The sequence below is a fragment of the Nonomuraea sp. NPDC004186 genome (assembly GCF_053603495.1).
Genome location: NZ_JBSGFQ010000083.1, coordinates 1 through 57,671 on the forward strand (window position 1 = coordinate 1; position 57,671 = coordinate 57,671).

Below are 57,671 nucleotides of genomic sequence, written 5' to 3' on the forward strand. Positions count from 1 at the left end.
CGCTGGAAGACGTCGGCGAAGTCGACCTGGTTTTCGATGTCATCGGCGGCACCATCGGCAGGCGATCCGCAGGCCTGATCCGAGCCGGAGGAACATTGGTGTCCGTTGTCGGGGCGGCCGAGGCGCGGCCTGCCGACGGTCTGGCGATCGACTTTGTTGTCGAGTCCGATCGCGCCCAACTGAGTGAGATCGTCCAGCGGGTGCGGGACGGACGACTGCAGACGAACATCGGCAACGTCGCGACCCTCGACGAGGCCGTCGCCGCCCTCAACCCGACCGAGCGACGCACGGGGAAGACGGTCATCCGCGTTCGACCGTGAGGACGCGAAGACGCGAAGACGCGAAGACGCGAGGACTCCAGGACGCGATCATCGGGCGGCAGGTCGGCACAACCAGGACGGCATTCCCCGGGCAGCTCGGTGCTGATCCGCTCTGACCTGTCGAAGGATGCCGACCTGCTGGTGCTCCGTCACGAGAACCAGATGCTCCGCCGTCAACTCGGTGGCCGGCCGCGGTGGGAACCCGCCGACCGGCTCTGGCTGGCGGCGTGGTCTTGGCTGGTTCGCCGTCGCCAGTGGGCGGAGCTGTTCCCGGTCACCCCGGCGACGATCCTGCGTTGGCATCGCAGCCTCGTGGCCCGTAAATGGACCTTCACCGACAGGCGGCGCCCGGGACGGCCCTGCACCCGCCAGTCGGTCAAAGCACTGATCGTTCGGATGGCGCGGGAGAACCCGACCTGGAGCACCGGAGAATCCAAGCCCACGCGATCAACGCGTGCGACTTCCTGGTGGTCGAGACCATACTGCTCAAACGGCTGTATGTGCTGGTCTTCATCGAGCACGGCACCCGACTGGAGCATGGACGGTGCAGCAGGCCCGCAACCTCGCCATGGACCCGGGTGACCGCATCGCCGAGCCGCGGTTCTTGATCCACAACCGGGATCCGCTCTTCACCTCCGCCTTCAGGGAGGTCTTCGAAACCGGAGAGCCGCGGATCATCGGACGCCGAGGACGAACGCCATCTGCGAGCGCGTCACCGGCACCCTGCGCCGCGCGAGCCCCTGGACCACATCCTGATCCTCAACGAACACCACCTGGCCCGCGTGCTCCACGAATACCTGATCCACTACAACGGCCACCGGCCGCACCAGTCCAGGCAACAACGATCTCCGGACACCGCGACGCGGCCCGCCCGCGACGTGACCGACCTCAACGACCTGCGATCCACCCGCCGAAAACCCGTCGCTGCAGGCACGGTCAACGAATACCACCACGCCGCTCAGACCACGTAACTCACCGATGTGCGTACTTCCCACTTACGCGGCTGCTTCTGGTCACACATGATGGACTTGGATTCATCGATGGCTAGATCTCCTGTCACGATAAGGAAGGCATCATGCCCCCTTCCATCGTCGGGCACGACGGCCCCCTCACCGACCGCCACTTCCCGCTCGGTGACACGCCGACCACCTTCGGCCGCAGGCAAGACTGCAGCGTGGTGCTCTCCAGCGAACGAGCTTCGCGCCGCCACGCCGAGATACGCCACGAGGCAGGGCGTTACATCCTGCACGACCTGGGAAGCCGAAACGGAACGCTGGTCAACGGCAGGCGCGTCACCTCACAGGTGCTCCAACCGGGCGACCTGATCACGATCGGCGACGAGCAGTTCCGCTTCCTGCCCTCCGACGACGTCGCCACGGTCTACGGCGCATCCCCGCTGCCGCAGGCGAGGAGACCCACCCCATCGGTCAATCCGGGGCCGGTACTCCGGGTGACCGTCTCCGGCGGGGGGCCCGTCGGGCTGAGCTTCGCGCTCCTCCTGGAGCACCTCATGGGACCACGGGTCGCCGTCACTGTTTACGACGGCCGCTGGACCCAGGACGGCGCTCAGGTCGCGTGGAAGGGGCAAGATCAGGGAAATGTACGGCGCCAGCAGGTCGTCACGGTTCAGAGCCGCCAGTACCTGAACCTCCCCGACCCGGTGCAGGCTCGGCTGTTCAAGCCCGGGGCGTACTCCGAGATGTGGCCGCCCGGCCCCGACTCCATCCGAGGACAAGCCCCGCGCAACCTCCGCATCGCCTACATCGAGGACACGCTCCTGGAGATGGCCGGCGAGAAGTCCGACCGCATCCGGCTCGTCCCCACCCGCTTCGATCCCGACGAGCATGGCGACAGCGCGAAGCAGGATCATGTGCTCGCCATCTGCGAGGGTGGCCGTTCGCGCACGCGGGAGCATTTCACCGGCAAGTTCGGCACCGCCGACAGCTCGATCTACTCCTTGAACGGCAAGCACCTGCAGGATGTCGTGCTGGGCTTACGCGTCAAGTCCGACCTGCCTGACGCCATGTCGGTCCTGCTGACCGTGGCCCAGAACCGCTACCTGCTCAACGCCCTGGGCGGCGAGGGTTTCCTCAACATGCGACTCACCGACGAGGAGGCCGAGGAGGTCATCGGCATCGATCCCGTCCGTCGCGTGTTCGAGGAGTGTGTCGCCGCCAACCCGTGCATGATGGGCCGCACCGACGACGGCGACTTCCACTGCTCCACTCACGGCACCTTGTTCCTGCCCGCCCTGATCAAAGGGTCCGCCCTGTGGCGGCGGGTGCAGGAAGGGCTGGCGATGTTCGGCGTGGCCGAGTACAACCTCAGCGCCGTCACCGCCTTCCGGCTCGACATGGTGCAGCGGCCGCGCTTCACCGCGCGCCTGCACGCCCCTACGTCCGCCACTCCGGGCACCTACGGCTTCCTGCTCGGCGACGCCGCCAACGCCATCCACTTCTGGCCGGGTCGCGGGCTCAACAGCGGGCTGGCCTCGGCCATCTCTCTGGCCCGGTCGCTCAACCAGGCCTGGCGCGGGCGGGCCTTCCGCGACGCGGACTTCATCCGCCACGAGGCAGCCATGGCGATGCTCCAGTACCGGCACAAGAGCCGCGCCTGGCAGGCGATGGTCACTACCGACGAGGATGGCGTCACCCGTGCCATCAAGGACAACATCGCCAAGGGCAGCGCCGACGCGCAGGCCGCTCCGAGTTCCGACGCGCAGGTCGCGGCGGACATCGACACACTGATGAACCGGCTCGGGATCGTCCGGGGCCGTCTGTCACAGCGCGTCTCCGGCCTGCCCGACGACGCCGCCCTGCGTGCCCACCTCGGCCGGCTGTCGGCTGAGACTCTGCGCATCCTGGTCATCAGCGACGCGTGGGACACAGTGGTCATGGGCGGTGAAGAGGTCGACATCGACATCTTCTACCGCGAGGAGCCCGCGTCCGCTTCGGGTGGAGAACCTGTGTGGGCTCCACGACTCGCCAGCGAGCGCGAACAGCACACCAGGCTGATCTCAAGGTCGGCAAGCCGATCGCCACGGCCAACGGCACAGGCCCCCCGGTAGACATCGCCGCAGGTCAGCTCACTGCTTCTCTCTAGGGCTCCGCCTCCGTCCGGAGCTGGATAGGCTCCAAGCCATGGCCTCGATTGACGTGACCCGGTGAGCGCCGCCCGTCTGCTGGTCATCGGAGCCGATGCAGCAGGGATGAGCGCGGCGCACCAGGCGATCCGGGCGGCCGGGACCAAGCTGGCTGTGACCGCGCTGGAGGCGACCGGCGATACGTCGTACTCCGCCTGTGGCATCCCCTACTGGGTCGCCGGAGACGTGTCCAGTGGCAACGCCCTGGTGGCCCGCACCGCTGAGGAGCACCGGGCAGCCGGGATCGACCTGCGGCTCGGCGCCACCGCGACCGGGATCGACCGACAGGCCCGCACGGTCACCTACCAGGATGCCGACGGTGAGCAGGTGTTGGGCTACGACGAGCTGGTGATCGCGACCGGCGCGTCGGCCGTGGTGCCGGACTGGGCCGTCCACCCCGGCACAGGGCAACGGTATGCCGGCGTCGCGCCGGTCAAAACGCTCACCGACGGCGCCGTCTGGTTGGACCTGCTCGGGAGACTGCCCAAGGGCAGCGGCCGGGTGGTTGTCGCCGGCGGCGGCTACATCGGCGTCGAGATGACCGAGGCCGCCAGGAGACGTGGCTACGAGGTCACCGTGATCACCCGGACTCGGGTGATGAGTTCCTTGGACCCGGACCTGTCCGCTCGCATCGAGAAGGGGATGCACGAGGCGGGAGTCCGGGTCGTGGTCGGCTCACCGGTCGTGCGGCTGGACGTGGCGGACGGACGAGTGCGTGGCGTGTACACCGCAGAAGGCGAGCGCTATCCGGCCGACCTGGTCGTGCTGGCGCTGGGGATCACGCCGAACACCGGTTACCTTGACCTCGACAAGTTGCCGAGCGGCCCGAATGGCGGTTTGCGACCCGAGCCGGACGGGAGCCTGGCCGACGGGATCTGGGCCGCCGGTGATTGCTGCGAGACCCGGCATCGGCTCACCGGCACGTGGACCTACATGCCGCTCGGCACCCATGCCAACAAACAGGGCCGGATCGTCGGCACCAACCTCGTCACACCAGGCGCGCTGCGGTTCGGCGGCGTGCTGGGCACTGCGATCACCCGATTCGCCGAGGGCACGACCTACTTGGAGATCGCCCGCACCGGTCTGAATGAGCGTGAGGCAGCCGCCGCCGGCATCGAGGTGACGTCCCTGGTCACCGAAGGCGGCACGGCCAGCGGCTACATGAGCGAGGCCGACCCGGTCGCGGTGAAGTTGCTGGCAGCGCCGTCGGATCATCGGCTGTTGGGCGCGCAGATCGTTGGCGGGCGTGGGGCGGGCAAACGTATCGACACCGTTGCCACCGCGTTGTGGCACGGCGCGACCGTTGATGACTTGGCCTGGTCGGACTTGTCCTACGCGCCGCCGTTCGCCACCGCGTGGGACATCGTACAGGTCGCGGCCCGGCGGCTGGCCGACCAACTGTAGCTGCAGCTCTGGCTCGACGAGCGCCCCGACTGGCCTCGCGCCGACCACAACCGAGCCCTGTTCCTCAAGATGGCTGACCGCACGCGCCGCCGGCCAGGTCGGGAGTGTTCGCGAGCAGGAACCCTCACCAGTTGGTGAAGGCGCCGTCACGGGTGCGCAGGTGGGGGCGTTCGGCGGCGATGGCCTGATATTTCCGGGCCTCGGCCCGGTCGATGTCGACGCCGAGGCCGGGCAGGTCGGGGATCTCGAAGCGACCTCCTCGGACCACCGGCCGGTCGGTGAACACGTCCGGCAGCTCGGGCAGGGCTTGGTGCTCCTGCACTCCGATGTACGGTGAAGCCAGGTTCAGGTGCAACGACGAGGCCGCCGTCACCGGGCCGAGCGGGTTGTGGGTGGCCAGCTTGACGTAGTGCGCCTCGCACATGGCGGCGATCTTCCTGGCCTCGGTGAGCCCGGCCGCCACGGCGATGTCCACCCTGGCGTAGTCGATGAGGTCCTGCTCGATGAGCCGCTGGAACTCCCATTTCGACCCGAACTGCTCGCCCGCCGCCAGCGGCACCGCCGTGCGGGATCTCAACGACCGGTACACCTCCAGGCTCTCGCACCGCAGCGGGTCCTCCACGAAGTACGGCTTGGCCGCCTCGATCTCGCGGCACAACGTCACGGCCTCGGGCAGGTCGAGCCGCGTGTGCACGTCGAGGATCAGCTCCACGTCGTCGCCCACGGCCTGCCGTACGGCATGGAACAGGTCGATGCCCCACCGCATCGAGGCCCGCTGGTCCAGGGTGCCGTCCTCGTCATGGGGCACGGCGAAGCGAAGGTGCCGCCAGCCTTCCGCGACGAGCGCCCGCGCCCGGTCCAGGAACGCCTCGAGGTCGTAGTACTCGTCGCCCAGGTGGGCGTAGGCGGGGACGTGGTCACGCGTCCGCCCCCCGAACAGGTCGTAGACCGGCACTCCAAGCGTCTTGCCCCGGATGTCCCACAGCGCCACGTCGATGGCGGCTATGGCGGACGACAGGATGCGATCGGCCGGGAAGAAGCCCCGGCGGAACATCACCTGCCACAGGTGTTCGATCCTGGTGGGATCCTCACCCAGCAGCAGCTCCCCCAGGTGCTCGATCGCCCCCGAGACCGCCTTCTGCCGCGAGCGGATGCCCACCTCGCCGATGCCGTGCACGCCCTCGTCGGTGTCGACGACGACCAGCATCATGCTGTCGCCGTGCTCGGGCAGCGTGAGCACTTCCCAACCAGTGATCTTCACAGATGAACTCCTATGAGAACGTTACCGGGATTCTCAGAAACCCAATCATGCATCCTTCTTGCGGCGATGGCCAGAGCGGATTTAACAGGTTGGTGACCGCGAAGAAACGCTCTTGACGCTTCCGGGAACGTTTGCAACCATCCTCCGTACCGGTACGAGGAGGACAGCGTGGCAGTGACGATCAGGCAGGTGGCGCAGGCGGCCGGGGTGTCGGTCTCGACGGTCTCTCGCGCGTTCACCGCCCCCGATCAGGTGCAGCCCCAGACCTTGCAGCGCATCCGGGACGCGGCCGCGAAACTGGGGTACGCGCCCAACCCGGCGGCCCGCTCACTGCGTGGCGGGAAGACCGAGTCTCTCGGGCTGATCATCCCCGACATCGCCAACCCGTTCTTCCCGTCGATCTTCAAGGCGATGCAGGCCCGGGCCCGCAGGCTCGGCTACACCGTGCTGGCCGCCGACACCGACGAGCGGGAGTCCGACGAACTGGAGACCATTGCCGCGGTCTCCAAGCGGGTCGACGGCATGATCCTGTGGGCCTCCACCCTCTCGGAGGACAGGCTGGGCGAGCTGGCGGAGACCATGCCGGTGGTCCTGGTCAACCGGCACGTGCCCGGCATCCCGGAGATCCGGATCTCCCTGACCGCCGGCATCTCCCAGGCGGCCGAGCACCTGAAGGCCTACGGCCACACCAGGTGCGTCTTCATCAACGGCTCGCGGCCCGAGCACAGCCGCGGCAAGTCGATAAGGGAGGCGTTCGAGGCGCACGACCTGTCCCTCGTCGAGCTCGGCCCCTACGAGCCGCGCTTCGAGACCGGCCTGCACGCCGCCACCTTGGTCACCTCCGCCGACGCCACCGCGGTGCTCGCCCACAACGACCTGGTCGCGCTCGGAGTGCTGCACCAGCTCGCCAAGCTGGGCGTCGACGTGCCGCGCGACGTCAGCGTGATCGGCATAGACGACACGCTGCTCGCCGAGACCGCCACCCCGTCGCTGACCACCATCCGCATCTCGGCCGAGGAGCTCGCCACCCGGGCCACCGACCTCCTGCTCGACACCATCGGCGGGCGGGGCGGCGGGCGCGTCGTGGAGATCGGCTCCCGGCTCATCCCCAGATCCTCGACCGGTCCCGTCCACAGCTGACCGAAGACCTCGCGGTACCGTCCGCCCCTCACCGAAACCGACAACCCCGTGGTACGGCATGCCCTACCACCGCCCCGCCCTGCCGTCTTTAACACCCTTTTTAATGCTATGACCTGAACGCGGGAGTTCAGATGAAGAAGATCACCGCCTCCCTCGGCGTGGCCGTCCTGGCCACGGCCGTCGCCGCATGCGGATCGTCCTCCGGTGCCGGGCACGAGTCCGGCACCATCACCCTCAGGGTCCAGGGCATGCCGCCGGCGACCGACAAGCCGAGCCTGGCCGCGTTCGAGAAGATGGTCGCCGACTTCGAGAAGCAGAATCCCGGCATCGCCGTTGAAGGCTCCTCGGCCGCTTACGACCCGCTGACGTTCTCCGCCAAACTGGCCGGCGGCAAGGTCGAGGACGTGATCAAGGTGCCGCTCACCGAGCCGCAGGGGCTCATCGCCCGCAAGCAGGTCAAGCCGCTGGCCGCGGAGCTGGCCAAGTGGCCGCACTACAAGGAGTTCAACCCGCAGGTCCTGCGGCCGCTGAGCGACTCCGCCGGTGAGGTGTACGGCGTGCCCCAATCGCCCTTCGCGATGGGACTCGTCTACAACCGGGAGCTCTTCACGAAGGCGGGCCTCGATCCCGACAAGCCGCCGACGACCTGGGACGAGGTTCGGGCCCAGGCCAAGCGGATCGCCGAGAAGACCGGCAAGGCCGGATTCGTGCACGAGTCCAAGAACAACCAGGGCGGCTGGCAGCTCACGAAGCTGACCTACACCTTCGGCGGCGAGATGGAGAAGCCCGCCGGCGACACGTGGGTGGCGGCCTTCAACGCCGACCCGACCAAGCGGGCGCTGGCCCTGCTCAAGGAGATGCGCTGGACCGACGACTCCATGGGTGACAACCAGCTCAACGACCAGAACGACGTGATCAAGCGGTTCGCCGCCGGCGAGATTGGGATGTACCTGGGCACGCCTGGCACGTACCGGCTGGCCAAGATGACCTACGGCATGCCGGACATCGACGCGTTCGGCATCGGGCCGCTCCCGCAGGCGGGCGGGAACGCCACGCTGACCGGCGGTGACGTCTACATGGTGCCCAGGTCGGCCTCCACCGGGAAGACGGCCGCGGCCGTCAAGTGGCTGCTGTTCGCCTACGCCCAGCCGCAGTACGACACCGGCGCCGCCGCCGAACGGGCCAAGGCGCTGGCGGCCGACCCGAACGCCGCCGTGGGCGTGCCGACGCTGCCGATGTTCGACGAAGCCCAGCAGGCCAAGATCGACGAAGCCGTCAAGCCGTACGTGAACGTCAAGCTCGAGCACTTCCGGCCGTGGATCGAGGGCACCCCCAAGCTCCAGCTCCGCGCCGAACCCCCGGTGCGGGCCCAGGCCGTCTACGCCGTGCTCGACAGCGTGGTGCAGGCCGTACTGACCGACCGGGACGCCGACGTCGACGCACTCCTCACCAAGGCCGAAACCGACGTGAACGCCAAGCTCGCCGCGAGCCGGCAGTGACGCTCGCCCCGCGCCTCGCTCGCCGCGGACCGGCGGTGACGGTGGCCCCACGCGCCGGCAGGCGGGGGAACTCCGTCATGGCGTTCCTCTTCCTCGTCCCGGCCTTCGTCGCCTTCGGCGTGTTCTCCTACTGGCCGATGATCCGCGGGCTGCTGATCTCCTTCCAGGAGACGAACCTGGTCGACCCGGCCACGTGGGTGGGGCTGGACAACTTCACCGCGCTCGTCCGGGACCCGCTGCTCTACACGGCGATCGCGAACACCCTGCTGTTCGTCGGGCTGGGACTGCTCATCGGGTTCCCGGCGCCGCTGATCCTGGCCACCGTCATGTCGACGGTGCGGAAGGGCGCCGGCGTCTACCGCTTCCTCGTCTATCTCCCGGTGGTGATCCCGCCGGTGGTGGCGATCCTGCTGTGGAAGTGGTTCTACGATCCCGGGCACGGCCTGTTCAACGAGTTGCTGGGCCTGATCGGCGTGGGCCCCTTCCCCTGGCTGGAGTCACCCAGGACCGCGATGCTCAGCCTGGTCATCCAGTCGACCTGGGCCTGGATGGGCAGCACGGTCCTCATCTACCTCGCCGCCATGGTGACCATCCCCTCGGAGCTCTACGAGGCGGCGCAGACGGATGGCGCGTCGATCGGGCGCAGGCTGTGGCACATAACCCTGCCCCAGCTCCGCCCCACCATCGGCCTGCTGCTCCTCCTCCAGCTGGTCAGCACCACGCAGGTGTTCACCGAGCCCTACGTCTTCACCGACGGCGGACCGGAGAACAGCACGCTCACGATCCTCCTGCTGATCTTCAGGTACGCCTTCCGGGACGGCGCCTACGGCCAGGCCGCCGCGCTCGCGTTCCTCCTGGCGATCTTCCTGGGCCTGATGTCGGCGATCTACCTGCGGGCCACCCGCGCCTGGAGCTCCTCATGAGCCTGATCTCCCCCGTCGAGGAGCGCCGCCCGGCGGTCAGGGCGGCCGTGCGCGCGGTCCAGTGGCTCACCCTCGCGCTCCTCCTGGTGATCGGCATCGGCCCGCTCTACATGACCGTCAAGGGCGCGGTCTCCCCCGCCACCGACCTGATCGCCAAGCCGCTCGAACTCTGGCCGGGCGACCCCCGGCCGGAGAACTTCGGCACCGCCTGGAACGATCTGGGCATCGGCCACTACCTGCTCAACACGCTCCAGGTCGTCGGCGGCTCATGGGCCGTCCAGCTCATCGTGGCGATCACCGCCGGCTACTCCCTGTCGGTGCTGAAGCCCAGGCTCGGCAGGCTGATCTACGGCGCGATCCTGGCCACGATGTTCGTCCCCTACACGGTCTCGATGACCAGCCTCTTCCTGACCATCATCGACCTGGGCCTCGTCGACTCCTACTGGTCGATCTGGCTGCCCGCGGGGGCCAGCGCCTTCAACGTCCTGCTGGCCAAGCGCTTCTTCGACGCGCTTCCGCCGGAGCTCTTCGCCGCCGCCAAGGTGGACGGCGCCAACTCCTGGCAGCTCCTGACCAGGATCGTGCTGCCGATGAGCCGCCCGATCCTGGCCGTCATCAGCCTGATCGCGATCATGCACAGCTGGAAGGACTTCATCTGGCCGCTCGTGGCCATCACCGACCCGGACAAGCAGCCCGTCAGTGTGGCCCTGGCCACGCTGGCCGACCAGGCGCCGCAGGACGTGCTGATCGCCAGCATGGCGATGGCGCTGGCCCCGCCGGTCCTGCTGTTCCTGGTCTTCCAGAAGTACGTCGTCGCCGGGCTCGGTTTCACCGGTGTCAAAGGCTAATCACGAAAGGCAGACCCCCGTGCCTGAAGTCTCCCGTCGTACCCTCCTCCAGGCCGCCGCACTGACCGGCGCACTGACCGGCGCGGCCTCCGCGCTCACCGCCGCCCCCGCCCGGGCGGACGGCCTGTCGATCTCGGCCGACGGCATCGCTCTTGTCGCCGAGGCCGACGGCTCGATCGTGGTCCGCGACGGTTCGGGAACCGATCGTCTCAGGATCGGCCACTTCATGATCAAGGACAGCGTGCTCGGGCAGCAGCGTACGTTCGGCGGCACGCCGAGCCTGACCACCGTGGACGGGCAGCCCGCTCTCCAGGTCGTCTACAAGATGTCGGCGAGCGCCTCGACGGTGACCGTGCGCGGCACGTTCACCGTGGCCGCCCGCCGGGCGGGCCTGAAGTGGGAGGTGAGCGGCAGCGCCACGCTGACTCCCGCCGGCTACATGTTCGCCCGCACCCTGATCGGCAACACGGCGCCCGAGAAGTACGTGCCCGCCACCGCCTGGACCAAGGACGCGCGTGGCGGCGTGCCGTACGAGGTCAACGCCGGCTCGCTCTATCAGGAAACCTGGGCGGACACCCGAGCCTACTTCCGGCTGTGGAGCTCAAGGCCTGCCTTCACCAACGCCACCTGGATGCACGCACCCGCGGGCGAGGATGGGGCGACCCAGGTCGAGCTGGTCCTCGGCGACATGCGGCCGGGCGCGGCCAACGCCGTGGCGACCGCCGCGCCGCTCGGCGTGGACGTGTGGAGCGACCAGCCTTTCGGCCTCTACGAGCCGGGCGCGGCCCTGGCCGTGAACGCCCAGGTGGTCAACGGCGGCGCGGCGCCCAAGCCGGTGAGCCTCACCTGGTGGGCGCGCGACTTCAACGGCGCCGTGCTCGGCGGCGGCCGCCTCGACAGGACCGTGGAGCCCAGCGGCGCCTGGACCGAGGCGCTCACCGTGCCGGCGCCCTCGCAGGGCATCGTGTTCGTCGAGGTCAAGGCCGCCTCGGGCGGCGAGGAGGCGTTCGCGCGCACCAACCTGGCCGCGCTGAAGCCGCACGCCTACCAGAGCGAGGGCATCTTCGGCATCTCCAACTACACCTGGCTGCTCGTCCCGGGCAAGGAGCAGGTCGGCCGGTTGATGCAGAAGATCGGCGTCAAGTGGGTGCGCATCGCCTACGACGGCGCGCCGGGCATCCCGCCCGCCGAACTCGACGCGCTGGGCATCGGGCACAACGTCCAGCTCGGTGGGGTGATCTACAACGGCACGGCGGAGCAGGTCGCCGCCTGGGCGGACGACCGCGCCAGGATCGCCCGTGAGTCCGGCGCGACCTACTTCGAGGTGGCCAACGAGCTGAACCAGCCCTGGATGTCGGGGCAGAAGGCGGCCGAATACGTGCGCGACGGTCTGAAGCCGATCCACGACCGGCTCAAGGACTCCGGCATCAAGCTGATGAACTGCGGCCTCGGCGGCATGGACTACCGGTGGACGGCCAACTTCCACGCGGCCGGCGGCTGGGACCTGATCGACGCGTTCGCCTTCCACCCGGGCCGCGGCAACTTCACCGCCGACCACGCCCCGCCGCCGGAGGAGTGGGAGCAGGGCTCCAACGGCTCCTACTGGAACTTCCTCGGCTCGTTGCGCAAGGCCAGGCAGACGTTGGACGAGTACGGCGGGGACAAGGAGCTGTGGCTGACCGAGGCCTACGCCTGCACCCGGCCCAACGCCTGGTGGAACGACACGATCCGCCAGGCCGCGGAGAACACGCTCCTGCAGCTCGCCCTCTGCCTGTCGGAAGGGGTGGACGGGGTCAACTGGTACCAGCCGCACGACAGCACCATCCATCACCCGCAGGAGGCGGACCCGAACAACGCCGAATACCACCACGGGCTGCTGAACCGCGACACGAGCATCAAACCCACCCTGCTCGCCTTCGCCACGGCCACGCGCCACCTGGAGGGCGCGACCTTCAAGCGCTGGCTCACCTTCGCCGACCCCGATCTGAAGGGCCTGCTGTTCGACACGCCGCGGGGCAAGCTGGCCGTCCTGTGGAGCCGCAAGGACGGCTACATCCTCAACCGGGACCATGGTGAGGACCAGTGGTATCCGCATCCCGAGGCCTGGGAGGACCACTGGCCGACCAAGACCTGCCTGTCGCTGAAGACCTCCGGGCAGACGGTCCGGGAGATCGACTGCATCGGGCAGGAACGCACCATCACCGCCACCGGTCGCCGCGTGCGGGTCACCCTGGACGGCGCACCGCGCCTCTACTACGGGCTGGAGCTATGAGATCGGAAACCCTTTCCCGCGACGTGACCGTGGTCGGCGGCGGCCTGGCCGGCGTCAACGCCGCCGTCGCCGCGGCCCGGCTGGGCCGTACGGTCGCCCTCGTCACCAACCGGCCTGTGCTCGGCGGCAACTCCAGCAGCGAGGTACGGGTCTGGGTGGTCGGGGCGACCGGCCACGGCAAGAACCACAACGCCCGCGAGGGCGGCATCATGGGCGAGCTCTTCCTGGAGAACCAGTACCGGAACCCGCACGGCAATCCGTACTTCTGGGACACGACCGTCCTCGACCTGGTGCGGCAGGAGCCGAACATCGCGCTCTTCCTCAACACCGACGTACGGGAGGTGTCGTGCTCGGCGGGGCGGATCGACTCCGTGGCCGGTTGGATGATGGGCTCGGAACGGCTGATCACCTTCGAGTCGCCGATCTTCCTGGACTGCACCGGGGACGGGCTGGTCGGCCACCTGGCCGGCGCCCGCCACCGGATCGGCCGTGAGGGGCGCGCGGAGCACGGCGAGCCGTGGGCGCCCGAGGTGCCCGACGACATCACGCTCGGCAGCACGCTGCTCTTCTACACCAAGGACGCGGGCGAGCCGGTCCGTTACGTCCCGCCGGGCTTCGCCAAGGACATCACCGAAACCTCGATCCCCGAGCGGCGGATCATCAGGGCGGGCGACAACGGCTGCGCCTACTGGTGGATCGAGTTCGGCGGCGAGCTGGACACCGTGCACGACAACGACCGCATCCGGGACGAGCTGTGGTCGGTCATCTACGGCATCTGGGACCACATCAAGAACTCGGGGAAGTTCGACGCCGAGACCATGACCCTGGAGTGGGTGGGCGCGCTGCCCGGCAAGCGGGAGTACCGCCGCTTCCTCGGCGACCATGTGCTCACCCAGCATGACGTGCTGGGCCAGACGCCCTTCGAGGACCGGATCGCCTTCGGCGGATGGTCGATCGACCTGCACCCGCCGCAGGGCATGTACGCGAAGGAGGACGGCGCGAGGCAGCGCTACGCCGACGGGATCTACCACATCCCGTACCGGTCCATCTATTCGCAGAACGTGCCCAACCTGCTCATGGCCGGGCGGAACATCTCGGCGTCGCACGTGGCCTTCGGTTCGACCAGGGTCATGGCCACCTGCGCCACAATCGGCCAGGCAGCGGGCACGGCGGCCGCATTGTGCGTCGCCGACAGCGTCTCCCCCCGGGAACTGGACGTGCGCGCTCTGCAGACGACTCTCCTGCGGGAGGACGGCTCGATCATCGGCCTGCCGTACGAGGACCCCGCGGATCTCGCTCGCGCGGCCACCGCCACCGCGTCGAGCACGTTGTCCCGGCTGGAGGTGGAGACCTCGGCCGAGACCTGGCCGCTGGAGGCGGACGCCGGCCTGATCCTGCCCGTCGACCCGACCCTGGACTCGGTGGAGCTCATGCTCGACGCGGCGGCCGGGGCCGAGCTGGTCGTGGACCTCTACGATCCGATGCTGGGCCAGAACTACGTGCCGCGGGACCTGATCGCCTCGCACACCGTTCCGGTGGAACCGGGGAAGAACCAGTGGGTCCGCGTGGATCTGTCGTTCCGGCCTGCTCGGGCGCAGAACGCGTTCCTCCTGATCCACGCGAACCCCGACCTCGCCCTCCACGTCGCCGACCGGCCCACCCCCGGCGTACTCTGCCTGACCCGGGTTCCACTGCGCCCCCAGGACGAGGCACCCCAACTGCTGCGGGAGTGGGCCGACTCGGGCCTGCTGCGCCGTACGTTCTGCCATCGGACCGGCCCGACCGATGCCTTCGCGCCGTCCAAGGCGCTCGACGGCTTCCAACGCCCGCACGCGGGGCCCCACATGTGGGTGTCGGACCGGCTGCCCGCCACCCTCGAACTGTCCTGGCCCTCGCCGGTGACGATCGGCCGCGTCGACGTGCTGGCCGACGACGACGTGAACGAGGACCTGATCAACCTGCACCACCACCGCACGCCGTTCGAGGTCATGCCCACGCTGGTCCGCGACTACCGGTTGGAGGTGCGGCAGGGCGGCGGCTGGCGGACGGTGTCCGAGGTGCGCGACAACCGGCGGCGCCGCAACGTCCACGACCTCGAGCCGGTCACCACCGACGCGCTGAGGATCGTGGTGGACGCCGGCAACGGGACCCCGTACGCCCATGTCGTCGCGGTTCGCGTGTATTCGCCGGTATGAGTAGACCCATGAAGCGCGTCCTGGTCACCGGCGCTGCCGGCCGTATCGGCCGGGCCGTCCTCGACCTGCTCGGGCAGCAGGGGATCACGGCCAACGCCCTCGTGCTGGAAGATCCGGGAGATCTGAAGGCCGAGCTGGTCGTCGCGGGATCCGCGACGGACTCGCACGCCGTACGGAAGGCCCTCAAGGGGGCGGACGCCGTGATCCATCTCGCGGCGATCCCCACCCCCGAACGGCATCCGGCCGAGGAGGTCTTCGCCACCAACACCCAGGCCACCTTCACCGTGCTGGAACAGGCGGGCCGGGCCGGGATCAGGCAGGTGTGCACGGCCAGCAGCACGGCGATCTCGGGCCTTCCTTTCGCCGCGCGCACCCTCCACCCGCGATACGTCCCGGTGGACGAGGAGCAGCCGTCCCTTTCCGAGGATCCCTACGCGCTGTCCAAGCAGGTCGACGAGCTGACCGCCCAGATGATGTCGCGACGCCACCGCATGTCGGTGACCGCCCTGCGCCTGCCGTACGTCGGCGGCTTCGGCGAGCGCCTCCTCGACTTCGCAGGGAGGTGCGAGCTGGACCCCGGCCTGCACGCGGCCGGCCTGTGGGCCTACCTCGAAACCCGGGACGCGGCCCGGGCGTGCCTGCTCGGCCTCGCCGTCGGCGGCTGCCACGTCATCACCGTGGCGGCCCCGGAAACCCTCGTCTCCCACCCCACCGAGGATCTGCTCCGCCGTTTCCATCCCACGACCGAGATCCGCCGTCCGCTGCCGGGCCGCACGGTCCCCCTGAACCTGGCCAGGGCGACCGGCGTTCTGGGCTTCAGCGCGGAATTTCACGTGTGACGGTGACCCGTGCGCAGATGGCCAGCGTGGGCCACCGTTGTGCTCTTCCGGGCCGACAGGGCGCGGGCGTCTTCGCGGGCGCGTCGGAGGTCAAGGTCCCACAACCTGACCGTTCCGTCGACACCGGCGCCGGCCGGCATCGCTTCGCGGGGGTGGAATGCGATGCCGACGGGCCACGCTGTGGGCTTCGCGGGTGAAGCGGGCGAGGGTCCGAAAGGCTAGGCTCCGTACGGAAATGGTGTGGATCCCGAGGAGCCGGTAGCCGACCGTGGGAGTCCCAGGCGGCGATGACGTTTCCGCTGCGGCTGACGGCCAGCCCGCGGACGCCGGTTCCGGCCGGCCCCGGCCGGTGTGGGCTTCAGGAGCGCTTTCCGTGGCCGCCGAGTGACGGGGTCCCACAGGCGCAGGCTGCCGTCCCAGCTCGCGGTGGCCAGGACGCTGCCTCGGGCGTCGCCGACCACGCGATATACCCCGTCGGTGTGGCCTTCGAAGGGTCCCTCGTGTTCCACATGCGCTCAGGACATGGACGTGGTGGCCGAGTTCGACCGGGCCATGGCGCACCTGGAGGCCGGGCTGCCTCTATGAGCCCGGCCTCCGGGCGGTGCTCTCGCGGACGATCAGCCGGGTCGCCAGCTCGACCCGCAGCGTCTCCGGCTGCTCGCCGTTGATGAGCTGGACGAGCAGCCTGACGGCCATGCCGGCCATGTTCTCCAGCGGCTGCCGAACGGTGGTCAGCGGCGGGGCGATCCACTGGGCGAACGGCAGGTCGTCGAAGCCCACCACGCTGACGTCCTCAGGCACCCTCAGGCCGCACTCCTTCGCCGCCCGGTACGTGCCCAGCGCCTGAAGGTCGTTGCCCGCGAACACGGCCGTCGGCCGGTCGGGCAGCCTCAGCAGTTCCAGGGACAGCCGGTAGGCGGGCTCGTGGGAGTAGTCTCCGTGCCGGATCAGCTCGGGGGCGGGCTCGATCCCGGCCTGATCGAGTGCCGCGCGGTAGCCGTCCAGCCGCACCCGAGAGGTCAGCCGCCCCGCCGGGCCGATGATCATCGCGATCCGCCGGTGACCCAGCTCGATCAGGTGCCGCGTGGCCGAGAAGCCGCCCTGCCAGCTCGTCGAGCCGACCGCTGGGGTGTCCGGGCTCTCGTCCTCCGACGGCTGCACCACGACGAACGGGATGCCCATGCGTCCCAGCTCGCGTTCCTGCTCGGCGGAGAGCTCGGAGACGACCAGGATCGCGCCGAGCGAGCCCCGGTTGCCGAGCGCGTCGAGCCAGTGCCAGCTCAGCTTGCTCCGCCGGTGCACGGCCGACACGACCAGGCCCATGCCCTCGGCCTGCGCGGCCTCCTCGGCGCCGCGGATCAGCTCGATGGCCCAGGGGTTGTCCAACTCGTTGATGACGAACTCGATCAGGCCGCCGGAGTGCTCGCCGTGGCCGGGCAGCGTGTAGCCGTGCTGGCCGAGCAGCCGCTGGATCCGGCCGCGGGTCTTGGGGGAGACATCGGACCTGCCGTGAAGAACTTTCGACACCGTCGAAGGTGAGACCCCCGCCTGGACGGCGATGTCCGCCATGGTGCTGCGGCGGGGGACGGTCACGTCGTCCACTTCAAGCCCTCCACTGGAACGCCTTCCCGATCAGAAATCTGCCTGCCCGCCGGACCCTTGGCGACCTCCGAGGCTTGTTTCGCAATATTTCGCAACCTCTCGGAGCGGGAATGCGCAGTGCACCGGCCGCCGGACCGCACCCGTCACACGTACGACGCGAGTGCGACATCAAGGTCGCGGCCGGCGCCCACGCCGTCCGCGTGATGCAGGTCTTCGGCGGCTCCGCCTGGGCCACGGTGTTCATGAGGCCGGCCATGAACACCGACGCCCTACGGGCCGATCTTCAACACGTACCTGCGGCTGAACATGGTGCACGAGAACGGCCGCGCCGGCATGGCGAGCAGGAACGACGTCCGCATCAAGAACAGCCAAAAGTCCTCATCGGAGGCTCGCCGGGAACCTCAGAGGAACAGCTCGATCACGGGGACGGCGACGTCCGGCGGCTCCACGGGCAGTTCCAGGGTCAACGTGTCCTCGGGGATCGCGATCGAGTGCACGTGCCCGTTGTCGTACGCCGGGTCCGGCTCCCAGGTGCGGATCTCGGACCCGTCGTTCAGCAGTTGCGCGTACCGTACCTTGCCCGCCAGCCCCGGCAGGTGCAGGTGCCGGAACGGCCACGAGAAGACGTGCACGTACAGCCGGTCGCCGCGCTGCGTGTAACGGCAGTCCGCGGGCGCCTCGAACTCGCTGACTCCCGCCCCGTAGATCGACCGGCTGTGCGACCGCATCCAGTCGCCGATCTCGCGCAGCGTCTCCAGCGCCCGCGGCTCGAACTCGCCGCGGCCGTTCGGTCCCACGTTGAGCAGCAGGTTGCCGTCCTTGGACACCGAGTCGACCAGCATCTTGATCAGCATGTCCGGTGACTTCCAGGTGTGGTTGTCCCGGTAGTAGCCCCAGCTGCCGTTGAGGGTCTGGCACGCCTCCCAGACCGCCCCGATGGGGCCGGTCGGCTGGTATGCCTCGGGTGTGGTGAAGTCGCCCGGCAGTTCCAGCCGGTCGTTGAGCAGGATGTCCGGCTGGAGGCCGCGGATCTTCTCGATGAGCTCCGCCGAGCGCCACTCGGCCTTGCCCTTGCCGCCGTACACCGGCTTGCCCTGCCTGATCCGCTTGCTGTAGGAGAAGTCGAACCACAGCGTGTCGATGGGGCCGTACCGGGTCAGCAGTTCCTCGACCTGACCGTGCAGGTAGTCGGCATATTTCGTGACATCGCGTTCGGGGAGGTTCCCGCCCTCGACGTACGCGGGGTGCAGCCCGTCGATGGGGAAGTCCGGGTGATGCCAGTCCAGCAGCGAGTAGTAGAACCCGACGCCCAGCCCCCTCCTCCGGAACGCCTCCACGAACGGCCCGATCAGATCCTTGCCGTACGGCGTGCCGCTGACGCAGTAGTCGGTCAGCTCGGAGTCCCACAGGCAGAACCCGTCATGGTGCTTGGCGGTCAGCACCGTGTACCGCATCCCGGCCCGGTCGGCCGCCTCCGCCCAGGCCTCCGGGTCGTACAGGTCGGGGTCGAAGCGCTCGAAATAGCGCTGGTAATGCTCGTCGGAGAGCCGCTCGCGCTGCTTGACCCATTCGTGCCGCGCGGCCAGCGCGTACAACCCCCAATGGACGAACAACCCGAAACGCCGCTCCCTGAAGCTGTCGGTCCTAGACATGGCGGAAACCTCTTTCGTGGAGTTGGGCCGCGTACAGCGACGGGATCTGCAGGTCGGCCTCGCCGACGCCCTCGACGTGGCCGATCGGCTGCGCGAACGGACCGTTGGCGTTCACCACGGCGTTCCTCGCGCCGACGACGTAGTTCTGTGCGGTGGGCGGCTTCTGCACGACGATCTGGGTCCCGGACATGTCGCACCCCCAGGCCACGGAATGGGCCGCCGACCAGCCGTGCGACGTACCCCACCAGCCCCGGTTGTACAGGCCGAGCGTCAGCGTGCGATGCGGGTTGACCTCGCGGTGGCCGTCGAAGAGCAGGCCCGTGTTCCAGCGCCGATGACCCTCGCTGGTGTTGTAGGTCTCCTCGGAGGTCCCGCGCAGGAAGACGATCCCCGAGTTCGAGGCGGCGCCGTTGCAGATGAACGCGTGCCTGGCCTTCGTGGCGTGGCAGTCCTTGAAGAGCACGAGCTGGGCGAACGGGTGGGCACAGAAGTTGTAGCGGTTCCCGCCCGCGGAGGTCGCGCCGGTCGGCTCCAGCGCGCGGCAGTTGTCGACCGTTACCCGGGTGGCTTCCCACGCCTCCATCCCGACCTGCCAGAACCGCAGTGCCGTGCAGTCGCGGATCCAGGCGTCCTCGGCGCGGAAGACGCGGATGGCGTTCTGCACCGCCGACTTGTCCACGAACGGGTCGCCGGTGAACTCGACGTCCACCCGCAGCCGCTCGACGCCTACCTCGGTGACCACGCCGGCCCGGTCGGTCTTGTAGAGGTACGACTGAGACAACGACCGGTCCAGGTGGTTGTAGACCGGCGCGTCGACGGTCACCTGATTGCCCCGGATGTCGGTGATGTAGCGGTTGTAGAGGATGGGCTCCTCATCCACGTTCCACGGCCGGCCGGTGTCGTGCCCGCCGTAGCCGATGGCCTTCAGCCACCCCTCCGAGCAGGGGTGGAAGATGATGACGTTGTCGCCGGGCCGCAGCCCGCGGGCGTCGGCGACCTCGAACGAACGCTCCCCCACCTGGACGAAGCCGGAGACGATATCGGTACGGGTGCCCGGCACCTCGCCCCGCCAGGCCGACCAGTTCACCGGCCCCTCGCCACCCGCGACGATCACGGTGCGGTTCGCCGCTCCCGCCGCGGTGGCCATGATGACCGAGTTCTCCGCCGGATCCTCGCCGTCTCCCGAACCACGCAACACGGTCCTGCTGGAGCGCACGTAGATCGTCCCGGACACCAGGTAGCGGCCCGGCAGGAGCAGCAGCGCCCCGCGCCGGTGCTCAGGCAGCGCCGCGATCTCGTCCAGCGCGGCCTGGATGTGGGCGGTGTTGTCGCCCTCGATCGGCCTGATCGTCTTGACCACGGGCAGGCGCGGGAGCGGCCGCTCACCGTTGCGGTAACCGGCGTGGCTGAAGTCGGGGACGCGGTTGCGCTCGGCGTCCTCGGCGTAGACGAGCCTGCCGTGCCTGCGGTACACGAGCGTCGAGCGCCAGGAGCCGGCCTCTGCGTGGGCGGACGGCGCCCCGGCCATGCCGGTCAGCGCGAGTGCGCCGCCTGCCGCCAGCAGGGTGCGGCGGCTGAGATCGTGAGTCATGAGCTATCCCTTCACAGCCCCGGCCACCAGGCCGGACAGGAACGTACGTTGGAAGGCCAGATAGACGATCAAACTGGGCAACATGGCGACGAGCGCCCCGGCGAGCAGCGGGCCGGGCCCGATCTCCGGATTGGTGCGCAACATCGACAACCCCACCCCGATCGGGTAGTTGTCCGGGGTCTCGGCCACGATCAGCGGCAGCAGGTACTGGTCCCAGACCATGTTGAAGCCGAAGATCGTGATCACGCCGAGCGCCGGACGGCACAACGGCAGGATGACCTGCAGGAAGATACGCAGCTCACCGGCGCCGTCAACGCGGGCGGCCTCCTCCAGCTCGGCCGGGATCTCCTTCATGAACTCGCTGATCACGAAGATCGAGAACCCCCACGCGCCCAACGGCACGATCATGCCCAGCAGCGACCCCCTGAGCGAGACGCCCAGCAGCGGCAGATCGTTCAGCACCAGCGACAGCGGGATCGCGATGACCTCATCGGAGATCATCATCGTGGCCAGGATGGCCACCAGCACGAACGCCTGCCCGCGAAACCTCTTCCGAGCCAGCGCGTACCCGGCGAAAACGCTCACCGTCACCTGCAGCAGCAGCCCGCCACCGGTGATGAACAGCGAGTTCATGAAGAACCGCCACAGACCCTGATCAGCCGCCACCTGGAAGTTCACCAGCGTGGGGTTCGACGGGAACAACGACATCCGGCTGGGGTCGTTGCTCCGGTCGAACGCCCCCGTGAAGATCGCCAGCAGCGGCCCGCAGAAGACGACGAGCACGACGGCGTAGATGAGGATCCGGGCCGCGGACGCCAGAGGGTGCTTGCGCCCCCAGGCCCAGCCGAGCGTGGTGTCAAACATCGAGCTCCCTCACCTGGGCAAGCGTGGTCTCAGACATTGAGCTCCTTCCGCCTGCGGTAGAGCGTGACCGCGGCCGTGAGCAGCAGCGTCGCCACGAACAGCACCACCGAGGCGGCGGTGGCGAAGCCCATGTCGCCCGTACGGAAGCCGGTGGCGAAGATCCGCGTCATGATCACGTCGGTGGCGCCCGCCGGACCGCCGCCGGTGAGCACGTAGATCTCGGTGAACACGCGCAGGCTGCGGACGCAGGCCAGGATGATGAGGATCGTCACGACCGGCCGGAGCGCGGGGATCGTGACGTACCTGATCCGCTGCAGCAGGCCCGCGCCGTCGATCGCGGCCGCCTGGTAGAGCTGCCGGTCGATCCCCGCCAGCCCGGCCAGGATGATCATCATGTCGTACGGCGCGCCCTTCCAGATCCCGACCAGGATCACCCAGCCCAGAGCGCCGTTCGGGTCGTCCAGGAACTTCTGGGTGTCACTGCCGAACCAGCCGAGCAGGGTGTTGAGCATGCCCTCCTCGCCGGGGAAGTACAGCAACCGCCACACTTCCGCCACCACCGCGGTCGCCGTGACCACCGGCAGGAAGGCCGCCGTACGGACGAACCACAACGTCCTGGCCTTGCCCTCCAGCAGCAGCGCGAGCACGAACCCGAGGAGGATCGAGCCGCCGGTCTGGCCCACCGCGTACACCAGGGTGTGGGCGGTGGCGTCGCGGAAGGCCTCCTCGGCGAAGACCCGGCGATAGTTCTCCAGCCCCAGCCACTCATTGCCGAGGAACGGCTGCACCTTGAAGAAGCTCAGCCACATGCCCTCGGCCATCGGGATGTACTTGAAGTAGAGGAAGAGGATCAGCGCGGGCGCCAGGAAGAGCCACGGCACCAGGGCCGCGTTCCGCCTGCGCGCTGTTCCGGTCCGGCTCGCCGGGGCGACGGCGGCGCGCTCCGTGGTGAGCGTCATCAGCCGACCTTCTGTGTGGCCAGCTCGGTCTTGAAGCCCCCGGCCAGCTCGGTCAGCGCCGCCTGCACGTCGGTGCCGCAGTCGGCGAAGACCTTGTTGAGCGTCTCGGCCGACTTCTGCCGGAACGGCTGCCAGTTCGGCACGTTCGGGAAGTACTTGCCGTCCTTCTCGTAGATCTCCTTGATGGCCGTCCAACGGTCGTCCTGGCGTTCGGTGAACACGTCCACGCTCTAGTTCACGGGCAGCTTGACGATCGCACCGTCGGAGTTGCCCGCCATGCCGATCTTCTGCGCCTCGGGCGTAATGAGGTACTCGGCCAGCTTCTTCTGCTGGTCCTGGAGCTTGGAGCCGGCCATCAGGTAGACGTTCTCGCCCTCGGCCATCGAGGTCGCCCCTGCCGGACCGGCCGGCGAGGGGATCACCTCGTACTTGTCCTTGCCCAGGCTCTTGTCGAACCGGCCGAACATGTACGGGCCGGTCAGGTAGATGCCGGCCTTGCCGGTCTCGAAGAACGGGTGGGCGTCCTTGGTGACCAGGGTGAGCGCGCCGGGGATGACGAGCTTGTCCTTGCAGAAGAGGTTCTGCAGCCACTTGACGGCTTCGACGGACTTCGGCTGGTCGATGGCAGGCGTGAACTTGCCGCCCGACTCGGTCAGGAACTCCCCGCCGGCCTGCCAGATGTAGGTGGAGGCCCACCAGGACGCGTACCCGCGCTCGGTGGAGGCCGGGACGACCATCCCGTACGTGTCGGCCTTGCCGTTGCCGTCCGGGTCCTTCTCCTGGAACGCCTTGGCCAGGGCGACCAGGTCCTCCCACGTCTTCGGGACCTCGGCGCCGACCTTCTCCCGCCAGTCCTTCCTGATGAGCGTGGCGACGGTCTGCACGGTGTACGGCACCGCGTAGTACTTGCCGTCGTACCCCTTGGCCTGCTCCCACGCGCGTTCGTGCAGCTCGCCCTGGCCCGCGATCTGGTTACGGTCCACCGGGCCGATCAGCCCTTGGCTGACGTTCGTCCCGAGCATGCCTGAGTCGTTGATGATGATGTCGGGCAGGTTGCGCGCGGCGACGGCCTCCTGCACTTTGCCGTCCCAGTTGTCGAGGACCGGCACGTACTTGGTCTTGATGCCGGTCTTGGCGGTGAACGCGGCCAGCACCTTCTTGGTCACCTCGGCGGACGCGGGCGAGGCCCGGTTCCAGACCTCGAGCAGATCGTCGTCGGCGGCCGATGAGGAACCTCCGCAGGCTGACGTCGAGGCGATGAGACCGGTGGTCAGTGCGAGGGTGGCGAGCGAACGGCGGGGGGAGGGCATACGGCACTCCATACCTCAAGCGAAGGGAGTTGCGAAAGGTTTCGCAACTTCGAGATGCCCGGTAACGTAGAGGAAACATCGGATGTAGGTCAAGATCTGGCGGCTCTGGATGGTGGTGAACCACATGCGCGCGGGGCGGAGGTCGGATGTATTTCGCGCCGCAGGTCCGGCTACGCTGCCGCCCGCCGGCCGCCCGCCCGCGTCACCGTGCGCATCGGCGCCGGCCGCCCGGGGGTCGCCTGCCGCGCCCAACGGCGCCGGCTCACCGCTTACCGGCGCCTGGCCTCGAAGCGGCGCCACCGAGTGCCGTCATGCCCAGCCGCACCTGCCATCACCAGGCGCGGCTGGTATCAGGGCGCGCATCACGCGGGCCCCATACACCTACATGCCGGGATAGTTCCCCCCGCCGTGAGTGGCGGCCGGCGCGTCGCAGTCCGGGGGCGAACCCGCGCTTGGGCACCTCATCCACGAAGCCAGGTCCCTCGGCTTCTTGTACGACGCCACCTGCACGTGGTGAAGCCGACATGCCACCGGTCGACGATCTGCCGATATTTCCGGTGTCGGGATTCTGCTCCCAGCGAGGCCCGCCACGGCGGATCTTGCCACCCATCCGCCTCCACGATCTCCGCCACGGCGCCGCCTCGCTGGGCCTGGCCGCCGGGGCAGAGATGAAGGTCGTGCAGGAGACGCTGGGTCACACCACCAGTTCCTTCACCGCCGACAACCTACGCCTCGGTCCTCCCCGAGGTTGCGATGACTGCGGCGGAGAAGACCGCCGTCCTGCTGCTCGCCGAGGAGGAGGACCGGGAGGAGCCGGGAGAGGTGATCCCGCTGCGGGCCTGACCCGCTACATCAGGAGACCGGCCCCGTGATCGCCGCGCTTGGACCATCGCACCGGCAGCTACAAGCTGACCACTTCCCGTGCCGTGACCGAGGCGGTCAGGGCGGTGCCAGGCGGCGCACCATCACGCCGACGAACTCGTCGCCTCGCACGAAACCGAAGTCCCGGGAGTCCCAGCTGGCGTCCGGATTGTCGCCCAGCACGACCAAGGCATGCCGGGGCACGACGGTCTCGGGCGCGTCGCGAAACGCTGGAAAGCCCTGTCTCGGTACGGGGTCTCCGGGAACCGCGACCGCCCGCTTTACGAGCAACCGCCAACCGGGATGATCCGGCTTCTCCGGCAACTCGTCCTCGCCACCCGGTTCCAGACCCGGCGGCAGCCCATCGATGGGCGGTGGGTCCTCGATCCGGACGACCACGATCTGACCCGCGTGGACCAGCTTCGTCCTGCGGACGAGCAGCGTGTCCCCGGAGCGCAGGGTGGGTTCCATGCTCGGCCCGTCGACGGTGGCGACCAGGTAGCGTCGGCGGATCCACCACAGCGAGGCTCCCAGCGCCAGCACGCCGCCTGCCAAAAGGAACAGCCTGCTCCAGGTCATCGCGCCTCCTGATATCCCGCGGCTTGGAGCCGGAACAGGCGGGCGTAGTGGCCGTCCGCGGAGAGCAGTGCCTCGTGCGGCCCCAACTCGGCGATCCGCCCATCGTGGAGCACGGCGATGAGGTCGGCATCCCGAACGGCGCTGAGCCGGTGGGAGATCAGCAGGCTCGTACGACCCTGCCGGTACTCCCGAATACGGGTGTGGACCTCGTGCTCGGCCTCCGGGTCGAGGCCGGAGCTGGGCTCGTCGAGGATCATCAGATCCCTGCCATCGCGGACAAGGGCCCTGGCCAGTGCCAGACGCTGCCACTGCCCGCCCGAAAGCACCACCCCCGTTTCCGGATCGCCCTTGTCCGCCTCGGAGAAGAACATGCGCGTGAGCAGCGTGTCGTAGCCGCGCGGCAGCCCCGAGAGCGTGTCGTGCACTCCTGCGCGGACGGCTGCCGCTCTGATTCGGGCCGGCTCGTCCAGAGCGGACAGGTCGCCGAGCCCGATGTTCTCGGCGGCGGACATGTCGAAGTTCATGTGGTCCTGGAACACGGCGCTGATCCGCTCGCGGAGCGCGGGAGGCGGGATGTCCCGCAGATCCATGCCGTCCCACAGGATCTGGCCGCGCGTCGGATCGTACATCCTGCACAGAAGCTTGATGAGGGTGCTCTTGCCCGCGCCGTTCAACCCGACGAGGGCGACCGAACGGCCGTGCGGAATCGCCAGATCGACGCCGCGCAGCACCCACGGATGATCGTCGTCGTAGCGGAACCAGACGTCTCGCAGCTCCAGGCCCCGGCGCAGCACGGGAGCCGTCCCCTCCGACACGCTCGGCAGATCAGGCTCGGCCCTGGTCACCGCGACGTAATGAGAGAAGGTGAGGAGCTGCTGGTGGAAGGACGCGATCGAGGAGACCAGTGTGTCCAGCGCGGCCTGCACACCGCCGACGGCCGCGACGAACATGGCGACGTCGCCGACGCTGAGCGAGCCCTGACGGGCGGCCATGATCGCCCACCACAGCCCGGCGCCCGCGACGGCCGCGCTCAGTACCGTCAGTCCGCCCTGAGTGAGCAGTTCCCGGCGGTCCATCCGGCTCTCGGCGGCGTCGGCCTCGCGCCGCTCGGTCATCATCCGTGCGCGAAGGAACGCGCCGATGCCGAACAGCCGGATCTCCACGGCGGCCTGCACGCCGGTGAGCAGCCGGCTGTAGAAGAACTCGCGGCGGTGGATCTGCTCGGTGTCCCACTGCATGGCGGCCCGTCTGCGCGACAGGAGTAGTTCGGCGACAAGCGCCGGGATGGCGGCCAGCAGCACCAGCGCGGTCATGACGGGGCTGAGGATCAGCAGGGACCCCACGAACCCGATGAGGGACAAGACGCCGTGCAGGCTTCCACACAATCCGCTGACGAGATCGGCCGTGATCCCGGCGCCCTCTTGCGCCAGGCGCAGCCGGTCGAGGAACACCGGATCCTCGAAACGCCGGAGACCGACCTGCCGCTCGGCCGCCGCGAAGAGCCGGTCGGTCGCGACGGCTCCGGCGCGGCGGGCGGTCTGAGCGCGCAGGTAGCGGCTGATCCCCGGAAGCGCGGCGGCGGACAGCCCCGCCGCCGCGAGCCCGAGCGCGAGCCCCGCTACCGTGCCTTCGGAGGTGGCCAGCCGGTCGATGACCGATTTGGTCAGCCATGCGGTGACAATCGGGGCCGCCGCCCCAGCGAACGTCACGAAGACATAGCCGGTCACCCCTCCTGAGGCTGACCGCCAGGTCAGAGACACGGCCTCCACCGCGGCCGAGACCAGTTCCCGCAGTCCGACCGGGCTGCGCGCCCCGGGCACCCCGATCTGGCCGCCGCTCATGCCGGCGACGCGACGGGGAGGTCCTCCAGGCGACCGCCTGCGGCGACGACGCGATGATCGGAGCCGAGAAGGTAGACCGCCGGCGTCCATGTGTTCTGGAACGCGCCGGCCACCGGGCCGTCGAAGTCCTCCTCGAGCACCCGGGCCACCGGCGTGAGTGCTGCCACCATTTCGGCGTCGTCCCCGGCGACCACCGCCAGCACGTTCTGCCGTCCGAGGGCGCGGGCGTGCGTCACGAACTGGGGAAGGAGCTTGTGGCAGGGTTCGCATCCGGCGGAGAAGAACCCGACCAGCCCGGCGATCGAGTCGTGGGACACCGGTTCGCCGTCGACGGTGACGGCGGCGAACTCTCCGATGGTTGAGCCGGGACCCAGCACGAGCGGAGGCCCGGCATGCTGGACATTTTTCTCGCTCAGCTGTCGTATCCGGCGGACGAGGCCCAGGGTGAGCAGCAGGTTCAACACGCACAGCACGCCGATGAGAACGACAGCGGCGGTCAGGTAGGGCATCAGGGGTTCCTCACGAAGAGATCGACGATGTCGTCGAAGGACGCGATCAGGTTCGCCCGGATCTGTCCCGTGGCGGCTGCCGCGGCCGTCCCGTCGAGCGCGGGCGAGTCACCGGGCACCAGCAGGCCAAGCGAGGCGATCCGCGCCCCTCAACCGGTGCGCGGGCGGCGGCCGGCCGCCGCCCGCGGTGCTATGCCGGCCGCGTCAGCAGGTGCCGACCCTGACCGTCTGGCACCCCTGGTCGAGGCAGCAAGAACGGAGGTACTTGACCCCGTCCTTGCAGTAGTAGGTGTTGGTGCAGGCGGCTTCCACGGTCACCTTGTGGGCGACGCGTGCAAGCAGACGATCTACGAGACCCATCATGATGTCTCCCTCTCCAGCCCTGCGGCCGAAACGATGATGATCACGATGATCTGGTCTTCCGAATTACGGCGCAACGGTCGAAATTAAATTCCCACCCAACGATAAGAGGGGCCAGGTTTCTGATATTTCAGACACAAAGCAATGTTCTTTGCATGGCCCGAAAAGGGCGTCCATGCGGATCGGGAGCATGATCGGGGGGACGTTCCACGACGATGGACGGGACCTTGTGCCTGCCGATAATTGCATCCGTCCAGGTCATGCCTCTGTGAGGGCTTCGAGTGGCGTACGCGAGCTTCTCCTCCCAGGAAAGGGAGGCCGGTGCGGCATGATGATCGGCCGTGCTCCTTCGCCTGGCCTACCTGACCGTAACGAACGCCTTCGCCGCGCTGTGGTTGACGCCGATGGGCGATCGGGACAAGGACGTCGAGATCCTTGCCGTGCGCCACCAGATCAGCGTTCTTGAACGACAGCCCGGCGCGATGAGGCCGTTTCAGAGGGCCTCGGGCGCTTGACCCAGCAGTGCCGCGGACGTGGACCGCTCCGGTGCGCCGATGTCCGTGAACAAGGCATGGGCCCGTCCCCAAAGGCGTCGGGACTCCTCGCGCTCCGTGCCTTTCACGGCATGGCCGAGTGTCATCAGGGCGCGGGCGTAGTCCAGCCGCTGTCCGGATCGCCGCGCCTCCTGCAGAGCCTGCTCGCACGCCTCGACGCACTGCTCCACGTCACCCACCGCCAGGTGGATGGCGGCGAGCAGGCCGTGCAGCCGCGGCACGTTCAGCAGATTGGACGTGAGCGCCAGCGTCAGCGACCGGTCCGCCTCGTCCAACGCTGTCGCGTACCTACCTTGGCGGTAATGGAACTCCGCGCGGCCGAGCAACACCTCGTCCAGGTCGATGCCCGTGTGCTCGGCGAGGTCCAGCGCGGCGTCGAGGCGGGTGAGCGCGCTGTCCGCGCTGTCCGCGTTGCCGAGCTCCAGCTCCGCTCCCGCCATGCCGGTCAGCGAGGCGATCTGGCACCGCCGGTTCCCGACTTCCCCGGCGATGGCCAGGCTCCGGCCGAAGACGTCGATCGCCCGCTCGTAGTGGCCGGCGTCGCGGTGCACCAAGCCGAACGTCTCGTACGTCACCGCCTCGGCGTACCTCAACCCCTCGGCCTCGGCCAGGGCCAGCGCTTCCTCCAGGGATTCCAGCGCCTCGGGGAACCGGGCCTGCCTCTTGCGCACCAGAGCCAGATTGACCAGTGTCAGCGTCTGGAGATGCCGGTCGCCGGACTTCCTGGTCAAGGGAAGGGAAGCCCGAAGGCATTCCTCGGCGCGGTCCAGCCGCGCGAGGATGAGGTAGGCCGAGGCCAGGTTGTTCAGCCCGCCCGCCTCGCCGCGCACCGACCCGAGCGCGTGATGGATCTCCACCGACCGCCGATAACGCGGGATGGCCTGGTGCGGCTCACCCTGCTGTTTGAGCACCACGCCGCAGCCTTGGAGCGCCCTGGCCTTGCCCAGCGGCCAGCCCGCCCGGCGCGACAGCGCCAGCGCGCGCTCGTAGTGATCCATGGCGTCCTTGAGGTCGGCCATGCGCCATCGGGCGAGTCCGAGCGAATGGTGCATCGCCGCCTGCCCTCTGAAGTTCCGCTCGTCCTCGGCGGCGGCCAGCGCGATCTGCGCCAGACGCAGCCACTCCCCACGGGTCCGCCGGTGATGCAGGATGTCCGTCAGGACCTCGACCAGCAACCACGCGTACGACCGCGGCCCGTGCGCGGCGGCGTACGACACGGCGGCCACGAGGTTGTCCCACTCGGTGTCGAGCCAGTCGAGGGCGTCGGCCGCGGCGTCGAAGGTCGTCGGCGTGACCTCCGGCTGAGCCCCGTAGGCGAGCTCCGCGACTTCGAAGCCGGCCGCCGCGGTGGCGCCGATGACCGTGGTCAGGTAGTAGTCGAGCAGCCGCTGGACGGCGGCCCGCCGCTCGCTCGCGGCGTCCTCGGCGAGGCTGCGCTGTGCGGCGTACTCCAGCACCAGGTCATGGGCGGCGAAACGGTGCGGCCCCGTTTCCTTGATCAGGTGGATCCGCGCCACCGTGGCGAGCAGGTCCTCCGCGCGCTCGCGGCTGGTCCTCGTCAGGGCGGCCGCCGCCGCAGGAGAGATACCGCTCCCCCGCGCCAGTCCGAGCAGGCGGAACATCCGCTGCGCCGCCGGCGGCAACGCGTTGTGCGACAGGTCGAGGGCCGCCTGGACGGCCACGCTCTCGTCGCCCTCCACACGCAACCTCACCAGCCGCCCCCGGTCCGCGAGCTGGTGGACGTAATGGCCGATCATCCGGTGCCCGTGGTCGCCGATCCAGGACACGGCTATGGACAGCGCCAGCGGCAGCCGGCCGCAGAGCGCCACGAGCTCTTCGGCGGCGTCCGGCTCCCGCAGCAGGCGGTCCTCGCCGATGCCGTGGGCGAGCAGTTGGTGCGCCTCCTCGTGGTCCAGCACGTCCAGTGTGAGGCGCTCGATCCCGTCCATGGCCACCAGGCCGCCCAGCCGGTTGCGGCTCGTGATGACGGCCCGGCATCCGGGGTCCGCGGGCAGCAACGCGCGTACCTGCTCCGGGTCGGCCACGTCGTCCAGGACCACCAGCACCTGCCGTCCCGCCAGAAGCGAGCGGTAGAGCGCGATCTGAGCGTCCAGCTCGACCGGTATGTCCTTCACCGCCGCGCCGAGCCCCTGCAACAGCAGCTGCAGCGCCTCGGGGAGAGACATCGGCTCCCGCTGGTCGAAGCCCCGCAGGTCGAGGAACAACTGCCCGTCGGGGAAGCGATCGCTCGCGCGGTGTGCCCACCGGATCGCCAGCGCGCTCTTCCCCACGCCGGCGGGGCCGACCACGAGCGTCACCCGGCCGGCCTCCATGCGCCGCAGCTCCGCGGAACGGCCCACGAAGCGGCTGGTGACGGGCGGCAGCTGGCGCGGCACGGGCGCCCGCCTGACCGTCTCGGCCGTCGGCTCCTGCTCCTCGAGCAGGCGCTGGTGAAGCCGCTGCAGCTCTCTGCTCGGTTCCACCCCGACCTCGTGTACGAGCCTCGTCCGGAAGTCCCGGTAGGCCTCCAGCGCGTCGGGGAGCCGGCCGTCGTCGCGCAGTGCCCGCATGAGCAGCGCGTGGGGCCGCTCACGGAGCGGCTGTTCGGCGACGAGCCGCGTCAGGCCGGCGATGGCCGCCCGGCTTCGCCCCATCCCGAGCAGCGCGGCGGCGTGGCCCTCGGCCGCCTCGCATCTGAGCTCCTCGAGCCGGTGCCGCTCGGCCTGGGCGACCGGGTCGGCCAGATCGGCGAAGGGGTCGCCGCGCCACAGCGCGAGAGCCTGATCGTACAGATCCAGCGCGGCCTGGTGCCGGTCGTCCCCGGACGCGTGCCGTGCGTTCTCCACCAGCGAGGCGAACTCCTCGGCGTCCACCGCGGCCGCTTTGGCGGGGATCATGTATCCCGGGCTCCGGGTGAGGACGACGTCGCGTCCGTGGGGGCTGAGCGCCCGGCGGAGCTCCGCGATCAGCGCGCGCAGCCGTGCCGGGGCGGAGGGCGGCAGGTCCTCCCCCCAGAGGCGGTCGGCCAGCCGTTCCACGGACACCACACCGCCGGCGTCCAGGAGCAGGGCCGAAAGCAGCGCCCGCTGCCTGCCGGTCAGGTGGACGGGCCGGCCCTCGACGATGATCTCCAGAGGACCGAGGAGGAGGAATCGGACACCGGACAAGATCACGAGTTCGAGGCTAGTCCACCCCTCCGACAGCGGCAATTTGCTTCCGTGCGAGATCCATGCACACAGCTGCCATTGTGTTGCCAAAACCCATCTCCGATGAGGCCACAACTCAAAGGCATCTCCTGGGAGCGGGTCGGGGATGAGCTGCGGCTGGCCTATGACCCCTGCGACCAGCTGCTCCTGACCGACCCCGACGGGATCGTGAAAACCTCGTGGGCGGGCTCATCGACTGGTGACGCCGGCCACCCTGCCGGCGCTTGGACAGCCCAGCAGGCCCGAAACCTACTCACGGACCTCGGCGAGCGGCTCGACTCCTTCCGCTTCCTCATCCGCGATCGAGATGCCACGTACATCAGCATCTTCACGGGCGCGGGCATGACGGTGGCCAAGACCCCGCCGCGCACACCGTCCTGCCGCCGGAGGGGCGGATCGAACGTCGGAAGGTGCCCTGCGGATTGATGGCCAACCGCCGCCCCGGCCGGTCGTGTACCGGCGGGACAGCGCCTTCACAACCGAGGTGCCCAGGATGGCGATCGAAACCGTGACCGAGGAGCCGGCGTGATCAGGCCAGGGCGATCAAATCGGCGTAGCCGTCGTTCCACAGGTCTTCGACCCCGTCGGGCAGCAGCAGCACCCGATCCGGCCGAAGCGCTGCGACGGCCTCCTGGTCGTGCGTGACCATCACCACGGCACCCCGGTACGCGGCCACTGCCGCCAGCACTTCGGCCTTGGAGGCCGGGTCGAGGTTGTTGGTCGGCTCGTCCAGCAGCAGCACGTTGGCCTGGGAGCTGACCAGCCCGGCCAGCGCCAGCCGGGTCTTCTCCCCGCCCGACAGCACCCGGACGGGCTTGTCCACGTCGTCGCCGCTGAACAAGAACGACCCCAGCACCGTCCGGGCCTCGCCGTCGCTCAGGTGCGGGGCGGCGCCGGCCAGGTGCCGCCCGACCGTGTGCGCCGGGTCGAGCGTGTCGTGCTCCTGGGCGAAGTAGCCCAGCCGCAGCCCGTGCCCGTGCACGACCCGTCCCGAGTCGGGCCGCTCGTACCCGGCCAGCAGCCTGAGCAGCGTGGTCTTGCCCGCGCCGTTGAGCCCCAGGACCACGAGCCGGCTGCCCCGGTCGACGGCCAGGTCCACCCCCGCCAGCACCGGCCGCCCGCCGTACGACTTGGCCAGGCTGATCGCGCCGAGCGGCGTGCGGCCGCTCGGCGCGGGCTCGGGCAGCCGGATGCGGGCGACCTTCTCGGCGACGCGGGGCGGGGGAGTCTCGGCGAGCATGCGTTCCGCGCGCCGGGCCATGTCCCTGGCCCGGGTCGCGGTGGCCACGTTGGAGCGCATGCGGCCGGCCTGGGCTTGAAGCGCTGCGGCCTTGCGCTCGGCGGTGAACCGCAGGCGCGTCCTGCGACGGTCGTCGGCCTCGCGGTCGGCGAGGTAAGCGTGCCAGCCGGTGTTGCGCGCCTCCAGTGCGCCGTGCTCAACGTGCCAGACGCGGTTGACCACGTCGGCCAGCAGCCCGGTGTCATGGGTGATGAGGACCAGGCCTCCGGAATGGCCGGCCAGGAAAGAGCGCAGCCAGGCTATGGAGTCGCCGTCGAGATGGTTCGTCGGCTCGTCGAGCAGCAGGACGCCGGGCTCGGCGAACAGCACCCGGGCCAGCTCCACGCGGCGGCGCTGCCCGCCTGACAGGTCGCCCACCGGCCGGTTCAGCACCCGGTCGGGCAGGCCGAGCCCGGCGGCGACGCGGGCGGCCTCACCCTCAGCCGCATACCCGCCGCGGGCCTGGAACTCTGCCTCAACCCGGACGTAGCGGGCCATGGCCCGCTCGTCGCCGCGCTCGGCCAGGGCGGCCTCGGCGGCCCGCAGGTCGCGGACCGCCTGGTCGAGGCCGCGAACGGACAGGACGCGGTCGAGGACGGTGACGGCCGGATCGGCGGCGGCCGGGTCCTGCGGCAGGTAGCCGACGGGGCCGGTGCGGACGATCTCGCCGGCCGCAGGCGGGAGCGCTCCGGCAAGGGTCTTCATGAGGGTCGTTTTGCCGGCGCCGTTACGGCCGACCAGGCCGACGCGGTCGCCGGGGGCGACGTGGGCGGTGACGCCGGACAGCAGGAGGTGGGCGCCCGCACGTACGTTGACGCCACGTAGGGTGAGCATAGGACTACACTCCGGATTTGCTAGAGGACACACGGGTGGCGTGGAAGCGGGTGTCCTGGCTAGGAAATTCGGGGCGTAGACATGAGGCCGAGTGTAGGGACAGGCCGTGATGGTCCGCCATCCATTTACCGGCCGTCCGTTCCCTCAATGGAGTAGCGATCTTTGGTCGCAAGCTCGACCATCACGAACCGTCATCACCTGCTGGCGAACCCATGCAGCGCGGGCATCTGCCTGAAAATACGCGGCAACCTCACCCGCATCGAACGTCCGGAACCCTCGACTCAGGACCTGACCACGCAGGAGCGGACACGCCGACGACGGGAGTCGCCTACCGCCGGGTGGTTGACCATTCAGCGCGGTGTGTGCGCCGTGATGGTTGCAGCAGTGGCGGTCGTCGATCCAAGGTGCGCAGCCCCGATCGAGTTCACGCCCGGCTGTCCGGTCTGACGCAGACCCACGACGCGATCCCGTCCCACCCGCCCCTCTTGACCAATTCTGTTGACCGACGTATGTACATTCCTATGCACATACTTTAGTCAAGCAGGTCCCACTGCCCTCAATGAGCACATCAGCCCGCCTCTGCTCGATGAGTTGGCGGGTGGTGGCGATGATCAACTGGACGAACGCCAGGCAGATAACGCGTTTCGCCTCGGACCATGAACAGCGCGTCATCACGTTCAGCCGTTCACTGACGCCTTCTCCGAAGGAGGGTGTCAGCTCGATGACTGTCTGACCATGTGTGAATAGTGGAGTGAAAAGCCCCGATGTCTCACTCACCGGTTCCCCCCAGCACCTCCACCTCCGGATCGATGTCACGCCCGTCCCGCCGGGCCGTCCTGGCGGGTGGCGGTGCCGTCCTCGCCGCCGTGCTCGCCCCGGCCTCACCGGCGAGGGCCGGCGTAGCGGGGGACACCGGTAAGACATCCGTCGCCTCCGGCACCGACTTCGGCGTCGCGCCCTCGCCCGACGGCCGCCTGCTCGCCCTCGACCTGCTCGGTGTTCTGTGGGTCTGCTCCGCCTCCGGGGGCACCGCCCGCAGGCTCACCAGCGATCTGTACGACGTCGCCCAGCCCGACTGGTCCCCGGACGGATCCACCATCGTGTTCCAGTCGTACCGCGACGGTGTCTTCAACCTGTGGACGATCCGGCCCGACGGGTCCGCGATCACGCAGTTGACCACCGGCCCGTTCGATCATCGAGAGCCCCGCTACAGCCCGGACGGGCGCACCATCGCCTACTCCTCCGATGCGGGGGGCAGCTACGGGATCCACCTGCTCGACGTCGCCACCGGAGCGAGCCGCGTCCTGACCGACAGCTCCGCCGAGGAGTACGAGCCGGCCTGGTCACCCGACGGGAGCAAGGTCGCGTTCGTCGTGGCCGACACCAGGATCGACGTCATCGAGGTCGCCACCGGAACGCGCAGCACCGTGGTCACGGTGCCCGCCGGTCAGGTCATTCACCAGCCGTCCTGGCTGCCGAACGGCACCGACCTCGCCTACCACCTCTTCCACTCGGGCGCCAATGATCTGGCCGGCACGGCGGGCGCCCTCGTCACCGGCGAGGAGGTGTTCCCGTTCCGTGCCCGGTTCGCCCCGGACGGACGCTATTACTACACCTCCGCGGGCACCATCAAGGTCCGCCGCCTCAACTCCGCGTCCGTCGGCACCATCGGCTTCACCGCCGCGCTGACGACGACGACGCCCAAGTACAAGAAGAGGGTCCGCGTATTCGACGAGCCCGGGTCGTTCCCCGTCGTCGGAATCGGCAGTCCGGCCGTGTCCCCGGACGGGTCCGCCGTCGCCTTCCGCGCGCTCAACGACATCTATCTGATGCGCATCGGCGGCACGCCGGAACCGCTTTTCCGTGACCGCTGGTGGAAAGCCGACCCGGATTTCTCCCCGGACGGGCGGCAACTGGCGTTCGTCACCGACCGTACCGGCACCCTCAATATCTGGATCCGCGACCTGAACACCGGCGCCGACCGGCAGGTGACTCATCTGACCGACTCCGCCGCCCTGTCGGTCCGGTGGTCGCCCGACGGGAGGGAGATCGCCTACCTGGACCAGGACGGCGCCCTGTGGGTCGTGGAAGTCGCCACCGGAGACATCCAGAAGGTCTTCGACGCCACCTTCGAACCAGGCCGCCCGACCTGGTCACCCGACGGCAGAACCCTTGCGCTGGCCGCGGTGGTGCCGTACTCACGACGCTACCGTGAGGGACTGTCCAAAATCCTGCTCGTCGACCGGGCCACGGGTGCTGGCACGTACATCGACCCCGCGCCGCACCGATCCCTGCAGACGCGTGGTGACGACGGCCCCGTCTGGTCCCCTGACGGCACCATGCTCGCCTTCGCCATGGAATCGCTCCTGTGGGTCCTGCCCGTCGACAGGACCGGACGGCCCACCGGCAGCGCCCGTCAGGTCACCCGGGAGGTCACCGACGCCCCCGTCTGGGCAGGCGACTCGGCCACCCTCCTCTACCTGAACGAGGGACGTCTCAAGAGTGTGCGCCTCGACGGCAAGCCCGCCCGGTCGATTCCGATGCGGCTGACCTGGCGCAACGACACCGGCCCCGATCAGGTCGTCATTCACGCCGGCCGCATGTGGGACGGCGTCTCGGGCAGCGTCGTCCGTGACGTCGACATCATCGTACGAGGCCAGCGCATCACCGCGGTCGAGCCGCACCGGGACGGAAGGCCCGGCACCCGGATCGACGCCCGCGACAGGTTCGTCATGCCCGGCCTGATCGACATCCACCATCACCGTGAAATGCAGGGCTACGCGTACGGATCGCGGCAGGGTCCGCTGTGGCTCGCCCTGGGCGTCACCACGACGCGCTCACCTGGCTCGCCTGCGTACCACATGGTCGAGGAGCGCGAGTCGGTGCAGTCCGGCGCCCGGCTCGCACCGCGCTACCTGGGCACCGGCGAGGCCATCGACGGGGCGCGCATCTACTACAACTTCATGCGTCCGACGTACTCCCACGACCAACTGCGGCTCGAACTGCAGCGGGCCGCCGCCCTCGACTACGACATGATGAAGTGCTACGTGCGGCTGCCGGTCGCCTGGCACAGGGAGGTCATCGACTGGGCCCACCGCCAGGGCAAGCCGGTCAGCTCGCATTACCACTATCCGGCGATCGCCATGGGCGGCGACCAGACCGAGCACGTCGGTGCCACCAACCGGTTCGGCTACTCACGCACCGTCACGAATGTCGGCTCCGCCTACTCGGACGTCATCTCCATGTTCAACGCCTCGAAGATGGCCAGAACCCCCACCCTGTTCAACTCCTCGACCCTCTACAGGGACGACACCTCGCTGGTCACCGACGAACGGGTTCGCCGGCTCTACCCGAACTGGCGGATGGCGCAGCTCCGGGCGACAGTCACCACGGCGCAGACCGCCGACCCGACGGCGGTCCAGGTGGTCCGGACGAACCTCGCCAACCAGGTCGCGCAGCTCACGGCGATGATCCGCGGCGGCGGCGTGGTCACCGCCGGCACCGACGCGCCGATCGATCACCTCGGGATCAGCCTGCACATGAACCTGCGCGCCATGGTCAAGTACGGCCTGACCCCGCGCGAAACTCTCACCGCCGCGACCAGCACGTCCGGGGCCTACCTCGGCCTCCCGCTGGGCAGGATCGCCAAGGGCATGTACGCCGACCTGGCCATCATCGACGGAGACCCGCTGTCCCGCATCGAGGACGCCGCCAACGTCACCGCCGTCGTCGTCGGCGGGAGACACCACACCGTCGAGCAGCTCCTCGCGCCTTACCCGTCCTCCACCACCACCGGCCAGGCGACACCTGCGGCCTCCGCGCCTGCCGGCAAGGTCAAGGATCGCGTCCCCGTCCACCAGAGCACGGCGAGCCACTGGTGGAACGACCCCGCCCAGCTCGAGGGAGCCCGAACTGCCTGCTGCGACGATCACTGAGCACGAGTTCTCGTGTAACAGGGGTGCGAACGTCGACCGGATGAACGGCCTGGCCAAGCTCGTTCGACGCGGTCTCCTGGGCGGCCTCGTCCATCGCGCCGATCTCGGTGGACGCACTCGCACAGATCAGCACACCCGGGCGGTACCTTGTTGCGCGCGAACCTGATGGTCAATCCGATCATCCTGGGTGTCCTTCCGTACTACCGCCCGCAGGGCTGAGGGAGGGTGGCGAGCGTTGACCGCGGACAGGAGGATGAGATGATCGAGCTGGACGTCCAGGTGGGTGCGGGCCGCACGCTGCACGTCTACGACACCGCTTCGAAGGGGAGCGGGCGGCTGCCTGTTCTGTGGCATCACGGTACGCCCAACGTAGGGGCGCCTCCGGAGCCGCTCTTCGCCGCGGCCGACAGGCTGGGGTTGCGCTGGGTGTCGTTCGACCGGCCGGGCTACGGTGGCTCCAGCGTCGCACCGGGGCGCACCATCGCGTCGGTCGCCGCTGACGCGGCAACCGTCGCGGACGCGCTCGGCATCGATCGGTTCGCCGTCGCGGGGTACTCCGGCGGCGGGTCTTATGCTCTGGGATGCGCGGCGGTTCTGGGTGATCGCGTCCAGGGGGTGCTGAGTCTGGCCGGCATCGCCCCGTACGGCGCGGATGGGCTGGACTGGTTCGCCGGGATGGTCCCGTCCGGCGTGGCCGCGCTGGGGACGGCGGCGGCGGGCCGCGAAGTGAGGGCGGCGCTGCAGGCGTCGGGCTTCGCCTACGATTGCCAGTTCACCGCGGCCGATCTGGCCTTGTTCGAGGGGCCGTGGGGGTGGCTGGGAAAGGTCGGCGAACCGGCTCTCGCCGCCGGCCCGTACGGCCAGATCGACGACGACGTCTCCTACACCTGTGCGTGGGGCTGTGATCCCGGCACCATCAGCGCCCCCGTCCTGCTCCTGCACGGCACCGCGGACCGGATCATCCCCGCCGCTCACGGGTCATGGCTGGCGGCCCGTTGCCCGACCGCCGAGCTGCGGCTCTGCGCGGGCGACAGCCACTTCACCATTGTCAACCACGCCGAAGAGGGCCTGGAGTGGTTTCGCCGGCAGATCTGACATCTCGGACCGCGCGGAGCCGCATCGTGGTCAGCGGCGGCTTCGGCCGCCGCTGACCTTGGCGTGGGCCCGCTTGAGCCCTCTCGGACCGCCGGCCCTCGCCACGGTGGGGCGCGCCCCCGCGGCAGGACCCGACGCCGGCTTCCGCCACGGCGCTGCCCCGGTACGGCGGACCGCGGTCTCAGAGGGCTCCGGGATCCTGCCGAGATCGATACAGCCACCCCGACGGGCAGCACGTCCGACTCCCCTGCTCGCTGGTACTCGTGAGGATCTGCCGTCCAGCGCGCAAGGTCATGCGCCCATGGTGTTCTCAGCGGCCGGCCGGCTGACTCAACTGAACAGCGACAGGTCTATGGAGTCGGCCAGGGCCCGGTAGCCCGCATCGTTGCCGTGCAGATGGTCACCGGCGTGGAAGTCGGCCCTGATCCGGCTGGGGCGGTCCGGGTCGCGCCAGACGGCGTCGAAGTCCAGCACGGCGTCGAAGGCGCCGCCGGTGCAGATCCATTCGTTGACCGTCTGGCGCGCGCTCTCGCCCGCCGGCGTGTAGATCTCCGCACCCTCGTAGGGCGGGATCGTGGTGGCGTAGACCCTCACGCCGCGTTCGCGCGCCCGGGCGATCAGCTGCCGGTAGCCCGCGATGACGTCGTCCGTCGTCACCGGCGCACCAGGGAACATCTTCAGGAAATCCGCCAGCGGACCGTCCTGTGGGGCGAAGGAGATGCCGAGGTCATTGCCGCCCACGGAGAGCACCACGTAGCCGAGGCCGGGCGTCGCCAGCACGTCACGGTCGAAGCGGGCCAGAGCGGCGGCACCGATGCCGTCGTTGAGCATCCGGTTGCCGCTGATGCCCTGGTTGGAGACGTAGCCGGCGGCCACGCCCCGCTCGGCGAGACGCTCGGCCAGCAGCTCCGGCCAGCTGTGGTTGGTGTCCGGGGTCGAGCCGGCGCCGTCGGTGCGGGAGTCGCCCACCACGACGATGGCCTTGGCCGGGGCGTCGGGGAGCAGCTCGACGGCGGAGATCAGGGCCCGCACCGGCAGGACCTCGGCGTTCTCCGGCAGGGTCGGGGCGGCGACGGCGTCGCCAGGGATCGTCCAGCCGGTCTCCAGGGCGGGGTCGTGGCAGGTGCAGGTCTCCACACGCCCGGGGAGGTAGAGGCTGATGGACAGCTTGGCGAGGGCGGGCAGGGGCAGGTCGACCGGATCGCTGAGGATCGGCGCCCCCGCCGGGACGGTGACGGCCGACGCGCCGGAGAAGGTCAGCACGCGCTCGCTGCCCGGCCGCACCCCGCCGCCGGGCACCGCGAGGCCCACCTGCGCCGCGCCGATGGTGAAGGGCGCGGTCCCGAACTCGTTGGTGAAGCGGACGCGCACCCGGCGCCCGCCGCCGCTGATGCGCACCACCTGGCGCAGGGTCACGTCGGCGAGGGGCGGGTGGTCGTCGAGCGAGCCGAGCCCGTCGTGGGCCGCCTGGGGCGAGGCGCCCCAGCTCCGGACCCAGCTGCCGGCGTCGTTCGTCATGGTCATCTGTTGCCTCCGTTGTTCGTGATGGTGGTACGGCATGTCGAAGACTGAGGCGGGTCTCTGACACGGGACAAACACGGCGCTCACACGGCGGCCCTGCTTTGGGGTCTTGCGGTGGAGCGCGCGAAGATTGGGGAATGGACGGGGTTGCACGGCTTCGCGTCACGCTGCTCGGCGCGTTTCAGGTGTCTCGCGGTGACACCGTCCTGCCCGTTCCGGGCGCGCGGTTGCAGGGCCTGCTCGTACGGCTGGCGCTCGCCGGCGGCCGGAGGGTCGAGCCGGGCGTGCTGGTCGACGCGATCTGGGCCGAGGAGCCGCCGTCCGGCCCCGCCCCCGCCCTGCAGACCCTCGTCTCCCGGCTGCGCCGCGCCCTCACCCCGGCCGACGCGGCCCGTGGCGTGGTCGTGCAGGTCGCGGGCGGCTACCGGCTGGCGGTGGACGCGGCCGACGTGGACGCGCTGCGCTTCGAACAGCTCACCGCTGCCGGCAGGGAGAGGCTGCGGGCAGGTGACCCGGAGGCCGCGGGCGCCGCGCTCGCCGAGGCCGTGGCGTTGTGGGGCGACCATCCTGGCGCCGAACCCGCGGTCATCGCCGCGGTCGCGCCCACGGTCGCGACACGGCTGGCACATGTGTCGATCGAGGCGGTCGCCGACCTCGCCGACGCCGAGTTGTCGCTGGGGCGGGCCGAGGTGGCCGCTGCCCGGCTGACCGGGTTGCTGGCCGAGCACACGGTCCATGAGCGGGCGGCCGCGCTGCTGATGGACGCGCTCGCCGCTCAGGGGCGTCAGGCCGAGGCGCTGGCCGTCTACGAGCGGATCCGCCAGACCCTGGCCGACGTCCTCGGCGCCGACCCGGGCACCGCCCTGCGGGAGCGCCACCTGCGCCTGCTGCGCCCCGACCGGCCCGTCCAGGCGCCAGACTCCTCGGCTGAAGACGCTCCGGCCAGGGGCCCCGCAGTCGTCGTGTTGCAGGCGGCCACCGAACCCGACCCGATCCGGCCGACCAACCTGCCCGCGCCGCTGACCAGCTTCATCGGCCGCGACGACGATCTCACCCGCGTCGCCGCCCTGCTCACCACCGGACGCCTGGTCACCGTCCTCGGCCCCGGCGGCGCCGGGAAGACCCGGCTCGCGCTGGAGGCCGCCCGCCGCCACCGCCACGAATACCGCGACGGCGCCTGGCTCATCGACCTCGCGTCCGTCACCGAGCCGGCGAAGATCGCCACGGCCGTGCTCGCCGGGACCGGGCTGCGGGGCGGCGCGATGCTCGACACCCGCAAGCGAGTCGAGGGTAACGAGCTGGACGTCCTCGTCGGCGAGCTCGGCGGCCGGGAGAGCCTGCTGCTGGTCGACAACTGCGAGCACCTGATCGACGCCGTGGCCCACCTGGTCGCGGCGCTACTCCCCCGCTGCCCCGGGCTGCGCGTGCTCGCCACCAGCCGCGAACCCCTCGCGGTCGACGGCGAGGCGCTCGTCCCGCTGGCCCCGCTCGCGCTCCCCGACCCGGACGACAGCGTCGAACAGGCCCGGAGAGCGGCCTCGGTGCGCCTGTTCACCGAGCGGGCCGCCGCCGTGCGACCCGGTTTCGACGTCGACGAGATCACGCTGCCGGACATAATGCGCGTGGTGCACGGCCTGGACGGCATGCCGCTGGCCCTCGAGCTGGCCGCCGCCCGGTTGCGGACGCTGTCCCTGCCCGACCTGGCCGCCGGGCTCTCCGACCGGTTCCGGCTGCTCACCACCGGCAGCCGTACCGCACCATCCCGGCATCGCACCCTGCGCGCGGTGATCGCCTGGAGCTGGGAGCTGCTCAACGAGCACGAACGCACCGTCGCGGAACGGATCTCCATCCTGGCCGGCGGCGTCACACCCGCCTCGGCCACCGCCGTCTGCGCCGGCACCGCCGTACCCACCGCCGAAGTCCCCGAACTGCTCGCCACCCTCGTCGACCGGTCACTGCTGCAGCTCGCGCCCGGCACCGGCCGCTACCGGATGCTCGAAACCATCCGCGAGTACGGCGCCGACCGCCTGACCGACACCGGCGACCTCGGCACGGCCCGTGGCCTGGCCGCCGCACACTTCACCGAGCTGATGGCCCGCCACGACCCTCAGCTGCGCGGGCCCGGCCAGCTGACTGCCATGAAGGTCATCAGCGCCGAGTACGACAACACGCTCGCCGCTCTGCGTCACCTGTGCGCCACCCGCGACTCCCCCGGCGCGACCGCCCTCGCCCTGACCCTGACCTGGTACTGGCAGATGTTCGGCCGCCACCTCGACGCCGCCTACTGGCTGGGCGAGGCCCTGGCGGTGCCCGGCGGCGGGCCGACGCCCGAGCGCGACTGCGCCCGAGCCGTCTATCTGCTCAATCGGGCGGACATCCTGTCGGGGATCACCGCCGGGGAAGCCGCGGACGACCGGGCGGAGATGCGCGAGCTGGCCGACCGGCTGCTCGCGCATCCGGAGCTGCCGAGCCACTACCGCGTGTTCGGCCCGATCCTGCTCTTCCTGCAGGAGGAGCAGGCCGCGCTCGCGATCTTCCAGCGCCTGGCCGACGGCGACGACGTGTGGCTGTCCGGGCTGGCCCACATGTTCCAGGCCGAGATCGCCGAGAACGCGGGCGCGCTCGACCGGAAGCGTGTCCACGTGAAGGCGGCCCTGGCCCGCTTCCGGCAGGCCGGCGACCGCTGGGGCCAGGCCGCCACGCTGGCGATGCGCGCCCAGCTGCGACGGTACGACGACCTCGACGGCGCGCTGGCCGACCTGCTCGAGTCCCGGACGCTGGCGGGCGAGTTCGGCTCGCTCAGCCTCGGCGACCAGCTCTACAGCGACCTGCGCTGGATCGACGTGCACCTGCGGCGCGGCGACACCGACCGGGCGATGGCGATGATCGACTCCGCCCGGGAGCGTGCGCTGCACGCGTCCTCGGCGGAGATGCTGGTCCTGGTCGACGCGCGGGAGGCCGGTTTGCGGGTGCGGCTCGGCGACCTGGACAGGGCGGGCGACCTGCTCGATGACGCCGAACGGGGTCTGCGCGGCGACACCGCGTTCCCCGCGAACCATGCCCGGACCCTGGTCGGCAGCGCACGGGCCGCGCTCTGCCTGGCGCTGGGTGACCTGCCCGGCGCGGACAAGGCGCTGCGGGAGGCGTACGCGGCCGCGCTGGCAACCCGGGAACTGCCGATCCTGTCGCAGGTGACGGTGAACACGGCCGCGCTCGCCGAGACGCGCGGGCGGCAGTACGAGTCAGCCGTGCTGCTCGGGGTCGCCGCCCGGCTGCGGGGCGCGCACGACCGCACCGATCCGCAGGTCCGCGAGCTCACCCGCCGGGGTCAGGCCGCGCTGGGTGGGGAAGAGTTCGCCGCGGCGTACGCGAAAGGCTGGGAGCTGGACGCGAAGACGGCCGTGACCGCGGCCGACCCGGACGGCGAGGCGGCGCATGGGAATCTGCGGGACCTTCCAGTATGAGCGCCCATGTCTAGCAATTTTGAACCGCCCGATTTAGCATCGGCACTACCTGAACAGACGCATCTGCCAACACACGAGAAGCAGGACCGCGCTCCGGCCACTGTGGTCGGCAATCCGATGATTCTCCCAGCAAAGGTAGGTATGGCACAGGTCGCGGCACGGCGCGGGTACGCGGAGCCGGGCCAAGGTGTCGGCTCGTCGTTTCCGATCACATCGCCAGGGTGGCGTCCGGCTCGAACGGGGAAGCGCAATGAGTACATCCGAGCAGGAAATGACCGCGACGCCGACCTTCCCCATGGAGCGGACCTGCCCGTTCGCACCACCGGACGAGTATCAGCGGATGCGTGCCACCGCGCCGGTCGTCCGAGCCGCCCTGCCCAACGGCGCACCGGTCTGGGCGGTCACCCGCCACGCCGAGGCGCGGCTGATCCTCAGTGACCCGAGGATCAGCTCGAACACCGGACGCCCTGAACGGCCTCGCGGACCCGACGACGATCGCCCCGACGACGGCTTCTTCGTCGACATGGACCCACCGGAACACAGCCGGTTCCGGCGGTTGCTGATCTCGGAGCTCGGTGCCCGTCCGATGGACGCCATGCGGCCGGCCCTCCAGCGGATCGCCGATACGGCGATCGACGAGTTGCTGGAGGCCGGGACGCCCGCCGACCTCGTCGGTTCGTACGCGCGCCGCGTTCCGTCGCGAGTCCTCTGCGAGTTGTTCGGCATCCCGGCCGGCGACCACGAGTTCTTCGAGTCGCGGCTGCGGATGCTGTCGGTAACGAGTATGGATCCGAGTGTGGCGGCCCAGGCGTCCAGGGACGTTCGCGGTTATCTGCGAGAACTTATCGGCAGCGCCGAGCGTGAACCGCACAACGGAATGATCCGTCGGCTGGCCGCCAGGCACCTGCCCACCGGTGAGCTGACCACGGACGAGCTGATCAACATCGGTTTTCTCCTGCTGCTCGCGGGCTATGACTCGCCTGCGAACACGATCTCGCTAGGCGTACTCACGCTGCTGCGGCACCCGGCGCAGCTTGCCGCGCTGCGCGACGACCCGAGCCTGCTGCCGGGTGCGATCGAGGAGCTGCTGCGCTTCCACTCGGTGCAGGACTGGGTCAGCTTCGACCGGATCGCGACCGACGACATGGATATCGGCTCCGCGCGGATCCGCGCCGGTGATCGCCTGACGGTGCTGGCCGCATCCGCCAATCGTGACGAGCGGGCGTTCGAGGACCCCGACGAGTTCGACATCCGCCGGTCCGCCCACCACCACGTTGCCTTCGGCTACGGGGTACACCAGTGCATCGGCCGCAACCTCGCCCGCGCCGAGCTGCAGATCGCCTTCGGCACGCTGCTGACCCGGATACCGACGCTGCACCTGGCGACCGGGTTCGAGGAGTTGTCCTTCGCCGACGATGCCCCGTTCTTCGGGCTGCACGAGATGCCTGTCGCCTGGTAGTGCCGCCTATGCGCCGGCGACGTACGCGTCCTCGGCCGCATAGGGGAACCAGACGTCGGGGCCGTGGCGATCGACGAGATCGGGGAAGACGTCCTGCCAGCCTCCGCCGCCCGCCTCGGCCTCGGACACGGCGAGGGCGGCCCATTCGATGTCCTGGCGCAGCGCGTCGTCGTAGGAGACGGCAGGGCGGTATCCGAGCTCGGCACGGGCTCTGTCCATACTGAACACGATCGGCTCCGGCACATTCCACGGATGGAAACCCAGGCCGTCCGGACGCGACGGGCCCGCGAAGGTGACGATCTCCGCCTCGTGGCCCATGACAGCGAAGATCCTGGCGCCGATCTCGGCGACGGTCAGCGGGTCGTCGGCGATGTTGAGGACCCGGGCCGCCGGGTGCTGCCCGCACAGATAGATCAGCTCGGCGACGTTCGCGACCGCCGTGGTGGGGAACCGGCTCCGCCCGTCCTGGGCGAGTACGACGTGCGGCCGCTTGTCCAGCGCCCGCTTGATGAACGACCAGTGATCCAGCGATTTGCCGTACGGGCCGTGCAGCACGCCCGTCCGCAGAATGCTGACCGGCAGGCCGGGCGTCGCCAGCAGGCAGCGCTCCAGCGCCGCCTTCCCCGCCGGATAGTCGTGGGCGTCGCGCTCGACCGTCGGCCACGTCTCCGGGATCGGCACCGGCAGGCCGGGAGCCTCGTAGACCGCTCCCGACGAGATGACCACCAGCGAGCCGACGCGGCCGGCCAACTGGGCGAGCTGCGCACCGTGGTAGGGGGTGAACGCGACCGTGTCCAGGACCAGATCGTGGCCGTCGAGGGCTTTGAGCAGCGCCTCGGTGTCGGCGCGGTCGACCTGGACCGACACCACCCCGTCCAGCTCCGCGTCGTCCGGACGGAGCCGGCGGTGCCCAAGGGTCACCGCATACCCGGCCGCGGCGAGCCGGGCGGCCGTGGCCCGGCCGATCTGCCCCGTGCCTCCGATGATGAAGGCGCTTCGATCTTGGACCGTCACGAGCCGATATTAACCCGCCACAAAGGAAACCGCCCGGCGGGTGGTGGCCGCCGCAACCGCGCTCGGCCGGGACCTCAGCGCTGGACCGTCAGTCGCTCGCGAGCGCCGCGTGGACGGATGAGACCGCGCTCGCACCGTCGCCCACGGCGGTGGCCACTCGTTTCGTCGAGCCTGAGCGGAGGTCGCCGACCGCGAAGACCCGGGATGCGCTCGTCTGGAACGGCAGGGGCGTACCGGACGATCCGGCAGGCAGCCGGCTGTCCGTGAGGATGAAGCCGTCGTCGTCCTTGGCCACGCCGGTCAGCCAGCCCGACACCGGGTCAGCGCCGATGAAGCAGAACAGGCCGCGGCAGGCCAGCCGCTCCCGGCGTCCACCGGACCCCTCGACGGCGATCGACGCGAGAGTGCCGTCGCCCGCCAGTTCGCGGACCGTGCTGGCGGCGTGGACCTTGATCCGGGAATGCGCCTGGATTCGGTCGGCCAGGTAGGACGACATCCGAGTCCCGAGATCGGCACCGCGAATGATCAGATCCACCGTGGCGCCGCGGGCGGCAAGGGACAGGGCTGCCTGCCCGGCCGAGTTGGCGCCCCCGACGACCGTCACCGGCTGATTCTCGTACTCCCGGACGTCCAGGTCGGTCGCCGCGTACCGGATGCAGCCCGACTTCTCGAACGTCGCCCATCGCGGGATGTCGAGGCTCCGGTAGTGCGCCCCGGTGGCGGCGATCACCGCACGGCACTCGATGCGCGAGCCGTCCTCCAGCAGGACGGCCGGCCGTCGATCATCGGAGAGATCGAGGCCCGCCGCCGCACAGGGCGAGTAGATCCGCACACCGAACTTGAGCGCCTGGACCATCGCCAGCCGGGTGAGATCCGCGCCGCTGACCCCGTGCGGGAAGCCCAGGTAGTTCTCGATCCTGGCGCTCTTGGCGGCCTGGCCGCCGAGCCCGCTTCGATCCAGCAATACGGTGACAAGGCCCTCGGACGCCCCGTACACGGCGGCGGCCAGGCCCGCCGGGCCCGCGCCCACCACGACGAGATCAACGGGACGTCCGTCGGGCCGGTAGGTGAGGCCGAGCACCTCCGCGAGCGTTCCCGGCGTCGCGCGTCGCAGCACCGAGCCGCCGGCAATCGCCGCCGGAAGTTCGTCCTCTGCGAGCCCGGCAGACGTCATCAGCGAGCGCCCGGAGTCCGAGGTCGCATCGAGCCAGGAATGCGGCAGGAGCAACTGCGTCACATAGGTGCGCAGCGCGAGTGTCTCGGCGGCGTCCGGCCGGCCGACGATCTCCAGGGCGTTGCCGGCCACCGAGCGGATGAACTCGCGCCGTTCCCGGAACGCCTCAAGCAACAGGTCGGCGATGTCGACCTGCTCGGCGAGGACCCGGCGCAACATCGCCGCACCGATCCGGACGAGTGTCCCGGCGGTCACCACTCGAGCGGTCAGGTAGACGTACTGACCGGTCAGGAGATTGAGCTCGCCGAGGTAGTCGCCGGGGCCGCCGTGGTAGATCAGACGTTCCGGCTCGATCGCCGTCGCGTTCCGGACGATGTCCACGCTCGCCGTCAGGAGCAGGAAGAAGTCGTAGGAGTCGTCGCCGGACGCGTACAGAACCTGGCCGGCCTTGACGTGCTCCACCTCGCCGTACTCGGCGAGCCGGCGGGACTGCTCGTCGTCCAGGACCGGACCGCGCTGCGCCGCACCGTCGCTCACGTGGTTCCTCCGTGGGGTCGCGCTGCCCTCGCCGGGACGGCATGGGCCCTTGTGGACAGGGATCTCATTCGGGCGGCCTCCTCTCTCGGCAGGTTCGATCGCGGGTCAGCGTAGGGCCGGGCACTTCACGAGTACTGCATGAAAGATCCACGGACAGTTCCGTCGTCGTCAAGTTGGCCGATCTAGCCTGGCACCGTCGTAAGGTCGGCATGGGAAACGGGGCGGCTGGTCGGAATGAGTGCGAGAAGAAGTCCACAGCAAATGAAGCGGGGCTTGGCGGCTCACGTCATTTCCTATGTCGTGGTCAATCTGGCCCAGGTCGTGGTGTGGAGGCTCTTCACCCCGAAACACTTCTTCTGGCCTTTGTACTCGCTGGGCGTCTGGGGCGTCGGACTGGCGTGGCACATCTGGGCGGTCTGCTCGCCGTCCCGCCGGGTCCGGCACAGCCCGTCCCAGCGGGATTGACGCGATGTCGTTCTTCCTTGAGTTCGTACGCGATCCTCTGACGGTCGGCGCGGTCGCGCCGAGCGGCCCGGCACTGGCCAGGGTGGCCACCGCGGCCGTGCCCGGAACCGGCTCCCCGGTCGTCGTGGAGCTCGGCCCGGGTACCGGCTCGTTCACCGAGGCCATCCAGCGGCGCCTCGCCGGACGCGGCCGGCACATAGCGGTCGAGGTGAATCCACGATTCGCGCAGCAGCTGGCCGCCCTCTATCCGGCGGTCGACGTCGTACGTGCGGACGCGACCGACCTCGTCACGGAGCTGGCGCAGCGTGGGCTGCACCAGGCCGATGTCGTGGTCAGCGGCCTTCCTTGGGCGGCGTTCACCGAGGACCATCAGCGCGACGTGTTGTCCGCGGTGGTGGAGAGCCTGTCGCCGCACGGCGCGTTCACCACGTTTGCCTACGTGCATGCTCGATGGGCGCCACCGGCCCGGCGCCTGCTGCGCTCCATGCAGTCGCGGTTCGAGGAGGTGGTCATCAGCCGGACGGTGTGGGCCAATCTCCCGCCTGCTCTGGTCTACTACTGCCGTCGCCCTTTACGCGAGGCCGGCGATCGAGGTTGACCTGACATCACCCCGCCGCTGAACCCGATCAGCGGCCGGGCGTCCCTTCTGCCGGCCACATTTCCTCCTCGCGCACCCGCGGTCCGGCGCGACTCCACCAGGGGGCCGGCAGCCCACAGGTGACGGCTGAGGCGCTCGGCGACATGCTCGTCGTCCTGGGCGGCGGGCTCCAGTGCGTCCGCGACGCGCAGATTCAGCCGAGGCACGTGCCGCTGTGGCATGGTCCTGACGACCGACTCCCGGACCAGGTCGTGCGGGAAGCGGAACGAGAACGGGTCGCCGGGAAAGGGCTCGAGCAGGCCGAGGTCCTGCAACGGCTCGAGACGGTCGAGACAGGTCTGCACGTCAAAGCCGGCGGCGCGCGCGAGCAGAGCGAGGTCGACGTCCCGGCCGATGAGAGCGGCGATCCGCAACACCTCTCTGGCAGCGTCGTCAAGGCCGGCCATCCGGTCCTTCACGACATCCCGCACGGTGAACGGGATTCCGGCCCGCGCCGCGGCATCCTCGGTGAGCTCACCGCTGTCGGCAAGGAACCGGGACAGCTCCCGTACGAAGAACGGGTTACCGGCGGTACGGGCGTGGATGCCGCGAGCGACGCCGGCCCCGGGCGTCCGGCCGGTCTCGTGGCGGACGAGCTCCGCCACCTCGGCCGGTCCGAGCGGGCCGAGCCGGACCCGGCGATGACGAGGCAGCCGGCTCGCCGCGGCGAGCATCCGCGCCAGCTCCGAGCCCGGCATCGGCGCGCGGTCGCGGAGCGCGCCGATGACCACCGTGCCGCTCGGTAGCCGAGCCGCCAGCTGCCCGAACAGCTGCAGCGAGGCGACGTCGGCCCACTGGAGGTCATCGACGACAAGCACCACCGGCCGCAGCGCCGATACCTGGCCGACGAGGGCGACAGCCTGCTCGATCAGACGGAACCGGGCTCCGCTGTCCGGCGGCGGCTCCACGAGCCGGCTGAGCTCGCCTGACCGCCACTCCTCCCGCGCCGCAGCGGGCAACTCCTCAAGGACCGCGCCGACGGCCTGCACCCACAGCCACATCGACGGCGCGCCGTCTCCCTCGAGACAGCGCCCCCACACGACCAGCGCGCCGCGCCGGCCCGCCTCGGCGCCGATCTCCTCCAGCAGGCGGGTCTTTCCCACTCCCGGCTCACCCTCGACGAGGACGAGCGCCGTGCCTCCGGCACGTGCCGATTCCACCGCCTGCCGCAGCACCGCGAGCTCCTCCACCCGGCCGACCAGACCGCCGGTGGGCGGCTCCCCGAGGGTGGGGGCCGGCCGCTGCTCGGTGTGCGTCTCCTCGGCGCGGCCGGCGAGCGCGGGCCGCTCCTTCGGCGCGGTAGCCGGCAGTGTGATGCTCGCCGTCCTCGCGTGCGCGTCGTACCCGCCGGCCGAGGTCAGGGGCTGACGCAGTACCCGCTGGTACGCCTCCAGCAGCGCCGGGCCGGGACCGATGCCGAGCTCTCCGGCGAGCCGGGCGCGAACCGTCCGGAAGACCTTCAGCGCCTCTGACCGGTGACCGGCGGCGCCCAGGACGGCGACGAGCCCGGCTTGCACGGTTTCGTGCAGCGGAGCCATCCCGGCGGCCAGGTACAGGGGCTGGAGCACACGCGCGGGCCGGCCCCGCGACACTGCGAGCTCGGCCGCCGCCGCACACGCGTCGAAGAACTCACCGTCCAGTGCGGCGAAGATCGACATCGCGGTCGATCCGTGGAAGAGCCCATCACCCGCCGGCCCGTGCCAGTACCCAAGCGCACGTACGTAAGAGTCGAGCGCCACATCGGGGCGCTGCTCCGCGAGGCTGACTCTGGCCGCCTCGACGAACTCGCGGAAGGCGAGGAGGTCCAGCATGTCGGCGCCGCCCGCGAACAGGTAACCGTTGGCGCGGCGCTCCAGGTACGTGCCGTTCGTGCGAGCCGGCAACGCCGGTTCGAGTAACCGCCGGAGCGAGCCCACGTACTTCTGGAGAATGTTGACGGCCGTGGCCGGGACGTCATCACCCCAGATCAGATCGATCAACTCGCTCGTGCTGATCGGCTTGCCCGCGCGTGCGAGGAGCAGCGCGAGCAGGTAGGACTGTTGCCGAGGCCCGGTGGCCAGCTCGACGCCCTCCCGCCACAGCCGCAACGGACCGAGAATCTGTAACCGCAGGTTTCCGCCGGAGGCCGACGACCGTCCTTCGCCATCGGCGTCACGAGGCGACGACGTCGCCATGCCTGTTCCCACCCCCGAACCGTCGATCAGATTGCCGACCGCGATCAACGGCCGACCTCCATCGGGTGGCGGGCCAGCCATTCCAGGGCATAGTCCGCGACCCGCCGCCACCCGCTGTCCACGACGAGCGAGTGCCCGCGCCCGGGGAACTGCTTGAGGTCGGTGATCGCGGGTGAGTCGCCATACAGTTTGTACGCCGCACGCGTGACCACGTCCGGCACCGTGTGATCCTCCTGACCGGAGATGAACAGCAACGGCCCTCGGGCGGCGTTGCCGGTCTCGACCGCGGCCGGCGACGTGCGGGTGAAGTTCGCCAGCGCGGCCTCGAAGAGCGGGCGGCCCGGTGACGGGATGGTCCACCTGCCGAACAGTTCGTCGGACTCGTTCCGGCTGATCGCGTTCCCGAAGCCGTAGCGGAACTGGGCCGCGGTCAGCGACACCGAGCGGCGCCGGTTGGCCGGGTTGCCGAGCACCGGGAAGGCAGAGCGTAGCTGGGCGAACGGCAGTGGCTTGACCCCCTTGACCGGCGCCGGGTCGATGGCCACGGCGGCGCGCCCGAGGCCGAGACCGAGCAGCTTCTGCGCGAACAGCCCGCCGAACGAGTGGCCGACGAGCACCGGCGCCTCCGGCAGGTCACGGATGATGGCCGCGTAGTGGCCGGTGACATCGTCGATGCCGAGCCCGGCCACGGCGAGCGGGTCGCGGCGGGCCGCCTCGACGGTGCCGGGTTCGCCGGGCCAGCCGGGCATGAGCGGCGCATAGCCGCGGGCGGCGAACCGGTCGGCCCATGGCTGCCACGAGCCGGCGTGCAACCAGAGGCCGTGGATGAAGACGACAGGGATTGCGGTGATGGTCATCGCGGGCTCCTTCGTGGGGCGATACGGCAAATATCGCCGGACAGCCGGTGCCCGCTGATCTGTCAGATGACCTAAGTCGTGTCCGTCCGCAGCGCGTCGCGCAGAGAGGCGCGGGAGGTGATGCCGAGCTTCGGGAAGATCTTGTACAGGTGCGCGCCGACCGTACGCGGAGACAGGAACAGCCGCGCCCCGATCTCCCGGTTGCTCAGCCCGGTGGCGGCCAGCTCGGCGATCTGCCGTTCGTGCGGGGTCAGCGTGGCCACCGCGTCGCGGTGGGCCCGGGTCGGTTTGCCGGCCGCGCGCAGTTCGGTGCGGGCCCGCTCGGCCCAGGTCACGGCGCCGAGCCGGTCGAACGCGCCGAGCGCCTCGCTCAGCGCCTGGCGGGCCAGGACCAGCTCGCGGGCGCGCCGCAGCCACACGCCGTACGCCAGCCGGATGCGGGCCAGCTCGAACGGGAACGCCGCGCCCGCGGGGTGTGCGACCGCGGCGGCGAACAGCGCACCGGCCTCCTCCTGCGGCGCGGTGATCGCCAGCGCCCCTGCGGTGAGCAGCGCCAGGCGTGGGGAGAGTGCCGGCAGGCCCGCGTCCCGGGCGGCTTCGGCGTGCGCGCGGGCGGCGGCGTGCCGGCCCGTGTGCGTGGCGGCCTCGACCAGGTCGAGCAGGGTACGGGTGGCCTGCTGCGAGTACCGGGTGAACCCGCCAGGGGTGGTGATCCCGGCAGCGTAGGCGTACGCGGTCTCGTACTCACCCTCGCTGAGCGCGGCGGCGGCGCCGATCGCCTCCGCGTACTCGGTCAGGAACCCCACCCCGCGCGGCCGCCCCCAGGCGTCCACGGCCGCCTGCAGCTCGCGGGCCCGGGCCAGGTCGCCGCGGTACGCCGCCAGCAGCCCGAGGAATGCCCGGAACGCCTGGGCGAACAGCCCGTACCCGTGCTCGGTGGTGAGGTCCAGGCCACGGCGGCCGGTCTGCTCGGCCTCCGCCCACGCACCGGTGGCGATCTGATCGAGCATCACCACCTGGAGCAGGGTCATCACGCTGGTGACCGCGCCGGACTCCGCCTCCCTGTCGACCATGCGCCGCAGCAACGCCCGATGTTCGCCCAGCACTCCCAGGTAGAACGCGGAGACCATCAGCCGCATCGCATGCCACGGCGCGACGGCGGCCGGCCCGGCGAGCACCTCGGCGATCCGCTCCGGCACACCGTGGCCGCGGTTCACGACGTCACCCCACGCGTCCCGCACGATCGCCGTCGACGGGCTGACCCCGCCACCGAACCGGTCGAAAAGCGCGTCGGTGCGCGCCCAGCGGACCGGATCGACGGCGAACTGGCTGATCGCCAGCAGCAGGCTCAGCGCACGTTCGGTCAGCCGGGCGTCGTCGATCCCGGACTCGAGCAGTGCCGAGATCCGCCGGTGATTCGCGGCGACATCGCCGTCGCGGTACAGCGCCACGAATCCGGCGGTGATCACCGCCGCCGGGCCGTCCACCGCGGCGTCCTCGGCCAGGCCCTGCGCCGTGTCGAGCAAGCCGGCCTGCCCGGCGACGAACGCCGCGTCGGCCAGCAGCCGGGACCGGTCGGCGGAGCGGCGGCTCAGTTCCGCGGCACGGGTCAGCCAGGTGATCGCGATCGCGGCGCCGCCGCGCCTGGTCGCCGAGACAGCCGCCACTTCGAGGGCCGCCGCGACGTCGTCGTCCGGGTCGACGGTGGCGGCGGCCAGGTGCACGGCCCGCCGTTCCGGGCTGTCGCGGTGCAGCCGGGCGAGGTCGGCGTGGGCGGCGCGGCGCTCGTTCGGCGTCGCGGCCTGGACGACGGCCGACCGCACGAGAGGATGCCGGAACACCGGCTCCCCGCCGGCCGGGTCCGGGGCCAGCAGGCCCGCCTCGACCGCCCGGCCGACGCCGCGCATCCGGTACCGGACCGCACCGACCCTGCGGGCCGATCCGGCACCCGCGCCGTCCAGCGCCGCCCGAAGCAGCTCGCCGCGCTCCTGCTTGGGCAGCTCGCGCAGCCGCCCGCCGTAGACCTGCTCCAGCCGCCGCGACAGCGTCATCGTGCCGGAGTCCAGCAACGTGGATCGGGGCAATTCGAGCAGCGCCAGCGGATTCCCGGCCGCGGTCCGCAAGATCAGATTCCGGCGGTACGGGTCGAGCCCGGCTTGCCGCAGGTCGAGCAACTCGGCGGCGGCGTGCTCGGTCAGCGGCTCCAGGACCAGCTCCGGCAGCCCGGCCCCGTCGAACGGTGACGGCACCTCCGCGCGCACCGCGATCGCCACGCGCACCGCGGTACCCGCGAGGCGCCGCGCGGTGAACGCGAGCACCTGCGCGCTCGGCGCGTCCAGCCATTGCCCGTCATCGACGACCAGCAGCAACGGCGTGGCCGCCGACACGAGCGTGAGCAGGTCCAGTACGGCGATGCCGAGCGCCATCACCTGCGGCGCGGCACCGGTGGTCCCGGTGAAGGCCGCGTCGATCGCCGCCCGGTGCCCGGGATCCAAGCCGGCCGAGTCCGGCAGCAGCGGGGAGATCAGCTGATGCAGCCCGGCGTACGCCAGGTCCCGCTCCGCCTCCGTCCCGGCGCCGCGCACCACTCGGAACCCGGCGGCCGCCGCTGCCAGCCCGTCCAGCAACGCCGTCTTGCCGAGGCCGGCCTCACCCCAGAGCACCAGGACCGGGCCGGCCTCGTCGCCCAGCAGCGCCACGAGCCGCGATCGTTCCTCGTCCCGTCCGACGAGCTCACCGTGGCGCACGCACGAACCCTATCCGGACGTCGGCAACCCGGGTCGTCGAGGTGCCTGTGCCGTGCGCGGGGAAGGCGGTCAGCCCTTGACGGTGAGGAGCGGGCGCAGCTCGGCCACCGGGTCCGCCACACCTCCCGCGTGCAGGCTCGACACCACGGGTCCGATGTCCTTGTACGCCCACGGAGCTTCCTGCTTGAGGTCGCGCCGCCAGGCCGCCATCACGTCCGCACGGCGCGCCACGGTCGGATCGCGGTGGTCCAGCGGCGTGACCACGCGGAACTCGCGCAGGAACGCGTCGAGATCATGGTCGCCGGCCCGTGCGGTGGCGCCGCGCGGGACGCGCCGTCCGGCGCCGTGGCAGGCGCTGGCCAGCGTGCGGGCGTTGCCGCGGCCCCGCAGCAGGTAGCTGGACGCTCCCATGGACCCGGGCACGATCACGGGCTCGCCCCACATCGCGTACGGGCCGCCGGTCATCTGCTCGTGACCACCCGCCGGCGTCGCGCCTTTGCGGTGGATGACGCGGTCCTCCTCCTGCCAGAACAGGTTGTGCGGCGCGTCGTAGACCAGCCGCGCCGTCATCCGGCCGCATTCGGCGGCGAGCCCGGCCCGCATGGTGAGGGCGAGGAAGAACCGATTGCCTGAGGCGAAGTTGGCGGCGTTGCCGAACGCGTCCAGGTAGCGGCGCCGGGCGGCGGCCGTGCGCTCGTTCAGCAGGAACGGCAGGATCTGGTTGCGGGGTCGCGACAACCCCGGCGGCCAGGTCTGACGCAGCCGGTCCAGCGCTGTGGCGTTGGCCTGGTGTCCCAGCGCCAGTGAGCCGCTGTGCACCATCAGGACGACCGCGCCCGCTGTCAGGCCCCACGCGTACGCGGCGGCGGGATCGTGGATCCGTGCCACGTACTGCAGTTCGGCGAAGTGGTTGCCGCCGCCGATGCTGCCGATGAGACTGTCGTGGCTGGCGGCCTCGGTGCCGCCCGCGCTGGTGATCCAGTCGGCGAACGCCTCGGCGGTGCCGGTCGGGTACGCCGGAGCGTGCATGCGGTCCAGGCAGTCCTCGGTGTCGGTCGGCTGGTGGCCCTGCCAGGGGGCGTCGCCGGTGAGCAGGAGCCCCGGGAGCCCGTCGCGCAGGAGTGCCTCCCGCTGGGCGGGGGTGAGGGCGATGCGGCGGCCGCCCTCGAAGAACAGGTGCCGCAGCCGCCGTTCCAGGGCGTCCAGGCGCGGCCGTACCTGCTCCACGGTGAGTGAGGTGACCTCCAGCCGCATGCCGCAGTTGACGTCGTTGCCGACCGCCTGCGGGAGCAGCGCGCCCTCGGTCTCGATGACCGTGCCGATCGGGATGCCCGCGCCCTTGTGGAAGTCGGGGGTGAGGACGAGGCGGATCAGGCTGGGCGGCGGGCCGTCGTGGCCGGGTACGGCCTCGGCGAGGCGGGCGAGGGTGTCGGCGGTCTCCAGGACGGACAGCACTTCGTCGACGGCGGCCGGTTCGAGAGGCACACGTTCGTCGGCGCAGATGTCGACGGGGACGTCCCAAGGGTTCGGGAGGGTGAGCCACTGCTCGTCTCGGCGCATGAGACGGCGGTCCTGACGGGTGCGCATGATGGTGAAGTCCTTCGGGCTGCTGAAAGCGATGCAAGAACGGGCGCGGTCGAAAGCGCGCCGGAGAGGGCGACGGATCGGGGCCGTCGCCGTGGGCCTCGTGGTTCAGCAGCCGCGAGGTGAAGGCGTGTCCGACTGTAGTACGGCACGCGCCGCCCACACCACGGATTTACGTCTCCGCTCACGGCGGCGGGGCGTGCCGCCTGCGGGCGGCACGCCCCACGCGCTATCCGGATCACCGGCTACCCGTTAGCGGACGATGCCCTGGGTGTCGATGTGGTTGCCGTCCCAGTCGCCGATGAGGGGCAGGTCGGAGGGGTCGCCGTAGCCGATGGAGGTGGTGGTCTCGGTGGCGCTGGTGACGGGGCTGGTACGCATGTAGAAGGTGCCGTTCATGCGGACCCCGACGTTGTCCTTGCCGTCGCCGTCCCAGTCACCGACCAGCGGGGCGGCACCGGCATCGCCGTAACGGAAGGTGTAAGAAGCCGCTCCGGTCTGAGGAGTGTTGGACAGGTAGAACGTGGCATTCGTGGCGCTGTAGGCGCTGACGGTGTCCTTGCCGTCACCGTCCCAGTCACCGACCAGAGGGACCATGTCGGCGTCACCGTAGGCGACGGAGGTCGTCGTCTCGGTGCCACTGGTGACAGGGCTGGTGCGCATGTAGAAGGTGTTGCCCATACGGACCCCGACGTTGTCCTTGCCATCACCGTCCCAATCGCCGACCAGCGGGGCGGCACCGGCGTCGCCGTAACGGAAGGTGTAGGAGGCCGCTCCGGTTTCCGGGGTGTTGGACAGGTAGAAGGTGGCCGTGGTCGGGTCGAAGCTGCTGACCGTGTCCTTGCCATCACCGTCCCAATCACCGCGGATCGGGATCATCGGACTGTTGCCGTACGCGATGACCGGGCGGGTGGCCACGTTCGAGCTCTGGCTGTCGGACAGGTAGAACTCCAGGACACCGAGACTCGGCGAACCGGCGAAGGCCGCCAGGTCGGCCAGGCTGCCGTTGAACACCGTCGGCGAGCCCGGAAGGGTGCTGGAGGAGCCGGCGTACTGCCAGGCGGTGAAGCGTGACCAGCCCGCGGGCAACGCCCCGGGGGACCCGCTGTAGTTGGAGGTCTCCAGAGGGTTGGCCGAGAACGACTTGTTGCTCCCCGTGCACTG

41 protein-coding genes and 1 pseudogene (1 of these 42 running past the window's edge) are annotated in these 57,671 nt (G+C 70.1%); 19 read left to right on the plus strand and 23 right to left on the minus strand.

The annotated features are described in order from the left end of the window. The 4 genes from ACWEPL_RS45625 to ACWEPL_RS45640 form a co-directional block, all read left to right on the plus strand. Positions 1 to 320, plus strand: a 320-nt coding sequence (locus tag ACWEPL_RS45625) for a zinc-binding dehydrogenase (protein ID WP_452439892.1), incomplete at its 5' end; no start/stop codon positions are given. A gap of 782 nt (positions 321 to 1,102) precedes the next feature. After that, positions 1,103 to 1,291: a hypothetical protein gene (locus ACWEPL_RS45630; RefSeq protein WP_452439893.1), complete on the plus strand. Its 189-nt coding sequence runs from the start codon at positions 1,103 to 1,105 to the stop codon at positions 1,289 to 1,291. 104 nt (positions 1,292 to 1,395) lie between these two features. Then, entirely contained in the window at positions 1,396 to 3,387 is a 1,992-nt protein-coding gene (locus ACWEPL_RS45635) for an FHA domain-containing protein (protein WP_452439894.1), read from the plus strand. Positions 3,388 to 3,483: 96 nt separating this feature from the next. Continuing rightward, positions 3,484 to 4,866: an FAD-dependent oxidoreductase gene (locus tag ACWEPL_RS45640; protein ID WP_452439895.1), complete on the plus strand. Its 1,383-nt coding sequence runs from the start codon at positions 3,484 to 3,486 to the stop codon at positions 4,864 to 4,866. A 124-nt stretch (positions 4,867 to 4,990) separates the two neighbouring features. On the opposite strand, the gene ACWEPL_RS45645 is transcribed toward ACWEPL_RS45640, so the two are convergent. Beyond that, the gene (locus ACWEPL_RS45645) at positions 4,991 to 6,127 is read right to left on the minus strand and encodes a mandelate racemase/muconate lactonizing enzyme family protein (RefSeq protein WP_452439896.1); all 1,137 of its coding nucleotides are present in this window, start codon (positions 6,125 to 6,127) and stop codon (positions 4,991 to 4,993) included. A gap of 168 nt (positions 6,128 to 6,295) precedes the next feature. Between ACWEPL_RS45645 and ACWEPL_RS45650 the strand changes: the two genes are divergently transcribed. The 7 genes from ACWEPL_RS45650 to ACWEPL_RS45680 all read left to right on the plus strand — a co-directional run bounded on the left by ACWEPL_RS45650 (position 6,296) and on the right by ACWEPL_RS45680 (position 15,843). After that, positions 6,296 to 7,267 carry a LacI family DNA-binding transcriptional regulator gene (locus ACWEPL_RS45650; RefSeq protein ID WP_452439897.1) on the plus strand — a complete coding sequence of 324 codons (972 nt, stop codon included), beginning with the start codon at positions 6,296 to 6,298 and terminating at the stop codon, positions 7,265 to 7,267. A 131-nt stretch (positions 7,268 to 7,398) separates the two neighbouring features. Then, a complete protein-coding gene (locus tag ACWEPL_RS45655) occupies positions 7,399 to 8,766 on the plus strand; it encodes an ABC transporter substrate-binding protein (protein ID WP_452439898.1) in 1,368 nt (455 codons plus the stop codon). A 77-nt stretch (positions 8,767 to 8,843) separates the two neighbouring features. Then, positions 8,844 to 9,689 (plus strand): carbohydrate ABC transporter permease, encoded by an 846-nt coding sequence (locus ACWEPL_RS45660; protein ID WP_452439899.1) that lies wholly within the window; start codon positions 8,844 to 8,846, stop codon positions 9,687 to 9,689. Beyond that, a complete protein-coding gene (locus ACWEPL_RS45665; protein ID WP_355200511.1) occupies positions 9,686 to 10,537 on the plus strand; it encodes a carbohydrate ABC transporter permease in 852 nt (283 codons plus the stop codon). Before ACWEPL_RS45660 ends, ACWEPL_RS45665 begins: the two co-directional genes overlap by 4 nt. A 19-nt stretch (positions 10,538 to 10,556) precedes the next feature. Further along, a complete protein-coding gene (locus tag ACWEPL_RS45670; protein WP_363971649.1) occupies positions 10,557 to 12,809 on the plus strand; it encodes a hypothetical protein in 2,253 nt (750 codons plus the stop codon). Then, positions 12,806 to 15,004, plus strand: a complete 2,199-nt coding sequence (locus ACWEPL_RS45675) for an FAD-dependent oxidoreductase (protein ID WP_452439900.1) — start codon at positions 12,806 to 12,808, stop codon at positions 15,002 to 15,004. The genes ACWEPL_RS45670 and ACWEPL_RS45675 overlap by 4 nt, the downstream gene beginning before the upstream one ends. Positions 15,005 to 15,012: 8 nt before the next feature. Next, the gene (locus ACWEPL_RS45680) at positions 15,013 to 15,843 is read left to right on the plus strand and encodes an NAD-dependent epimerase/dehydratase family protein (RefSeq protein ID WP_452439901.1); all 831 of its coding nucleotides are present in this window, start codon (positions 15,013 to 15,015) and stop codon (positions 15,841 to 15,843) included. Between the two features lie 218 nt (positions 15,844 to 16,061). Here the strand turns inward: ACWEPL_RS45680 and ACWEPL_RS45685 are convergent, their stop codons facing one another. From ACWEPL_RS45685 to ACWEPL_RS45720, 8 genes are all read right to left on the minus strand, one after another. Beyond that, a complete protein-coding gene (locus tag ACWEPL_RS45685; RefSeq protein WP_452439902.1) occupies positions 16,062 to 16,352 on the minus strand; it encodes a WD40 repeat domain-containing protein in 291 nt (96 codons plus the stop codon). Positions 16,353 to 16,422: 70 nt separating this feature from the next. Beyond that, positions 16,423 to 17,445 (minus strand): LacI family DNA-binding transcriptional regulator, encoded by a 1,023-nt coding sequence (locus tag ACWEPL_RS45690; RefSeq protein WP_452439903.1) that lies wholly within the window; start codon positions 17,443 to 17,445, stop codon positions 16,423 to 16,425. Between the two features lie 401 nt (positions 17,446 to 17,846). Further along, positions 17,847 to 19,097 (minus strand): alpha-L-fucosidase, encoded by a 1,251-nt coding sequence (locus tag ACWEPL_RS45695; RefSeq protein WP_452439904.1) that lies wholly within the window; start codon positions 19,095 to 19,097, stop codon positions 17,847 to 17,849. Further along, the gene (locus ACWEPL_RS45700) at positions 19,090 to 20,688 is read right to left on the minus strand and encodes a hypothetical protein (protein ID WP_452439905.1); all 1,599 of its coding nucleotides are present in this window, start codon (positions 20,686 to 20,688) and stop codon (positions 19,090 to 19,092) included. Before ACWEPL_RS45700 ends, ACWEPL_RS45695 begins: the two co-directional genes overlap by 8 nt. Positions 20,689 to 20,691: 3 nt before the next feature. Next, positions 20,692 to 21,552, minus strand: a complete 861-nt coding sequence (locus ACWEPL_RS45705; protein WP_452439906.1) for a carbohydrate ABC transporter permease — start codon at positions 21,550 to 21,552, stop codon at positions 20,692 to 20,694. 29 nt (positions 21,553 to 21,581) lie between these two features. Then, positions 21,582 to 22,511 carry a carbohydrate ABC transporter permease gene (locus tag ACWEPL_RS45710; RefSeq protein ID WP_363971663.1) on the minus strand — a complete coding sequence of 310 codons (930 nt, stop codon included), beginning with the start codon at positions 22,509 to 22,511 and terminating at the stop codon, positions 21,582 to 21,584. Further along, positions 22,511 to 22,732, minus strand: a complete 222-nt coding sequence (locus tag ACWEPL_RS45715) for a hypothetical protein (RefSeq protein WP_452439907.1) — start codon at positions 22,730 to 22,732, stop codon at positions 22,511 to 22,513. Before ACWEPL_RS45715 ends, ACWEPL_RS45710 begins: the two co-directional genes overlap by 1 nt. Positions 22,733 to 22,741: 9 nt before the next feature. Then, positions 22,742 to 23,821 carry an ABC transporter substrate-binding protein gene (locus ACWEPL_RS45720; RefSeq protein WP_452439908.1) on the minus strand — a complete coding sequence of 360 codons (1,080 nt, stop codon included), beginning with the start codon at positions 23,819 to 23,821 and terminating at the stop codon, positions 22,742 to 22,744. A gap of 599 nt (positions 23,822 to 24,420) precedes the next feature. Here ACWEPL_RS45720 and ACWEPL_RS45725 point away from each other — a divergent pair. Next, a pseudogene (locus ACWEPL_RS45725) lies at positions 24,421 to 24,664 on the plus strand (tyrosine-type recombinase/integrase); the annotation flags it as partial. Between the two features lie 96 nt (positions 24,665 to 24,760). On the opposite strand, the gene ACWEPL_RS45730 reads toward ACWEPL_RS45725, so the two are convergent. The 4 genes from ACWEPL_RS45730 to ACWEPL_RS45745 form a co-directional block, all read right to left on the minus strand. Next, positions 24,761 to 25,261, minus strand: coding sequence for a S26 family signal peptidase (locus ACWEPL_RS45730; RefSeq protein WP_363971669.1), 501 nt, complete (start codon positions 25,259 to 25,261; stop codon positions 24,761 to 24,763). Beyond that, a complete protein-coding gene (locus ACWEPL_RS45735; RefSeq protein ID WP_452439909.1) occupies positions 25,258 to 27,102 on the minus strand; it encodes an ABC transporter ATP-binding protein in 1,845 nt (614 codons plus the stop codon). Before ACWEPL_RS45735 ends, ACWEPL_RS45730 begins: the two co-directional genes overlap by 4 nt. Next, complete coding sequence (locus ACWEPL_RS45740; RefSeq protein WP_452439910.1) at positions 27,099 to 27,611, minus strand: peroxiredoxin family protein; 513 nt, start codon at positions 27,609 to 27,611, stop codon at positions 27,099 to 27,101. The genes ACWEPL_RS45735 and ACWEPL_RS45740 overlap by 4 nt, the downstream gene beginning before the upstream one ends. A gap of 204 nt (positions 27,612 to 27,815) precedes the next feature. Beyond that, complete coding sequence (locus ACWEPL_RS45745; RefSeq protein WP_185067519.1) at positions 27,816 to 27,974, minus strand: hypothetical protein; 159 nt, start codon at positions 27,972 to 27,974, stop codon at positions 27,816 to 27,818. 338 nt (positions 27,975 to 28,312) lie between these two features. On the opposite strand from ACWEPL_RS45745, the gene ACWEPL_RS45750 reads away from it, so the two are divergent. Then, complete coding sequence (locus tag ACWEPL_RS45750) at positions 28,313 to 28,486, plus strand: hypothetical protein (protein WP_452439911.1); 174 nt, start codon at positions 28,313 to 28,315, stop codon at positions 28,484 to 28,486. Here the strand turns inward: ACWEPL_RS45750 and ACWEPL_RS45755 are convergent. Together ACWEPL_RS45755 and ACWEPL_RS45760 are read right to left on the minus strand one after the other, a co-directional pair. Further along, on the minus strand, positions 28,465 to 31,698 hold the full coding sequence (locus tag ACWEPL_RS45755; RefSeq protein ID WP_452439912.1) for a BTAD domain-containing putative transcriptional regulator: 3,234 nt from the start codon (positions 31,696 to 31,698) through the stop codon (positions 28,465 to 28,467). The two genes, ACWEPL_RS45750 and ACWEPL_RS45755, sit on opposite strands and share 22 nt — an antisense overlap. A gap of 562 nt (positions 31,699 to 32,260) precedes the next feature. Continuing rightward, on the minus strand, positions 32,261 to 33,844 hold the full coding sequence (locus ACWEPL_RS45760) for an ABC-F family ATP-binding cassette domain-containing protein (RefSeq protein WP_452439913.1): 1,584 nt from the start codon (positions 33,842 to 33,844) through the stop codon (positions 32,261 to 32,263). Between the two features lie 809 nt (positions 33,845 to 34,653). On the opposite strand from ACWEPL_RS45760, the gene ACWEPL_RS45765 reads away from it, so the two are divergent. Both ACWEPL_RS45765 and ACWEPL_RS45770 read left to right on the plus strand, forming a co-directional pair. After that, the gene (locus ACWEPL_RS45765; RefSeq protein WP_452439915.1) at positions 34,654 to 37,779 is read left to right on the plus strand and encodes an amidohydrolase family protein; all 3,126 of its coding nucleotides are present in this window, start codon (positions 34,654 to 34,656) and stop codon (positions 37,777 to 37,779) included. Positions 37,780 to 38,037: 258 nt separating this feature from the next. Beyond that, the gene (locus tag ACWEPL_RS45770) at positions 38,038 to 38,874 is read left to right on the plus strand and encodes an alpha/beta fold hydrolase (protein WP_452439917.1); all 837 of its coding nucleotides are present in this window, start codon (positions 38,038 to 38,040) and stop codon (positions 38,872 to 38,874) included. Positions 38,875 to 39,204: 330 nt separating this feature from the next. Here the strand turns inward: ACWEPL_RS45770 and ACWEPL_RS45775 are convergent, their stop codons facing one another. Next, positions 39,205 to 40,398: an SGNH/GDSL hydrolase family protein gene (locus ACWEPL_RS45775; RefSeq protein WP_452439919.1), complete on the minus strand. Its 1,194-nt coding sequence runs from the start codon at positions 40,396 to 40,398 to the stop codon at positions 39,205 to 39,207. A 134-nt stretch (positions 40,399 to 40,532) separates the two neighbouring features. On the opposite strand from ACWEPL_RS45775, the gene ACWEPL_RS45780 reads away from it, so the two are divergent. Together ACWEPL_RS45780 and ACWEPL_RS45785 are read left to right on the plus strand one after the other, a co-directional pair. Then, a complete protein-coding gene (locus ACWEPL_RS45780; protein ID WP_452439920.1) occupies positions 40,533 to 43,859 on the plus strand; it encodes an AfsR/SARP family transcriptional regulator in 3,327 nt (1,108 codons plus the stop codon). Between the two features lie 271 nt (positions 43,860 to 44,130). Then, on the plus strand, positions 44,131 to 45,318 hold the full coding sequence (locus tag ACWEPL_RS45785) for a cytochrome P450 (protein WP_452439921.1): 1,188 nt from the start codon (positions 44,131 to 44,133) through the stop codon (positions 45,316 to 45,318). Between the two features lie 6 nt (positions 45,319 to 45,324). Here ACWEPL_RS45785 and ACWEPL_RS45790 read toward each other — a convergent pair whose 3' ends face one another. Both ACWEPL_RS45790 and ACWEPL_RS45795 read right to left on the minus strand, forming a co-directional pair. After that, a complete protein-coding gene (locus ACWEPL_RS45790; RefSeq protein WP_363971690.1) occupies positions 45,325 to 46,332 on the minus strand; it encodes an NAD-dependent epimerase/dehydratase family protein in 1,008 nt (335 codons plus the stop codon). An 88-nt stretch (positions 46,333 to 46,420) separates the two neighbouring features. Then, the gene (locus ACWEPL_RS45795) at positions 46,421 to 48,043 is read right to left on the minus strand and encodes an FAD-dependent oxidoreductase (RefSeq protein WP_452439922.1); all 1,623 of its coding nucleotides are present in this window, start codon (positions 48,041 to 48,043) and stop codon (positions 46,421 to 46,423) included. A 261-nt stretch (positions 48,044 to 48,304) separates the two neighbouring features. On the opposite strand from ACWEPL_RS45795, the gene ACWEPL_RS45800 reads away from it, so the two are divergent. Both ACWEPL_RS45800 and ACWEPL_RS45805 read left to right on the plus strand, forming a co-directional pair. Next, positions 48,305 to 48,508 carry a 2TM domain-containing protein gene (locus ACWEPL_RS45800; protein WP_363971694.1) on the plus strand — a complete coding sequence of 68 codons (204 nt, stop codon included), beginning with the start codon at positions 48,305 to 48,307 and terminating at the stop codon, positions 48,506 to 48,508. Positions 48,509 to 48,512: 4 nt separating this feature from the next. Then, on the plus strand, positions 48,513 to 49,106 hold the full coding sequence (locus tag ACWEPL_RS45805; protein ID WP_363971696.1) for a class I SAM-dependent methyltransferase: 594 nt from the start codon (positions 48,513 to 48,515) through the stop codon (positions 49,104 to 49,106). On the opposite strand, the gene ACWEPL_RS45810 is transcribed toward ACWEPL_RS45805, so the two are convergent. The 5 genes from ACWEPL_RS45810 to ACWEPL_RS45830 all read right to left on the minus strand — a co-directional run. Further along, on the minus strand, positions 49,064 to 51,232 hold the full coding sequence (locus ACWEPL_RS45810) for an AAA family ATPase (RefSeq protein ID WP_452439923.1): 2,169 nt from the start codon (positions 51,230 to 51,232) through the stop codon (positions 49,064 to 49,066). The two genes, ACWEPL_RS45805 and ACWEPL_RS45810, sit on opposite strands and share 43 nt — an antisense overlap. A gap of 131 nt (positions 51,233 to 51,363) precedes the next feature. Beyond that, the gene (locus ACWEPL_RS45815; protein ID WP_452439924.1) at positions 51,364 to 52,176 is read right to left on the minus strand and encodes an alpha/beta hydrolase; all 813 of its coding nucleotides are present in this window, start codon (positions 52,174 to 52,176) and stop codon (positions 51,364 to 51,366) included. A 71-nt stretch (positions 52,177 to 52,247) separates the two neighbouring features. After that, complete coding sequence (locus tag ACWEPL_RS45820; protein WP_452439925.1) at positions 52,248 to 54,923, minus strand: AAA family ATPase; 2,676 nt, start codon at positions 54,921 to 54,923, stop codon at positions 52,248 to 52,250. A 69-nt stretch (positions 54,924 to 54,992) separates the two neighbouring features. Next, positions 54,993 to 56,510: an RtcB family protein gene (locus ACWEPL_RS45825; RefSeq protein WP_452439926.1), complete on the minus strand. Its 1,518-nt coding sequence runs from the start codon at positions 56,508 to 56,510 to the stop codon at positions 54,993 to 54,995. A gap of 249 nt (positions 56,511 to 56,759) precedes the next feature. Beyond that, on the minus strand, positions 56,760 to 57,671 hold the 3' portion of the coding sequence (locus tag ACWEPL_RS45830; protein WP_452439927.1) for a GH25 family lysozyme. Its footprint extends 540 nt past the window's final position; 912 of the gene's 1,452 nt are visible here — the last part of the coding sequence; its start codon lies beyond the right edge, outside the window — the gene reads right to left on this strand; the stop codon is at positions 56,760 to 56,762.

What these genes read in the sequence shown, in the direction of transcription:
- ACWEPL_RS45740 (WP_452439910.1), bottom strand. Translation starts at nt 27,611, where the DNA reads ATGCCCTACCTGACCGCCGCTGTCGTTCTCATCGGCGTGCTGTGCGTG.
- ACWEPL_RS45770 (WP_452439917.1), top strand. Translation starts at nt 38,038, where the DNA reads ATGATCGAGCTGGACGTCCAGGTGGGTGCGGGCCGCACGCTGCACGTC.
- ACWEPL_RS45730 (WP_363971669.1), bottom strand. Translation starts at nt 25,261, where the DNA reads ATGACCTGGAGCAGGCTGTTCCTTTTGGCAGGCGGCGTGCTGGCGCTG.
- ACWEPL_RS45780 (WP_452439920.1), top strand. Translation starts at nt 40,533, where the DNA reads ATGGACGGGGTTGCACGGCTTCGCGTCACGCTGCTCGGCGCGTTTCAG.
- ACWEPL_RS45785 (WP_452439921.1), top strand. Translation starts at nt 44,131, where the DNA reads ATGACCGCGACGCCGACCTTCCCCATGGAGCGGACCTGCCCGTTCGCA.
- ACWEPL_RS45660 (WP_452439899.1), top strand. Translation starts at nt 8,844, where the DNA reads ATGGCGTTCCTCTTCCTCGTCCCGGCCTTCGTCGCCTTCGGCGTGTTC.
- ACWEPL_RS45675 (WP_452439900.1), top strand. Translation starts at nt 12,806, where the DNA reads ATGAGATCGGAAACCCTTTCCCGCGACGTGACCGTGGTCGGCGGCGGC.
- ACWEPL_RS45635 (WP_452439894.1), top strand. Translation starts at nt 1,396, where the DNA reads ATGCCCCCTTCCATCGTCGGGCACGACGGCCCCCTCACCGACCGCCAC.
- ACWEPL_RS45800 (WP_363971694.1), top strand. Translation starts at nt 48,305, where the DNA reads ATGAAGCGGGGCTTGGCGGCTCACGTCATTTCCTATGTCGTGGTCAAT.
- ACWEPL_RS45705 (WP_452439906.1), bottom strand. Translation starts at nt 21,552, where the DNA reads ATGTTTGACACCACGCTCGGCTGGGCCTGGGGGCGCAAGCACCCTCTG.
- ACWEPL_RS45805 (WP_363971696.1), top strand. Translation starts at nt 48,513, where the DNA reads ATGTCGTTCTTCCTTGAGTTCGTACGCGATCCTCTGACGGTCGGCGCG.
- ACWEPL_RS45695 (WP_452439904.1), bottom strand. Translation starts at nt 19,097, where the DNA reads ATGTCTAGGACCGACAGCTTCAGGGAGCGGCGTTTCGGGTTGTTCGTC.
- ACWEPL_RS45710 (WP_363971663.1), bottom strand. Translation starts at nt 22,511, where the DNA reads ATGACGCTCACCACGGAGCGCGCCGCCGTCGCCCCGGCGAGCCGGACC.
- ACWEPL_RS45825 (WP_452439926.1), bottom strand. Translation starts at nt 56,510, where the DNA reads ATGCGCACCCGTCAGGACCGCCGTCTCATGCGCCGAGACGAGCAGTGG.
- ACWEPL_RS45815 (WP_452439924.1), bottom strand. Translation starts at nt 52,176, where the DNA reads ATGACCATCACCGCAATCCCTGTCGTCTTCATCCACGGCCTCTGGTTG.
- ACWEPL_RS45665 (WP_355200511.1), top strand. Translation starts at nt 9,686, where the DNA reads ATGAGCCTGATCTCCCCCGTCGAGGAGCGCCGCCCGGCGGTCAGGGCG.
- ACWEPL_RS45775 (WP_452439919.1), bottom strand. Translation starts at nt 40,398, where the DNA reads ATGACCATGACGAACGACGCCGGCAGCTGGGTCCGGAGCTGGGGCGCC.
- ACWEPL_RS45655 (WP_452439898.1), top strand. Translation starts at nt 7,399, where the DNA reads ATGAAGAAGATCACCGCCTCCCTCGGCGTGGCCGTCCTGGCCACGGCC.
- ACWEPL_RS45760 (WP_452439913.1), bottom strand. Translation starts at nt 33,844, where the DNA reads ATGCTCACCCTACGTGGCGTCAACGTACGTGCGGGCGCCCACCTCCTG.
- ACWEPL_RS45720 (WP_452439908.1), bottom strand. Translation starts at nt 23,821, where the DNA reads ATGCCCTCCCCCCGCCGTTCGCTCGCCACCCTCGCACTGACCACCGGT.
- ACWEPL_RS45745 (WP_185067519.1), bottom strand. Translation starts at nt 27,974, where the DNA reads ATGATGGGTCTCGTAGATCGTCTGCTTGCACGCGTCGCCCACAAGGTG.
- ACWEPL_RS45680 (WP_452439901.1), top strand. Translation starts at nt 15,013, where the DNA reads ATGAAGCGCGTCCTGGTCACCGGCGCTGCCGGCCGTATCGGCCGGGCC.
- ACWEPL_RS45765 (WP_452439915.1), top strand. Translation starts at nt 34,654, where the DNA reads ATGTCACGCCCGTCCCGCCGGGCCGTCCTGGCGGGTGGCGGTGCCGTC.
- ACWEPL_RS45700 (WP_452439905.1), bottom strand. Translation starts at nt 20,688, where the DNA reads ATGACTCACGATCTCAGCCGCCGCACCCTGCTGGCGGCAGGCGGCGCA.
- ACWEPL_RS45735 (WP_452439909.1), bottom strand. Translation starts at nt 27,102, where the DNA reads ATGAGCGGCGGCCAGATCGGGGTGCCCGGGGCGCGCAGCCCGGTCGGA.